Origin of the sequence: Amycolatopsis sp. NPDC004079 (assembly GCF_040610415.1) — a bacterium.
Classification (GTDB): Bacteria; Actinomycetota; Actinomycetes; order Mycobacteriales; family Pseudonocardiaceae; genus Amycolatopsis; species Amycolatopsis halotolerans.
This window is the reverse complement of record NZ_JBEXMH010000001.1, coordinates 57,672-113,427: the sequence shown is the minus strand read 5'-3', so window position 1 is coordinate 113,427 and position 55,756 is coordinate 57,672. Positions and strand designations below refer to the sequence as shown.

The 55,756-nt window shown below is 69.9% G+C and carries 51 protein-coding genes and 2 pseudogenes (1 of these 53 running past the window's edge); 20 read left to right on the top strand and 33 right to left on the bottom strand.

Annotated features, from left to right (window positions below; translation table 11 throughout):
* The 3 genes from ABZX37_RS00500 to ABZX37_RS00490 form a co-directional block, all read right to left on the bottom strand.
* Window positions 1–285: the 5' portion of a GAF and ANTAR domain-containing protein gene (locus tag ABZX37_RS00500; RefSeq protein WP_354734830.1), read on the bottom strand. It extends 537 nt beyond the left edge of the window; 285 of the gene's 822 nt are visible here — the first part of the coding sequence; its start codon is at window positions 283–285; its stop codon lies beyond the left edge, outside the window.
* 162 nt (window positions 286–447) lie between these two features.
* Window positions 448–624, bottom strand: a complete 177-nt coding sequence (locus tag ABZX37_RS00495; protein WP_354734829.1) for a CsbD family protein — start codon at window positions 622–624, stop codon at window positions 448–450.
* Between the two features lie 85 nt (window positions 625–709).
* Entirely contained in the window at window positions 710–1,216 is a 507-nt protein-coding gene (locus ABZX37_RS00490; protein ID WP_354734828.1) for a hypothetical protein, read from the bottom strand.
* Window positions 1,217–1,446: 230 nt separating this feature from the next.
* Here ABZX37_RS00490 and ABZX37_RS00485 point away from each other — a divergent pair, with 230 nt between their 5' ends.
* From ABZX37_RS00485 to ABZX37_RS00475, 3 genes are all read left to right on the top strand, one after another.
* Window positions 1,447–1,899 carry an ATP-binding protein gene (locus ABZX37_RS00485; RefSeq protein WP_354734827.1) on the top strand — a complete coding sequence of 151 codons (453 nt, stop codon included), beginning with the start codon at window positions 1,447–1,449 and terminating at the stop codon, window positions 1,897–1,899.
* A 279-nt stretch (window positions 1,900–2,178) separates the two neighbouring features.
* Window positions 2,179–3,489 (top strand): ammonium transporter, encoded by a 1,311-nt coding sequence (locus tag ABZX37_RS00480; protein ID WP_354734826.1) that lies wholly within the window; start codon window positions 2,179–2,181, stop codon window positions 3,487–3,489.
* Window positions 3,486–3,824 carry a P-II family nitrogen regulator gene (locus ABZX37_RS00475; protein ID WP_344275778.1) on the top strand — a complete coding sequence of 113 codons (339 nt, stop codon included), beginning with the start codon at window positions 3,486–3,488 and terminating at the stop codon, window positions 3,822–3,824. The genes ABZX37_RS00480 and ABZX37_RS00475 overlap by 4 nt, the downstream gene beginning before the upstream one ends.
* Before the next feature lie 14 nt (window positions 3,825–3,838).
* On the opposite strand, the gene ABZX37_RS00470 is transcribed toward ABZX37_RS00475, so the two are convergent.
* From ABZX37_RS00470 to ABZX37_RS00450, 5 genes are all read right to left on the bottom strand, one after another.
* Complete coding sequence (locus ABZX37_RS00470) at window positions 3,839–4,333, bottom strand: Gmad2 immunoglobulin-like domain-containing protein (RefSeq protein ID WP_354734825.1); 495 nt, start codon at window positions 4,331–4,333, stop codon at window positions 3,839–3,841.
* Between the two features lie 189 nt (window positions 4,334–4,522).
* Complete coding sequence (locus ABZX37_RS00465; protein WP_354734824.1) at window positions 4,523–6,001, bottom strand: glycoside hydrolase family 3 protein; 1,479 nt, start codon at window positions 5,999–6,001, stop codon at window positions 4,523–4,525.
* The gene (locus ABZX37_RS00460) at window positions 5,998–6,828 is read right to left on the bottom strand and encodes a carbohydrate ABC transporter permease (RefSeq protein WP_344275772.1); all 831 of its coding nucleotides are present in this window, start codon (window positions 6,826–6,828) and stop codon (window positions 5,998–6,000) included. The genes ABZX37_RS00465 and ABZX37_RS00460 overlap by 4 nt, the downstream gene beginning before the upstream one ends.
* Complete coding sequence (locus tag ABZX37_RS00455) at window positions 6,825–7,811, bottom strand: sugar ABC transporter permease (protein ID WP_354734823.1); 987 nt, start codon at window positions 7,809–7,811, stop codon at window positions 6,825–6,827. The genes ABZX37_RS00460 and ABZX37_RS00455 overlap by 4 nt, the downstream gene beginning before the upstream one ends.
* On the bottom strand, window positions 7,808–9,100 hold the full coding sequence (locus ABZX37_RS00450; protein ID WP_354734822.1) for a sugar ABC transporter substrate-binding protein: 1,293 nt from the start codon (window positions 9,098–9,100) through the stop codon (window positions 7,808–7,810). The genes ABZX37_RS00455 and ABZX37_RS00450 overlap by 4 nt, the downstream gene beginning before the upstream one ends.
* A 662-nt stretch (window positions 9,101–9,762) precedes the next feature.
* Between ABZX37_RS00450 and ABZX37_RS00445 the strand changes: the two genes are divergently transcribed.
* The 4 genes from ABZX37_RS00445 (at window position 9,763) to ABZX37_RS00430 (ending at window position 13,816) form a co-directional block, all read left to right on the top strand.
* Complete coding sequence (locus ABZX37_RS00445) at window positions 9,763–11,070, top strand: lysozyme (protein WP_354734821.1); 1,308 nt, start codon at window positions 9,763–9,765, stop codon at window positions 11,068–11,070.
* 59 nt (window positions 11,071–11,129) lie between these two features.
* Window positions 11,130–11,495 (top strand): YrdB family protein, encoded by a 366-nt coding sequence (locus ABZX37_RS00440; protein ID WP_354734820.1) that lies wholly within the window; start codon window positions 11,130–11,132, stop codon window positions 11,493–11,495.
* Window positions 11,496–11,659: 164 nt separating this feature from the next.
* Window positions 11,660–13,246 carry an acyl-CoA synthetase gene (locus tag ABZX37_RS00435; RefSeq protein WP_354734819.1) on the top strand — a complete coding sequence of 529 codons (1,587 nt, stop codon included), beginning with the start codon at window positions 11,660–11,662 and terminating at the stop codon, window positions 13,244–13,246.
* Window positions 13,247–13,300: 54 nt separating this feature from the next.
* Window positions 13,301–13,816 carry a GNAT family N-acetyltransferase gene (locus ABZX37_RS00430; protein WP_354734818.1) on the top strand — a complete coding sequence of 172 codons (516 nt, stop codon included), beginning with the start codon at window positions 13,301–13,303 and terminating at the stop codon, window positions 13,814–13,816.
* A 156-nt stretch (window positions 13,817–13,972) separates the two neighbouring features.
* Here the strand turns inward: ABZX37_RS00430 and ABZX37_RS00425 are convergent, their stop codons facing one another.
* Window positions 13,973–14,623, bottom strand: a complete 651-nt coding sequence (locus ABZX37_RS00425; RefSeq protein ID WP_354734817.1) for a S1 family peptidase — start codon at window positions 14,621–14,623, stop codon at window positions 13,973–13,975.
* A gap of 322 nt (window positions 14,624–14,945) precedes the next feature.
* Here ABZX37_RS00425 and ABZX37_RS00420 point away from each other — a divergent pair, with 322 nt between their 5' ends.
* From ABZX37_RS00420 to ABZX37_RS00400, 5 genes are read left to right on the top strand one after another with little or no spacing between them, the layout of a single operon-like run.
* Complete coding sequence (locus ABZX37_RS00420; RefSeq protein WP_354734816.1) at window positions 14,946–15,887, top strand: ABC transporter permease; 942 nt, start codon at window positions 14,946–14,948, stop codon at window positions 15,885–15,887.
* On the top strand, window positions 15,884–16,885 hold the full coding sequence (locus ABZX37_RS00415) for an ABC transporter permease (protein WP_354734815.1): 1,002 nt from the start codon (window positions 15,884–15,886) through the stop codon (window positions 16,883–16,885). Before ABZX37_RS00420 ends, ABZX37_RS00415 begins: the two co-directional genes overlap by 4 nt.
* 19 nt (window positions 16,886–16,904) lie before the next feature.
* A complete protein-coding gene (locus ABZX37_RS00410; RefSeq protein WP_354734814.1) occupies window positions 16,905–18,593 on the top strand; it encodes an ABC transporter substrate-binding protein in 1,689 nt (562 codons plus the stop codon).
* A gap of 4 nt (window positions 18,594–18,597) precedes the next feature.
* Window positions 18,598–20,214, top strand: coding sequence for an ABC transporter ATP-binding protein (locus tag ABZX37_RS00405; protein WP_354734813.1), 1,617 nt, complete (start codon window positions 18,598–18,600; stop codon window positions 20,212–20,214).
* 59 nt (window positions 20,215–20,273) lie between these two features.
* On the top strand, window positions 20,274–20,795 hold the full coding sequence (locus ABZX37_RS00400) for a dihydrofolate reductase family protein (protein ID WP_354734812.1): 522 nt from the start codon (window positions 20,274–20,276) through the stop codon (window positions 20,793–20,795).
* A 4-nt stretch (window positions 20,796–20,799) separates the two neighbouring features.
* On the opposite strand, the gene pip is transcribed toward ABZX37_RS00400, so the two are convergent.
* Window positions 20,800–21,744: a prolyl aminopeptidase gene (gene pip / locus ABZX37_RS00395; RefSeq protein ID WP_354734811.1), complete on the bottom strand. Its 945-nt coding sequence runs from the start codon at window positions 21,742–21,744 to the stop codon at window positions 20,800–20,802.
* 515 nt (window positions 21,745–22,259) lie between these two features.
* On the opposite strand from pip, the gene ABZX37_RS00390 reads away from it, so the two are divergent.
* Together ABZX37_RS00390 and ABZX37_RS00385 are read left to right on the top strand one after the other, a co-directional pair.
* A complete protein-coding gene (locus tag ABZX37_RS00390) occupies window positions 22,260–22,925 on the top strand; it encodes a hypothetical protein (RefSeq protein ID WP_354734810.1) in 666 nt (221 codons plus the stop codon).
* 58 nt (window positions 22,926–22,983) lie between these two features.
* The gene (locus ABZX37_RS00385) at window positions 22,984–23,838 is read left to right on the top strand and encodes an SAM-dependent methyltransferase (RefSeq protein WP_354734809.1); all 855 of its coding nucleotides are present in this window, start codon (window positions 22,984–22,986) and stop codon (window positions 23,836–23,838) included.
* On the opposite strand, the gene ABZX37_RS00380 is transcribed toward ABZX37_RS00385, so the two are convergent.
* The 6 genes from ABZX37_RS00380 to ABZX37_RS00355 all read right to left on the bottom strand — a co-directional run bounded on the left by ABZX37_RS00380 (window position 23,835) and on the right by ABZX37_RS00355 (window position 30,512).
* Window positions 23,835–25,316, bottom strand: a complete 1,482-nt coding sequence (locus ABZX37_RS00380) for an APC family permease (RefSeq protein WP_354734808.1) — start codon at window positions 25,314–25,316, stop codon at window positions 23,835–23,837. The two genes, ABZX37_RS00385 and ABZX37_RS00380, sit on opposite strands and share 4 nt — an antisense overlap.
* Window positions 25,317–25,352: 36 nt before the next feature.
* Window positions 25,353–26,696 (bottom strand): MFS transporter, encoded by a 1,344-nt coding sequence (locus tag ABZX37_RS00375; protein ID WP_354734807.1) that lies wholly within the window; start codon window positions 26,694–26,696, stop codon window positions 25,353–25,355.
* A 154-nt stretch (window positions 26,697–26,850) separates the two neighbouring features.
* Entirely contained in the window at window positions 26,851–28,257 is a 1,407-nt protein-coding gene (locus ABZX37_RS00370) for an aspartate ammonia-lyase (RefSeq protein WP_354734806.1), read from the bottom strand.
* A 16-nt stretch (window positions 28,258–28,273) separates the two neighbouring features.
* Window positions 28,274–29,416 carry a M20 family metallopeptidase gene (locus tag ABZX37_RS00365; protein WP_354734805.1) on the bottom strand — a complete coding sequence of 381 codons (1,143 nt, stop codon included), beginning with the start codon at window positions 29,414–29,416 and terminating at the stop codon, window positions 28,274–28,276.
* On the bottom strand, window positions 29,416–30,093 hold the full coding sequence (locus ABZX37_RS00360) for a DUF1028 domain-containing protein (RefSeq protein ID WP_354734804.1): 678 nt from the start codon (window positions 30,091–30,093) through the stop codon (window positions 29,416–29,418). The genes ABZX37_RS00365 and ABZX37_RS00360 overlap by 1 nt, the downstream gene beginning before the upstream one ends.
* The gene (locus tag ABZX37_RS00355) at window positions 30,090–30,512 is read right to left on the bottom strand and encodes a RidA family protein (protein WP_354734803.1); all 423 of its coding nucleotides are present in this window, start codon (window positions 30,510–30,512) and stop codon (window positions 30,090–30,092) included. The genes ABZX37_RS00360 and ABZX37_RS00355 overlap by 4 nt, the downstream gene beginning before the upstream one ends.
* Before the next feature lie 226 nt (window positions 30,513–30,738).
* Here ABZX37_RS00355 and ABZX37_RS00350 point away from each other — a divergent pair, with 226 nt between their 5' ends.
* The gene (locus ABZX37_RS00350; RefSeq protein WP_354734802.1) at window positions 30,739–32,019 is read left to right on the top strand and encodes an NAD(P)/FAD-dependent oxidoreductase; all 1,281 of its coding nucleotides are present in this window, start codon (window positions 30,739–30,741) and stop codon (window positions 32,017–32,019) included.
* Here the strand turns inward: ABZX37_RS00350 and ABZX37_RS00345 are convergent.
* From ABZX37_RS00345 to ABZX37_RS00335, 3 genes and pseudogenes are all read right to left on the bottom strand, one after another.
* Window positions 31,956–32,210 (bottom strand): hypothetical protein, encoded by a 255-nt coding sequence (locus ABZX37_RS00345; protein WP_354734801.1) that lies wholly within the window; start codon window positions 32,208–32,210, stop codon window positions 31,956–31,958. The two genes, ABZX37_RS00350 and ABZX37_RS00345, sit on opposite strands and share 64 nt — an antisense overlap.
* Before the next feature lie 112 nt (window positions 32,211–32,322).
* Window positions 32,323–32,604, bottom strand: a pseudogene (locus ABZX37_RS00340) (alpha/beta fold hydrolase); the annotation flags it as partial.
* Window positions 32,601–33,539, bottom strand: a complete 939-nt coding sequence (locus ABZX37_RS00335; protein WP_354734800.1) for a beta-ketoacyl-ACP synthase III — start codon at window positions 33,537–33,539, stop codon at window positions 32,601–32,603. The pseudogene ABZX37_RS00340 and the gene ABZX37_RS00335, both read right to left, overlap by 4 nt.
* A gap of 63 nt (window positions 33,540–33,602) precedes the next feature.
* On the opposite strand from ABZX37_RS00335, the gene ABZX37_RS00330 reads away from it, so the two are divergent.
* A complete protein-coding gene (locus ABZX37_RS00330; RefSeq protein WP_354734799.1) occupies window positions 33,603–34,271 on the top strand; it encodes a TetR/AcrR family transcriptional regulator in 669 nt (222 codons plus the stop codon).
* On the opposite strand, the gene ABZX37_RS00325 is transcribed toward ABZX37_RS00330, so the two are convergent.
* The gene (locus ABZX37_RS00325) at window positions 34,204–35,127 is read right to left on the bottom strand and encodes a LysR substrate-binding domain-containing protein (protein WP_354734798.1); all 924 of its coding nucleotides are present in this window, start codon (window positions 35,125–35,127) and stop codon (window positions 34,204–34,206) included. The two genes, ABZX37_RS00330 and ABZX37_RS00325, sit on opposite strands and share 68 nt — an antisense overlap.
* Before the next feature lie 14 nt (window positions 35,128–35,141).
* Window positions 35,142–37,052, bottom strand: a pseudogene (locus ABZX37_RS00320) (primary-amine oxidase); the annotation flags it as partial.
* 126 nt (window positions 37,053–37,178) lie between these two features.
* Here ABZX37_RS00320 and ABZX37_RS00315 point away from each other — a divergent pair.
* Window positions 37,179–37,784 (top strand): TetR family transcriptional regulator C-terminal domain-containing protein, encoded by a 606-nt coding sequence (locus tag ABZX37_RS00315; RefSeq protein WP_354734797.1) that lies wholly within the window; start codon window positions 37,179–37,181, stop codon window positions 37,782–37,784.
* On the opposite strand, the gene ABZX37_RS00310 is transcribed toward ABZX37_RS00315, so the two are convergent.
* Window positions 37,778–39,235, bottom strand: a complete 1,458-nt coding sequence (locus ABZX37_RS00310; RefSeq protein ID WP_354734796.1) for an aldehyde dehydrogenase — start codon at window positions 39,233–39,235, stop codon at window positions 37,778–37,780. The two genes, ABZX37_RS00315 and ABZX37_RS00310, sit on opposite strands and share 7 nt — an antisense overlap.
* Before the next feature lie 102 nt (window positions 39,236–39,337).
* Window positions 39,338–40,099, bottom strand: a complete 762-nt coding sequence (gene erm / locus ABZX37_RS00305) for a 23S ribosomal RNA methyltransferase Erm (protein ID WP_354734795.1) — start codon at window positions 40,097–40,099, stop codon at window positions 39,338–39,340.
* A 454-nt stretch (window positions 40,100–40,553) separates the two neighbouring features.
* On the opposite strand from erm, the gene ABZX37_RS00300 reads away from it, so the two are divergent.
* Complete coding sequence (locus tag ABZX37_RS00300; RefSeq protein ID WP_354734794.1) at window positions 40,554–41,453, top strand: PRC and DUF2382 domain-containing protein; 900 nt, start codon at window positions 40,554–40,556, stop codon at window positions 41,451–41,453.
* A gap of 68 nt (window positions 41,454–41,521) precedes the next feature.
* Here the strand turns inward: ABZX37_RS00300 and ABZX37_RS00295 are convergent, their stop codons facing one another.
* The 3 genes from ABZX37_RS00295 to ABZX37_RS00285 are packed head-to-tail and all read right to left on the bottom strand — an operon-like array spanning window position 41,522 to window position 44,899.
* Window positions 41,522–42,265: a succinate dehydrogenase/fumarate reductase iron-sulfur subunit gene (locus tag ABZX37_RS00295; RefSeq protein ID WP_344275688.1), complete on the bottom strand. Its 744-nt coding sequence runs from the start codon at window positions 42,263–42,265 to the stop codon at window positions 41,522–41,524.
* On the bottom strand, window positions 42,262–44,190 hold the full coding sequence (locus tag ABZX37_RS00290; RefSeq protein ID WP_354734793.1) for a fumarate reductase/succinate dehydrogenase flavoprotein subunit: 1,929 nt from the start codon (window positions 44,188–44,190) through the stop codon (window positions 42,262–42,264). Before ABZX37_RS00290 ends, ABZX37_RS00295 begins: the two co-directional genes overlap by 4 nt.
* 1 nt (window position 44,191) lies before the next feature.
* On the bottom strand, window positions 44,192–44,899 hold the full coding sequence (locus tag ABZX37_RS00285) for a succinate dehydrogenase cytochrome b subunit (protein ID WP_354734792.1): 708 nt from the start codon (window positions 44,897–44,899) through the stop codon (window positions 44,192–44,194).
* Between the two features lie 83 nt (window positions 44,900–44,982).
* On the opposite strand from ABZX37_RS00285, the gene ABZX37_RS00280 reads away from it, so the two are divergent.
* The gene (locus tag ABZX37_RS00280) at window positions 44,983–45,906 is read left to right on the top strand and encodes a LysR substrate-binding domain-containing protein (RefSeq protein ID WP_354734791.1); all 924 of its coding nucleotides are present in this window, start codon (window positions 44,983–44,985) and stop codon (window positions 45,904–45,906) included.
* Window positions 45,907–45,998: 92 nt separating this feature from the next.
* Here the strand turns inward: ABZX37_RS00280 and ABZX37_RS00275 are convergent, their stop codons facing one another.
* The 4 genes from ABZX37_RS00275 to ABZX37_RS00260 form a co-directional block, all read right to left on the bottom strand.
* Window positions 45,999–46,379 carry a PPOX class F420-dependent oxidoreductase gene (locus tag ABZX37_RS00275; RefSeq protein WP_354734790.1) on the bottom strand — a complete coding sequence of 127 codons (381 nt, stop codon included), beginning with the start codon at window positions 46,377–46,379 and terminating at the stop codon, window positions 45,999–46,001.
* A 12-nt stretch (window positions 46,380–46,391) separates the two neighbouring features.
* Window positions 46,392–46,994 (bottom strand): dihydrofolate reductase family protein, encoded by a 603-nt coding sequence (locus ABZX37_RS00270; protein ID WP_354734789.1) that lies wholly within the window; start codon window positions 46,992–46,994, stop codon window positions 46,392–46,394.
* A gap of 19 nt (window positions 46,995–47,013) precedes the next feature.
* The gene (locus ABZX37_RS00265; protein ID WP_354734788.1) at window positions 47,014–48,312 is read right to left on the bottom strand and encodes an FAD-binding oxidoreductase; all 1,299 of its coding nucleotides are present in this window, start codon (window positions 48,310–48,312) and stop codon (window positions 47,014–47,016) included.
* Window positions 48,313–48,872: 560 nt separating this feature from the next.
* Window positions 48,873–49,766 carry a helix-turn-helix transcriptional regulator gene (locus ABZX37_RS00260; RefSeq protein ID WP_354734787.1) on the bottom strand — a complete coding sequence of 298 codons (894 nt, stop codon included), beginning with the start codon at window positions 49,764–49,766 and terminating at the stop codon, window positions 48,873–48,875.
* A gap of 217 nt (window positions 49,767–49,983) precedes the next feature.
* Between ABZX37_RS00260 and ABZX37_RS00255 the strand changes: the two genes are divergently transcribed.
* Window positions 49,984–50,205 (top strand): hypothetical protein, encoded by a 222-nt coding sequence (locus ABZX37_RS00255; RefSeq protein WP_354734786.1) that lies wholly within the window; start codon window positions 49,984–49,986, stop codon window positions 50,203–50,205.
* 240 nt (window positions 50,206–50,445) lie between these two features.
* Here the strand turns inward: ABZX37_RS00255 and ABZX37_RS00250 are convergent, their stop codons facing one another.
* The 3 genes from ABZX37_RS00250 to ABZX37_RS00240 all read right to left on the bottom strand — a co-directional run bounded on the left by ABZX37_RS00250 (window position 50,446) and on the right by ABZX37_RS00240 (window position 55,689).
* Window positions 50,446–50,772 (bottom strand): hypothetical protein, encoded by a 327-nt coding sequence (locus tag ABZX37_RS00250; protein WP_354734785.1) that lies wholly within the window; start codon window positions 50,770–50,772, stop codon window positions 50,446–50,448.
* Window positions 50,773–50,936: 164 nt separating this feature from the next.
* A complete protein-coding gene (gene gdhA, locus ABZX37_RS00245) occupies window positions 50,937–52,280 on the bottom strand; it encodes an NADP-specific glutamate dehydrogenase (protein WP_354734784.1) in 1,344 nt (447 codons plus the stop codon).
* Between the two features lie 73 nt (window positions 52,281–52,353).
* Window positions 52,354–55,689: a molybdopterin-dependent oxidoreductase gene (locus tag ABZX37_RS00240; RefSeq protein WP_354734783.1), complete on the bottom strand. Its 3,336-nt coding sequence runs from the start codon at window positions 55,687–55,689 to the stop codon at window positions 52,354–52,356.
* Window positions 55,690–55,756: the final 67 nt, after the last annotated feature.

The following is a 55,756-nucleotide window of genomic DNA, read 5'->3' as shown; positions in this document are numbered from 1 at the left end:
GTCCGTGCAGACCGGGGTGTGGAACCCGCCGTCGGCCGAGCGCAGGGTGATGCTGGCCAGGTCGGCCTCCGGGACGATCCGCAGCGCGGCGGACACCACGCGCTCCATCGCTTCGTGCAGGGAGCCCGCGCCGAGCAGGTGCACCGCGAGCGCGCCGAACCGCTGCGCCAGCGGCCCTTCGGCGGCGACCCCGGACCGGGCCCAGCCCGCGACGGCCGGTTCCGCGCAGAACGCGATCCGGTCCGCCTCCCAGTCTTCGGCGTCCCTTATGCCGACGTCAGTCACTGCGGCCTCCTCTTTCCCTGCCCAGCAGCACCGTCGTACTTTACCGGCCCGCGGGAACGGACCGGCGGACCGACGACCAGTGCTTCCTCGCGGCGAGGCGGGGAGGCCGCGACAGAGCGGCGGCCGGAACCGAAGTCCCGGCCGCCGCTCGGTCCGCAGGCGTCAGTCTTTCACGCCCTTGACGGCGTCCTTGACTTTTTCTCCCGCCTGCTTGAGGGCGCCCTTGGCCTGTTCCGCTTTCCCCTCGGCCTGCCACTGCTCGTTCCCGGTGGCGTTGCCGAGTGCTTCCTTGGCCTTTCCCTTGATCTCCTCGGCCTTGTTTCCGGCGGTGTCGCTCATCTCGATTTCCTCTTTCTTTTCAAGGGTTCGGGAAAAAGCGTTCCCGGGGATGCGATAAACGGGGGGTACCCGCGTCGAGTGCCGGTCAAACCGGCTGTCCCGGCCGGTGCCCGGCCTTCGCCGCGGCGATGTACTGACTGGCCTGGGGGAGAAAGGACAGGACGACGCCGACCAGCGCGAAGACGGCGCTGACGGAGCCGACCACCGTGGCCTGGCCCGCCAGCAGGGAGACGACCTGGAGTGCGGTGAGCACCGTGAGCACGATCCTCGCCCAGTTGCGGCCCGCGCGGAGTTTGAACGCGAACAGCAAGTGCAGCAAGGCGAACGCGATCGCGAGCACCGCTCCGACGACGATGCCGATCGTCACCGCCTGGTCGATCTGGGCGTCGGTGAGGCGCGCCGCGTTCTGGCTGTTCGCTCTTCGCATCGCGTCCGCCAGCGCGTCTCGCGAGAAGAACAGGAACACGGCTCCGGCGACGCCGACGAGGGTCGCGGCCACATACGCCCAGAAGGCGCCGACGATCGCCGCCGGACGTGGCCGCGCTCCGGCCGGATCGGCGGAAGGGGGCGGATAAGCGAGGAGATCAGTCATGAGAAAAAAGGTGGCACAGCTCGCGGAATCTCGCACGGCATAGAACGGAAAAGTGGACCGGAAAACCTCGCTGAGGGTCCGTTGGATCTCATTTCCCGCAGTTCTGGTTTGGCGCCTCCGGCCGGTGGGTATTCGATATTCTCAGGCAAGGAGAACGGACGACGTGCATTCGAGCAGGGGGCTCGCCGGGGGAGCGACTGGGGTGGAGCGGGCCCAGGAGGAGGTCAAGCGTGAGTGTCGACGAGGCTCAGCACAGCCGGTTGCCCGCGGGAGCGGCGCCGCTGCGCTTGGCGTTGGACCAGGATTTCGCGATGCTGCGAAGGATCCGGGACCGGGCGGCGGCGTTCGTGCGGCGTCATCTCCCGCACGCCGGCGCGGACGCGGTGGCCGACGTGCGCCTGGTGCTCGACGAGATGGCCTGCAACGCGCTGCGGCACGCCCGCCCGCCGTGCGAGCTGACCCTGTCGTTGCGGGGAGACCGGATCCTGATCGAGGTTTCCGACTCTCTCACGGACATCGCCAGGTACCGGGAAGGCTACGAGGGCGGGGGACGCGGTTTGGCCTTGATCGACGCTATCGCCGACCGCTGGGGCCAGACGCCGCTGCCCCGGGGCAAGACCGTCTGGGCCGAGCTCGCTCTCTGCTCCGATTCCCGCCGGACGGAGTCGCCGGAGCCGCGGTGAAGCTCAGCGCGCGCCGGACGGGACGGCGGATTTCCAGCTCGGTCATGAGTTCCGCTTGCCCTGACTGTCCACTGTGGAGTCCTCGATTCGCCCGGACGCAGCCGAGCGGGGCGGAGCCCTCGGGCGGCGGACCTTGTCATCGGCCGTCGTCCGCCCGGTTCGGCCGGTTGGCCCGTTACGCCGGTTCAGGGGCGGGTAGCGGAAGCACGACGGAAACATTCCGGTAACACCGCGCGGTTAGCTTGATCGGCCGGACGAGACGACGAGGAGAGTCCGACCGTGGTCGATACCGGAAGCACGGCGTGGTTGCTGGTCAGTGCCGCACTGGTCATGCTGATGACACCGGGTCTCGCGCTGTTCTACGGCGGGATGGTGCGCGCGCGGAGCGTGCTGAACGTGATGGCGATGACGTTCGTCTGCCTCGCGACCGTCGGCCTGGTCTGGGTGGCTTACGGGTACTCGCTCGCGTTCGGCCCCGACTGGTTCGGCGGCCTGCTCGGCACCTTGGGGCTGGCCGGGCTGCACGGGCTGGCCGACCAGACGACCGGGCCCGCGGGAAACCAGGTGCCGTTGTTCGCGTTCGTCGCCTTCCAGATGATGTTCGCGGTCATCACGGTGGCGCTGCTGGCCGGCGCGATCGCCGAGCGCGCCCGGTTCTGGACCTGGACGGTGTTTTCCGTCGTGTGGGTCACCGTGGTGTACCTGCCGGTGGCGCACTGGGTCTTCGCGCCCGACGGGTGGATCGCCGCCAAACTGCACGTGCTGGACTTCGCGGGCGGCACCGTCGTCGAGGTGAACTCCGGGGCGGCCGCGCTGGCGCTCGCGATCGTGCTCGGCCGCAGGCACGGCTGGCCGAAGCAGGCCGTCCGGCCGCACAACCTGCCGTTCGTGATGTTCGGCGCCGGGCTGCTGTGGTTCGGCTGGTTCGGGTTCAACGCCGGTTCCGCGCTGGCCGCGAAGAACCTCGCGGCCACCTCGTTCCTGAACACCACTGTCGCGGGAGCGGCCGCGGTGCTGGGCTGGCTGGTCGTCGAGCAGTTCCGCGACGGGAAGCCGACCACGCTCGGCGCCGCGTCCGGCGCGGTGGCCGGGCTGGTGGGGATCACGCCCGGATGCGCTTACGTCGAACCGATCGGCGCGATCGCGATCGGCGTCGCGGCGGGCGTCGTGTGCTCGTTCGCGGTGGGCCTGAAGTACCGGTTCGGCTTCGACGACTCGCTCGACGTGGTCGCGGTGCACGGTCTCGGCGGGTTCGTGGGGACGCTGCTGATCGGCCTGTTCGCTACCGTGGGCGTGGCTCCCCAGGGCGCGAACGGCCTGTTCTACGGCGGCGGGTTCGACCAGCTGTGGCGCCAGGCGGTCGGAACGCTGGCGGTACTAGGGTATTCGCTGGCGATGACCTTCCTGATCGGCTGGGTCATGCACAAGTTCATGGGATTCCGGATCGACCGCGAAGCCGAGATCGACGGCGTCGACGAGGCCGAGCACGCCGAAGGCGCGTACGAGCTGGCAGTCCAGTCCGGACGCCGGGGGAGCGCGCCCGCCGGTGTGCTCGGATCGCACCGGCCAGCGCGCGAGGAGAACCGATGAAGCTGCTGACCGCCGTCGTCAAACCGTTCGTGCTGGACGACGTCCGGATCGCGCTGCAGGAACTCGGCGTCGCGGGGATGACCGTCAGCGAGGTCCGCGGGTACGGCAGGCAGAAGGGCCACACCGAGATCTACCGGGGCGCGGAGTACGCGGTCGACTTCATCACCAAGTACCGCCTGGAGATCCTCCTCGACGACGACCAGGTCGACGCCGCGCTGCGGACGGTGCAGGACACCGCGCACACCGGCAAGATCGGCGACGGCAAGATCTGGGTCACGCCGGTGGAGACCGTCGTCCGCGTCCGCACCGGAGAGCGCGGCCGCGACGCGCTGTAGCTCGCGCCGGACGGTCAGTCGCCTTGGGGCACGCGCACGACCTCGCCAGGGCGGATGAGGTTCGGATTGGTGATCGTGCCGGGGTTCGCCGCGACGAGCCGGTAGTAGAGGTTGCCGGAGCCGTAGTACTTCTTGGCGATGCTCCAGAGCGTTTCGCCTTGCGCCACGGTGTGTTCCAGGTAGTTGCGGTAGCCAGGAACGATTTTCGGGCCGAGGACGACGGGCGTGACGGCCTTGTCCAGCTCGGCGCCGTCCTTCGGGGAAACGTGGAAGACCTCGACGAAGAGTCGGTTGAGCTGGAAAGCCGCGCGGCTGACGTCGACGACGAGCTGGAACTGGTTGTGCCCGCCCGAACCGTCGCCGGCCAGGAAGCTGCCGGTCACCTCGTCGTGGCCTTCGTGGACGCGGTAGGCGAAACCGGCCTCGAACGCGCCGCCGGCCACGCCCGCCAGCTGAATGTTGTTGCCCACCAAGTCGTATATCGCCGGTTGCTCCAGATGGACGGTCACTGTCGGCCCTTTCGTCGTCGCGCGTCGGGGAAGTGCCGGACGAAGAGATTCCGACCTTCCTCCGGAGCGCGACGGCCGGGAAGAGGCCAAAGACCCCGCGTCGGGCCTGGCACCGCTCACGAGCTTTCCGGTCCGTGAGGGGAACCCTGAGGGAATCAGAGTCCCTCAGGGTTCCCCTCACGGACGGCGTCAGGAGCGTGCCAGGTACTCCGCCGCGGCGCGCAGGCTCACGTACGAGCCGCTGAAGGTGTCGATCCGCGGCCCGGCACCGGTTTCCGGCCCGGGAACCCCGGTTTCGACCCGGATGTAGTCCACAGTGGACAGACCAGCCAGGAACTCCCGCACCGCCGGATGCCGGTGCGCCTCCCGGGTCACCACCACGACGCTCTCGACCGACGAAGCCTCCGCCACGACCGTCGAGACGTCGTCCGGCGAAACCGACAGCGTCCGAGTGCCCGGAACCAGCTCCGCCAGGTGAGCCCCCAGCCCCCACGGCATCGGCCCGGCAGCGATACCCGGTTCGGTCTGCACATCCACCACGAGCGTGCGGCCCTTGAGCCGCGGCTTGCCGGTGACCCGCAAGGCGGCCCGCGCAGCGGACAGACCGAGCGAGTAGTCCACCGGCTGCACCGTAGCCGGAGCCGGGGCGGTGCCCAGCGAAGCCGTCCGGACAGCGGCGTCGGCCAACCGCTCCAGGGAAAGCCGCCCGCTGGCCACCGCGGCGACGATCGCCTCCGCGGTCCGGTCCAGCGTCTCGGCGTCGAACGGGGCCCCGCCGAGGCAAAGCGCGTCAGCGCCGCCCAGGAGAGCCCGGACCGAAGCCTCGCCGATCCCGTCGTGCCGCCCGTACGCCCCGGAGATGGCCCCCATCTCCAACGCGTCCGTGATGACCGTCCCGGTGAACCCCAGTTCGCCGCGCAGCACGTCGACGAGCGCGGTCCGGTTGAACGTCGCCGGCTCGTCGCCCCATTCCCGGACCACGAGGTGCCCGGACATGACCGTCCGGACGCCCGCCTCGATCGCCGCGGCGAACGGGACCAGTTCGACCTCCCGGAGCTCGGCCGCGGTCCGCGGCAGCACCGGCAGCGAGAGGTGCGAATCCTCGGTCGCCGCGCCGTGGCCGGGGAAGTGCTTGGCGCAAGCGGCGACGCCGTACTTCTGCATACCGGTCACGAACGCCGCGACGTGCGGCGAAGCCGCCGCCGGATCCGAGCCGAACGCCCGCACGCCGATGCCCGGGTCCTCCGCGGCGAGCGTGAGGTCCGCGCACGGCGCGAGGTTGACCGTCACGCCGCACGCCGCCAGCCGCTCGCCGAGAGCGGCCGCGACGGACGCGGTCAGCTCCGGATCCCCGGCCGCGCCCAGCGCGAGCGGGCCGGGCACGAACGAACCCTTGCCGACGTCGAGGCGGGTGACGTCGCCGCCTTCCTCGTCGATCCCGACGACCACGTCGTCCCGCTCCGACCGCAGCGCGGACGTGAGCGCGGCGACCTGCTCGTCGTCGACCACGTTGCGGCCGAACAGGATCACGCCGCCGAGGCCCTCGGCGAGCCGGCGGCGCACCCAGTCCGGCGCCGTGGTGCCGTCGAATCCGGGCAGCAGCACGGCTTCGGCGAGCCTGCGGGGGTCGGACACCCCGGACACCTCGGACAGGTCAGCCACCGTCATCCCTTCACCGCGCCGGCGGTCATGCCGGACACGAGTTTCCGTTGCACGATCAGGAAGAAGATCACCGCGGGGATCGCGTAGATCACCGACGCGGCCATAACCCCGCCCCAGTCGATCGAGAACGCCGTCTTGAACGACGACAGCCACACCGGCAGCGTCTGCTTCGACTGGTCCCGCATGAACACCAGGGCGAACAGGAATTCGTTCCACGCCGTGATGAAGCTGAACACCGACGTGGTCACGAGACCCGGCCCGAGCAGCGGCAGCGTGACCCGGCGGAACGCGCCGACCCGGCTGCAGCCGTCGATCATCGCGGCCTCTTCGAGGTCGTACGGGATGCCGTTGACGAACCCGTAGAGCATCCACACGGTGAACGGCAGCGACGTCGCGAAGTACACCAGCAGCAGCGACGGCAGCGTGTTCAGCAGCCCGATGTCGCGCATCAGCAGGTACATCGGGATGAACAGCGCCGAGAGCGGGGCCAGCTGCGCCACCAGGATCAGCAGCAGGAACCCCTTGCGGCCGCGGAAGCGGAAGCGCGCGAGCGGGATCGCCGCGAGCACGCCCACCACCAGCGCGGCCAGCACCGCGCCGAGCGTCACGATCAGGCTGTTGGTCAGGTACGTGACGAACCCGGGCTTGGTCAGCGCCGACGCGAAGTTCGACAGCGTCGCCGACGTCGGGATCAGGTCGTACTTCGGCGACAGCACGTCGCCCGGCGTCTTCAGCGACGTCGTGAACATCCAGTACGTCGGGAAGAGGAACAGCAGCGCCACGAGCACGCCGGCGATCGACACCAGCACCCGGGCGGGCAGGGACTTCCTCATGCGATCTCCCCGTCCTTCGTCCGGACCAGCAGCTGCACGTACCGGCCGGTGACCAGCAGGAGCAGCACCAGCATGATGGTGGCGATGGCCGCAGCGGAGCCGAAGTGGCTGCCCGCGATGCCCTTGAGGTACTGCATGATCGCCAGCGTCGTGCTCGCGCCGTCCGGGCCGCCCTGGCGGATGGCCCACACCTGGGCGAACATGTTGAAGTCCCACAGCATCGACAGGAACGTCACCATCGTCAGGATCGGCCGGATCGCGGGCCAGCTGACCGCGCGGAAGGTCTGCCACGGCCCGGCGCCGTCGATGCCCGCCGCCTCGTACTGCTCGCGCGGCACGCCGATGAGGCCCGCGTAGAGCGTGAACGCGACGAACGGCACGGCCTGCCACAGCACCAGCAGCCCGATCACCACGAGCGTGCTCGTGCCGGTGGAGAACCACGAGTAGCCGATGAACGAGTGGAAGCCCAGCCGGTCCAGCGTCTTGTTGAGGATGCCGTACTGCTGGTCGAAGATCCACTGGAACACCGTGGTGGTGGCGATGACCGGCACCGCCCACGCGAGCACCAGCGAGACCTGCACGAAGATCCGCAGCACCGGGTTGAGGTGGCGCATCAGCACCGCGATCAGCAGTGCCACGAGCAGGGTTCCGGCGACGAGCGCGCCGGTGAAGAGGACCGTGCGGAGCGCGACTGCCCAGAACTCGGGGTCGGACAGCACGTCGGTGTAGTTCTTGAAGCCGATCCACACCATCTTGCCGGTCACCAGCTCGCGCAGGTCGAGCTGGCGCAGGCTGATGCCGAGCATCTGGACGGTGGGCCAGCCGAGCAGCACCAGCACGGCGGCGAGCGCGGGAAGGATCAGCAGGTACGGCATGAGCCGCTCGCTGAACCAGCCGTTGCCCCGCCGTCGTGCTGCCCCGACGTGCGCCGATGCCGGCGGGGTGGCCCCCGCCGGCATCGGCTTGTCCTTCGTCGCGGTCATCCGCCGATGATCTTGTCGAGGGCAGTGTTCGCGTCAGCCGCGGCCTGGTCGAGGGTCTTCTTCCCGGTCAGGTAAGCGGTCAGCATGTCCTTCAGCGGGTTCTGGCCGGATTCGACCTCGCCCCACTTGGGGCTGGCCGGCATCGCGTGGCCAGTCTTCGAGGCCTTCGCCATCACCGAGCCCAGCGGGTCCTTGTCGAGCGCGCTGAGGTCGGTGGAGGTGCCCGGCACGTAGCCGCCCGCGGCCAGCTGCGTCATGTACTTGGTGCTGGTCAGCAGCTTCAGGTAGTCCTTCGCGAGGTCCTGGTGCTTGCTGTTCAGCGGAACGACCAGGTTCGAGCCGCCGAGGAACACCGGCGCGCCCTGGCCCGCGGTCTTCGACGGGATCGGGAACGCACCGGTCTTGGCGGTGATGCCCGGGTCCGTCTTGGCCGCGGTGGCGACCTCGTTCGGGGTGCCGATGAACATGGCGACCTTGCCCGCGGCGTAGATGCCGGCCTGCTGCGGGGTTGCCTCGTCGTTGTCCTTCGGCGCGGTGGTGCCCGAGCTGTCCACGAGCTTCTTGTAGAACTCGAGGCCCGCCTTGGCTTCCGGGGTGTTGAGCGAGGACTTGAAGGACTTGCCCTCGCCCTTGGCGATGTCGCCGCCGTTGTCCCAGATGAACGACGACAGCGCGTACCAGTTCTGGCCCGGCATGTAGAGCGGCTGGAACTGCGGGTCGCTGCCGAACTTGGTCTTCAGCTTCGCGATGTCGGCGAGCCATTCGTCGTTCGACGCGGGCGGCTGGGTGATGCCGGCCTGCTCGAACATGTCCTTGCGGTACATCACGACGCGGTTCGCGGCGTAGAACGGCACGCCGACGGTTTTGCCGTCGTACTGGCCGGATGCCTTGAGCCCGGCGAGCCACTGCCCGCCGTTGAGGTTGTTGACGTCGCCGGAGAGGTCGGCCAGCACGCCCTGCGCGGCGAACGCGGGGGTCTGGGTGTTGCCGACCTCGATGACGTCCGGCGGCGTGTCGCTCGCCAGCGCGGTGGTCAGCTTCTGCTGGATGCCGTTCCACTGCTGGATCTGGTAGTCGACCTTGACGCCGGGGTGGGCGGCCTCGAATTCCTTGTTCAGGGCGGCGGTCAGGCTGTCCGGCGCGGAGCCGGTCATCAGCCAGACCGTCAGCTTGCCGTCCTGCGCGCCCCCAGCGCTCGAGGCGTTCTCACTCCCGCCGGAGCCGGCACACCCGGCCGTGGCGAGCGTGATGGCGGCGGCTCCCGCCGCCAGCTTGAGCCAGCGCTTCACGTGTCTCGTCCTTTCGGTGCCCGGTCGTCGGCGACCGGGGCTGAATGACAAATGGTGTAGACCAATGTCCTGCAGGGTGGTCCGGACCACAGCCGGTGTCAAGCCGGTTGCCAAGATGTTGCGAAGACGTCTGCCTGGTTGACGCTGTGTGGCCGGGCGATTACCGGCGTCCGGGCGGAAAGTGCTGGTAGCGGCCGGTTTCCGCAGTGCGGGCAAGGGTTTCCGGCGCGGGGGAGTTGTTCGTGAACGGCTCGCCGGGCCGGGCGTGTCGCACGGCCCGGGCGAGTCCCCGGCGGCGCCGGACGACCGACCTTCGGCCCTTGCGCGATGACAAAACCGCGCGCACGCGCTGTCCGCCGTTCGGCTCCCCGGCGTTGCTCCGTTCCGGCCGCGGCCCCGTGATTACCCAGTGCGACGAGTGCGGGGCTCGCTGCCGACAGTGACCCGGGGTGGGTGAGTTTCGTCCCGCCCCGCAGCGTCCGTACCCCCGGTGACCTCGGAAAACCTCGTGTGTACCACGCGTCACATCACTCCCAGTGGTTTACAGCCGTCCCGCGTGTCACACACACTGGGGCTCGCCCAGGTGATCCGGTTCCGCTCTTGGGGAAGAGACGCGGACGGCCGGAGCGCTCCCAGGGCAGGAAAAGAAGAGGGAGTAGAGGATGACGGGCTCCGGGCGGATAGCGGCTCGGGCGGGTGCGATCGTCGCGGCGGCAGCGGTAGCTGCGGTCGGAGCGTTGGGGCTGCTGCACGCGCCCCAGGCGGCGGCAGCGTCTGCCGAGGTGCCGGGCATGGACGTGTCCGGGCACCAGGGCAATGTGGACTGGAAGGGCGCCTGGAACGCGGGCGCGCGCTTCGCCTACGTCAAGGCGACCGAAGGCACCGGGTACCTGAACCCGTACTTCGCGCAGCAGTACAACGGTTCTTACAACGTCGGGATGATCCGCGGCGCGTACCACTTCGCGCGTCCGGACGTGTCCGACGGCGCGACGCAGGCCGACTACTTCGTCGCGCACGGCGGCGGCTGGTCCGCGGACGGCCGCACCATGCCGCCGATGCTGGACATCGAATACAACCCCTACGGCTCGACCTGCTTCGGGCTGTCGCAGTCGGCGATGGTGTCGTGGGTGCGGTCGTTCTCCGAGCGGCTGCACGCGAAAACGTCGCGCTGGCCGATGCTCTACACCACGACCGACTGGTGGAAGACCTGCACCGGCAACTCGAACGCGTTCGGCGACACGCATCCGCTGTTCATCGCCCGGTACGCGCAAAGCGCGGGCCCGCTGCCCTCGGGCTGGCGGTACTACACGGTGTGGCAGTACTCGGACTCCGGCACCAAGCCCGGCGACCAGGACTCGTTCAACGGTTCGATGGAGCAGTTGATCAAGTTCGCCGGCGGCGAGGCTCCGAAGAGCGAGGCCCCGGCCCCGCCGAAGCCGACGACGTCGACGAAGCCGCCGGCTTCGACCACGCCGACCACGAGCGCGCCGCCGAACTCCTCGGCGACCAAGACTCCGACCAAGACGCCGACGAGTTCGGCCACCACGTCGCCGTCGACGACCACGAAGACGAGCCCGACGACGTCCAGCAGCCCGGCGTCCTCGAGCTCCTCGGCGAGCAAGCCGCCGACGTCGACTTCTTCGGCCACGCCGAAGAAGGACATCAGCGGTCTCGTCTGGGCAGGCGGCAAGCAGGCGAACCCGCCGGGGTCGCTGTCGGACGCCAAACACGCCGACTCGCTCACCGCCCGCGTCCACGAAGTCGCGAAGGTGACGCCGAAGGCCTCGGCTCCGGAGAAGGTCACGACCAGCCAGCCGACGCAGACCTCCGCGCCGGAAGCTTCGCAGCCGAAGCAGCAGGCGTTGGCGAAGACGGGCGTGAGCACCCCGCGGCTCGCTGTGTTCGGTGCGGCGCTGCTGGTGTTCGGAGCGATCCTGATGACGCTGTCCCGAATGGTGGCTCGACGCTGATTACGGCCGGGTCCGCGACTCCGCGCACGGAGCGCGGGCCCGGCCGTTAGGCTCCCAGCGTGACCACCACTCGACCCGAATTGCGCGGTTTCCCCGGCGCGGTGCTCGTCATCCGCTTCCTGACCGAACTGGCGCTGCTCGCCGGTCTCGCGGTCGCCGGTGCGCGGCTCGGCGGGAATGTGTTCCTCGACATCCTGGCGGCGGTGCTGTGGCCGGCGCTGGCGGCGGTCATCTGGGGGCTCGTGATCGCGCCCCGGGCGAAGCGGCGCAGTCCGGAGCCGACGCGGTTTTTCCTGGAGTTCGGGCTGTTCGCGGTGGCCGCGCTCGGGCTGATCGCGTCCGGGTTGCTGGTCGCGGGGATCGTGCTCGGCGTCGTCGGGATCGCGGTCGCGGTGGCCGTGCGGGTGTGGGCGAAGGACGGCTGAGCGGATTTCCGGCGGGGATCGCTTGTCCGGGCAGTGCCGCGATGCGCGGCTGACCGGTCGTCTGTCCACTTGAGATAGCGCAAGCCGCAGGCCCGCAGCGCGCCGAAGTCTCGCCGCTGCCGGTCCTGCTTGCGCACGCCGCGCCCGTGGATGAGACTCCCGCTATGCCGAGCCCGTTCAGCGCCGAAACGGCGGAAGCGATCCAGCACGCCCGCCAGCATTCCGTCGGGGATCTCCTGCGGCGCACCGCGTTGCGCCACCCGGACAAGCTTGCGATCGTCTCCGGCGAACGACGCGCGACCTACCGCGAGTTCGACGCGGCGGTCAACCGCTGCGCGCACCGGCTCGCCGAACGCGGCCTCGCGAAGGGCGACCGGCTCGCGCTGCTCAGCCGGAACTGCTGGGAGTACGCGGTGCTCGTGTTCGCCACGGCCAAGCTCGGCGTGGTGCTGGTGCCGGTGAACTTCATGCTCGGCGCGGAGGAAGTCGCGTTCATCCTCGGCCACGCTGGGGTGTCCGGGCTGATCGCCGAGGACGCGCTGCTCGAGACCGCTTCGGAGGCGTTGCAGCGCTCCGGCCGCACCGACGTCGTCCGCGGACGGATCGGCGGCGAGGGCGACTGGGAGAGCGTCGCTGACTGGATCGACCGGCCCGGCGACGAAACCGCCCCAGCGGTGCTGGTCGCCGACGACGATCCGCTGCGGCTGATGTACACCTCCGGCACCGAATCGCGGCCGAAGGGCGTGCTGCTGTCGAGCCGGTCGCTTATCGCGCAGTACGTCTCGTGTGCGCTTGACGGCAGCATGACCGGCGACGACATCGAGGTGCATTCCCTGCCGCTCTACCACTGCGCGCAACCGGACTGTTTCCTGTCGGTCGACGTCTACCTCGGCGCGACGAGCGTGATCCTGCCCGGCCCGGACCCGGCGGCGCTGCTGGCCGCGGTGGAACGCGAACGCGCGACGAAGCTGTTCGCGCCGCCGACGGTGTGGATCTCCCTGCTGCGGCACCCGGCGTTCGACACGACGGACCTGTCCAGCCTGCGGAAGGGCTACTACGGCGCGTCGCCGATGCCCGCCGAGGTGCTGCGGGAACTCTCGCGGCGGCTGCCGGACGTGCAGCTGTGGAACTTCTACGGCCAGACCGAAATGGCCCCGCTGGCCACGATCCTGCGCCCGCACGAACAGCTCGCGAAGGCGGGTTCGGCGGGCCGGGCGTCGATCAATGTCGAGACCCGGATCGTCGACGAGGACGGCCGCGAGCTGCCACCCGGCGAGGTCGGCGAGATCGTGCACCGCAGTCCGCACGCGACGCTCGGCTACTACGAGGACGAGGAGAAAACTGCCGCGGCCTTCGAGGGCGGCTGGTTCCACTCGGGCGACCTCGGCGTGCTCGACAACGAGGGCTATCTGTCGGTCGTGGACCGGAAGAAGGACATGATCAAGACCGGCGGCGAGAACGTCGCGAGCCGTGAGGTCGAGGAAGCGCTGTACCTGCTCGACGGGATCGCCGAGGTCGCCGTGTTCGGGGTCTCGCACCCGCACTGGATCGAGGCGGTCACGGCGGCGATCGTGCCGCGCGAGGGCGTCACGCTCACCGAAGCCGAGGTCCTCGCGCACGCCCGCGAACACCTGGCAGGCTACAAGTGCCCGAAGTACGTGGTGTTCGTGGACGCGCTGCCGAAGAACCCGAGCGGGAAGATCGTCAAGCGCGCGCTGCGGGAAGAGCACGCGGCACTGGCGCAGGGATGATTCCCGCGACGAAAATGAGCTGTGCGCCTGACGATCGGCAGCGAGACTGGGCCGATGATCCGTCTCACTGAGCCGCCCCGTCTTGTCCTGCCCACGGTTGAGGTGCGGACGTCGTACCTCGTCGGCGAGCAGGTGGACTGCCTGCTCGAAGGCCGCCCGACGGAGTGGCTGGACGCGGCGAGCGCCGACTTCGCCGAGTTCGTCGCCGCGCGGCGCGGGGTGCTGCCGCGATGGGGAGTGCCTTCCACGATCTTCTGGTATGTCTCCGGCGAGTACTACCTGGGCACTTTGGTCGTCCGGCACGAACTCACCGCCGACCTCGCCGAGGCGGGCGGCCACATCGGGTACCACGTGGTGCCGCCGTGGCGCGGGCAAGGCCACGCCACGCGAATGCTGACGGCCGGGCTAGCGGAGTGCCGCCGCCTCGGGCTCCACCGCGTGCTGCTGACCTGCGAGACGGACAACGAGCGTTCCCGCCGGGCGATCCTCTCGAACGGCGGCGTGGCGGACGGCCGGAGGCGCGGCGAGGACCGGTTCTGGATCGAGCTCGGCTCGGACGCCGCCGCGTAGCCGATCAGCGGATGTCTCCAGCTCAGGCGCGCGCTGCAGGAGGGGCGCGCCGGACTGGCGCAGGCGTGACGGTCCGGGTCGGTGCGCGGTTGTCGGCCGTGAGGGGAACCCTGCGGGACTCTGATTCCGTCAGGGTTCCCCTCACGGACCCGAAGATCAGGCGAGCGTTGCCCCGTAAGCGGCGAGCACCGGCGGCAACGGCTGGAAGAAGCTGACCTGGTTGTTCCCGCCGGACAGCACCCCGTACCCGACCCCGGCGTAGAACAACGGGCCGCCGCTGTCGCCCGCCCCGACCGGGATGTCGGTGGCGATCGTGCCGACGACCTGCTTGCCGTCGCCGAAGTTCACGGTCTGGTTGAGGCCCAAGACCTTTCCGCAGGTCTTCTTCGTGGTCATGCCGCTCCGGCACACCAGCTGTCCCACCGCCGGGGTGCCCGCGCGCAGGATCCGCTGGGTGCCGCCGTCGTAGAGGTCGACCTGGCTGTGCCCGGAACCGGACGGGTTCTCGACGCGGCCGTAATCGGTCACCGGGAAGTGGCTGTCCACGTTGCGGCCGATGTCTTTCCAGTCGAGCCCGTGCTCGGTGCAGTGCCCGGCGGTGAGGATGTACCGGACCTCCTTGACGAGGATCGCGAACCCGGCGGAGCAGTAGTACGGCTCGCGGCCGGGGCCCGGCGAGACGGTGTACATCGCGTCGCCGCCGTTCACCGCCGCGGTGACCGCCGAGGCGGGAGGGCTGACCAGCAAGGCGGCCGCGGCCGCGGCGATCAGCACTCCGGTCAGCTTGCGGCGCGAGCAGCGAGACATCGGCAGGTCCTTCCGTCCACATGAGACTGGCTACGTCCGGCCAGTCCAGCGCCGAGCTGGCGGACGCACAAACGGAGTCAGCCGACGGTCCCGGGAGTGCCTCCGAACGGGTGACAACAACACTGGCCGGACGTCTGTCCGCACGGCACACTGACCCGGGCCGCGCGACCGCCGGTGACCTGCGCGAACAGCGCGAACTCCAGGGGGAGGTGCGAAGTCGGCGATGTCTCACGATCCGGGACGGGCACCGCCGTCGTGGTGAATTTCCTTCAGGTTCTTTACTGTCACGTCGTCAAGTAACGCTGATCTGCATAGGGAACCGTTGTCCGACATCCTGTCCCCGGGCGGCGCCGGGGTCCCGGCGGCCGCACCGGCCTCCCGGAATCTGTGGCGCGCGCTGCGGCACGACCGCTGGGCGCAAGCCAGCGCGGTCGTCATCGTGCTGGTGATCGTCACCGCTCTAGCGGCTCCTCTGCTCGCCCTGATCGAGGGCCAGGATCCGTACACGTACCACACTGAACTGCTCAATCCGGCCGACGGCACCGGCGCGGGATTCCTCGGCGGGATCAGCGGAAGCCACTGGTTCGGCGTCGAACCGCTGACCGGACGGGACCTCTTCGCGGTCGTCGCGTACGGCGCGCGGACGTCGTTCCTGATCGGGCTCGCCGCGACCGCGGTGTCGATGCTGCTGGGCGTGCTGCTCGGGGCGAGCGCCGGGTACGTCGGCGGCTGGTGGGACACCGTGGTGAGCCGGGTGACCGACGTGCTCCTCGGGTTCCCGCAGCTGATCTTCATGATCGCGCTCGGCGCGGTCGCCCCGCAGTCGATCCCGCGGCCGCTGCTGCTGATCGCGGTGATCGGCCTGTTCGGCTGGCCGCGCGTGGCCCGGGTGGTCCGCGCGCAGACGCTGAGCCTGCGCAACCGCGAGTTCGTCAAGGCGGCCCGTGCGCTCGGCGCGGGCGGCGCGCACGTGTTCCGCCGCGAACTGCTGCCGAACCTGTGGGCGCCGATCATCGTGCTGGCGACGGTGAGCATCCCGGCCAACATCGGGCTGGAAGCGGCGCTGTCGTTCCTCGGCGTCGGCATCCCGCCGCCGACACCGAGCTGGGGCCGGTCCATCAGCGACGCGATCAACTGGGTGCAGACAGATCCGATGTTCCTCATTTTCCCCGGCGCCGCGCTCTTCATCGCGACGCTGGCGTTCAACATGCTCGGCGACGGGCTGCGCGACGCGCTCGACCCGAAGACGGCGGTGCGCCGGTGAACCGCACTCTGCGTTTCGTGGGCGTCCGCCTGCTGGGCATGCTCGGCGTGCTGCTCGTGGTCAGCTTCGGCACCTTCGCGGTGTTCTACCTGCTGCCCACCGACCCGGCGTTCATGTCCTGCGGCAAGCCGTGCACGCCGGAGAACCTGGCGCTGGCGCGGGAGTTCATGGGCTTCGACAAGCCGTGGATCCAGCAGTACTTCGACTTCCTCGGCGGCATCTTCACCGGCCGCACGTTCGGCACCGGCGTGACCGCGATCGTCTGCTCCGCGCCCTGCTTCGGGTATTCGTTCCAGCAGAGCGAACCCGTGCTGGCGCTGATCGGGGACCGGCTGCCGATCACGGTTTCGCTGGCCATCGGCGCGTCGGTGATCTGGCTGATCGCCGGCGTCGCGACCGGCGTGTTCTCCGCGCTGCGCCGCGGCAAGTTCGCCGACCGGGCCGCGATGACAGTGACGCTCGCCGGGGTGTCCGCGCCCGCGTACCTGGTGGGGCTGCTGGGAATTCTGCTGTTCGGCTTCACGCTCGACGTGGTGCCGGTGAGCGGTTACGTGACCTTCGCGCAGAGCCCGGTCGACTGGGCGTGGCACCTCGTGCTGCCGTGGCTGGTGCTGGCGTTCATCAACGCCGCGGTGTACGCCCGGCTCTCGCGCGGCCAGATGCTCGAAATCATGGGCGAGGACTTCATCCGCACCGCGCGGGCGGTCGGCCTGCCGGAACGGACCGTCGTCGGGAAATACGCGCTGCGCAACGTGTTGCTGCCGGTGGTGACGGTGTTCGCGGTCGACCTCGGCGCGCTGCTCGGCGGCGCGGTGATCACCGAGCGGGTGTTCGCGCTGCCCGGGCTCGGCGGGCTGCTCGTCGACGCCGTGCACCAGGTGGACCTGCCGGTGCTGATGGGCGTCAGCCTGTTCGCCGCCTTCTTCGTCGTCCTCGCGAACTTCGCGGTGGACGTGCTCTACGGGGTCCTCGACCCCCGTGCTCGGCTCGGTTCTTGAGAAAGGGAACGGAAAAACCATGGATCGCAGGGACTTCCTGAAGGCGCTGGGCATCACCGCCACGGTCACCGGGGCAGGGGCGTTCCTCGCCGCGTGCAACGCGAACGAGCAGTCCGCCGGCGGGGGCGCGGTCGAGGCGGCGTCCGGCGGGACGCTGTACATCCTCAGCGACACCACGTCGCAGCACCTCGACCCGGCGAAGAGCCAGAACCTGGCGATCACCACGATCAGCCTGATCCACCGGCGGCTCACCGCGTGGAAGACCGCCGACGACGGCCCGGCCACCGTGGTCCCGGACCTCGCCACCGACACCGGCCGGGCGAGCGCGGACGGCAAGACCTGGACGTACACGCTCAAGGACGGCCTGAAGATGGCCGACGGCACGCCGATCACCAGCGCCGAGATCAAGTACGGCATCGAGCGGTCGTTCGACTCCGCGTTCTCCGGCGGCCTGAGCTACCACAAGAACCTGCTCGCCGGCGGACCGGACTACAAGGGCCCGTTCAAGGGCGGCGAACTGGCGTCGATCGAGACGCCGGACCCGAAGACGATCGTGTTCCGCCTGGCCCGCCCGTACGGCGACTGGCCGTGGATCGCGAGCATGCCCGCGTTCGCCCCGGTGCCGAAGGGCAAGGGCACCGACGCGACCTACGACACGAAGCCGGTCGCGTCCGGTCCGTACCAGGTCGAGTCGTACCAGAAGGGCGTGCAGGTCAAGTTCGTCCGGAACCCGAACTGGGACGGCAAGACCGACCTGGCGCGCACCGGCCTGCCGGACGCGGTCGTGATCCAGATGGGCCAGGACACCGGCGTCGTCGCGAAGCGGCTGCTGGCCAGCCAGGGCAACGACGCGTTCGCGTTCGGCTCGTCGTTCGTGAACCCGGCGCAGCTGGCGCAGATCCGCACGAACCCGGCGGCGAAGAACCAGCTCGTCACGTCGAAGTCCGGCGCGCTGGCCTACCTCGCGCTGAACACCAAGCGCGGCCCGCTGGCGAATCCCAAGGTGCGCCAGGCGTTCCAGTACGCAGTGGACAAGACCGCCTACCAGGTCGCCGCCGCGGGCAGCGCGGATCTGGCCGGTCCGATCGCCACGACGCTGATCACCGAGGGCATCGCCGGGCGCGAGGCGTACGACCTCTACCCGGCCCCGCCGAACGGCGACGTCGCGAAGGCGAAGCAGCTGCTCGCCGAGGCGGGCTTCCCGAACGGCATCGACAACCTGGACTTCCCGGTGTCGACGGCGAACAACGAGGCGGACAAGGCGCAGGCGATCCAGGCCGCGCTGCAGCGGGCCGGGATCCGCACGAAACTGCGCCCGCTCGACGACGAGGCGTGGACGACGCTGGTCACCGGCAACGACGGCAACTACGACCTGACCCTCGGTTCGTGGCAGCCGGACTTCCCGAGCGCCAACGCCAACATCGAGCCGCTGTTCGGCACCTCGGAGATCGGCAACGGCGGCTACAACGAGGCGCGCTACTCGGTGCCCGAGGTGGACGCGCTGATCGCGCAGGCGCAGGGCACGGTCGACCCGGCCGCGGCCGGGAAGCTGTGGGCGAAGGCCGACAAGCGGATCATGCAGGACTCGCCGGTGATCCCGCTGATCTACACGCGCAACTCGTTCCTGCACGGCGCGAAGGTCGGCAATTTCGCGATCGGCGCGTTCCCGGCGTACCCGAACTACCTCCAGATGGGCCTGGCGAAGTAATCCCGTGTCCGAGCAGCTGCTGTCCCTGCGCGACGTCTCGATCCGGTTCGGCGACACCGCCGCGGTGCGCGAGGTGGGCTTCGAGGTGAACCCCGGCGAGGTCGTCGCCCTCGTCGGGGAATCCGGTTCCGGCAAGTCGGTCACCGCGCTGTCGCTGCTCGGCCTGCTGCCGGACACCGCGACGGTGACCGGCTCCGCGGTGCTCGACGGCCGCGATCTGTACACAGTGGACGGTCCGGCGCTGCGCGCGGTGCGCGGCGGCGAGATCGGCATGGTGTTCCAGGAGCCGATGAGCGCGCTGAACCCGGTGTTCCGGATCGGCACGCAGCTCGTGGACGCGGTCCGGGCGCATCGCAAGGTGTCCCGGGCGATGGCGCGCGAACGGGCCCGGGAGCTGCTGGAGCTCGTGGAGCTGGACGCGCGGCGCGTGCTGCGCGCCTACCCGCACGAGCTGTCCGGCGGGCAGCTGCAGCGGGTCGTCATCGCGATCGCGCTGATCCACGACCCGAAGCTGCTGATCGCGGACGAGCCGACCACCGCGCTGGACGTCACCGTGCAAGCCGGGATCCTGCAGCTGCTGCGGTCGCTGCGGGACCGGCTCGGCACGGCGATCCTGCTGGTTACGCACGACATGGGCGTCGTCGCGGACGTCGCGGACCGGGTCGTGGTGCTGCGGGAGGGCCAGGTCGTCGAGCAGAACACCGCGGCCGGGCTGTTCGCCTCGCCGCAAGCCGACTACACCCGGGAACTGCTGGATTCGGTGCTGTCACTGGGTTCCGCTCCCGCGGGAGCGGTGCGGCCGACGTCGGCTCCGCTGGTTTCGGTGACGGATCTGGCGGTGACCTACCGGGTCGGCGGCGGCGCTCCGCCAGTGCGTGCGGTCGACGGCGTGTCCCTGACCATCGGGACGGACGAGGTGCTCGGCCTCGTCGGCGAATCCGGTTCGGGGAAGAGCACGATCTCGTCCGTGCTCACCGGCTTGGTCTCGCCGTCGGCGGGCACCGTGCAGGTCGCCGGCGTGGATATCGCGCGGGCGTCGGCCCGGCAGCGGCGGGAGATCCGGCGGCAGATCGGGATCGTGTTCCAGAACCCGGCCTCCGCGCTCAACCCGCGCGCGACGATCGGCGCGAGCATCGCCGAGCCGTTGGTGGTGCACGGCGAACGCGGCGAGCACCGGGAGCGGGTCGCGGAACTTCTCTCCGCCGTGCGCCTGGATCCGAGCTGGAGCGGCCGGTACCCGCATGAGCTGTCCGGCGGGCAACGGCAGCGGGTCGGGATCGCGCGGGCGTTGGCGCTGCGGCCGCGGCTCCTGATCGCGGACGAGCCGACGAGCGCGTTGGACGTCTCGGTGCAGGCCTCGGTGCTCGACCTGCTGGCGGACCTGCAACGGGAGCTGGCCTTCGCGTGCCTGTTCATCAGCCACGACCTGGCGGTGGTGGAGCGGGTCGCGGACCGCGTCGTCGTGCTGCACCACGGCAAGGTGGTCGAGGAGGGTCCGGTGGCGTCGGTGCTGGGCTCGCCGCGGGAGGACTACACGCGGCGGCTGGTCGCGGCGGCGCCGGTCGCGGACCCGGAACGGCAGCGGGAACGCCGGGAGGCTTGGCGCGCGCTGTCCGGCTGACCGATGAGTTTTCGGGTCGTCCGGAGTCGGTACCGGGAAACCGACACGGAAGGCACGACATGGGAAAGCTGCTGTACTCCGCCGCGATGTCGCTGGACGGGTTCATCGCCGGGCCGGGCGGGGACATGGGGTGGCTCGCGCCCTACACCGGGGACGCCTCGGCGGACGAACTGGCCGCCGAGGTCGGCGCGCTGCTGGTCGGCCGCCGGACCTTCTCCGGCGACGACCCTTATCGCGGCACCGAGGCCGAGGGCAAGGCCTTCGGCGGCTTGTGGGACGGGCCGCAGGTGGTGCTGACGCGGGGTGTCGCGCCAGCGGTGCCCGGGGTGACGTTCTGCTCGTCGTTGGCTGAAGGCGTCGCGGCAGCTCAGGCGGCGGCGGGGGAGAAGACGGTGAACGTGCTGGGCGCTTCGGTCGGGCGGGCTTGCGTGGAGGCCGGTCTGCTGGACGAGGTCGCGGTGATGGTGATGCCGGTACTGCTCGGCGATGGGGTGCGGTTGTTCGAGCGGGCGGGTTCGCCGGTGCGGTTGGAGTTGCTCGCGCAGGAAGGGACGAGCCTCCGGTACCGCGTGCTGCGGTGAACCGTCAGCGTTCCCCGAACCGGGCGATCGCTTCCAGAACCGCCGTTCCCATCGACGGGCTGCCGGTATGTCCCGCGTCTTCGATCACGACCAGTTCGGCGTCCGGCCAAGCCTGCGCCAGCTGCCACGCCTTCCGCAGCGGGGCGCTGAGATCGGCCCGTCCGTGGATCAGCACCGCCGGAATGCCATGCAGCAGGTGGATGTCGCGCAGCAACTGGTCGTCCTCGAGCCAGCCGTGGTGGCCGTAATAGTGCGCGCAGAGACGGGCGAGCGTGATCAGCTCGTCGTCGGTGCCCTCGCTGAACTGGCCGGTGCGGCCGCCGACCCACTCGTGCGAGATCACCGCGTCTTCCCAAGCGCACCAATCCCGCGCGGCGCGCAGCTGCACGGCGCGGTCCGGGCTGGCCAGGAGCCGCGAATACCCGGCGAGGAGGTCGCCGTCCGGGTCGGGCGCGCCCGCGCGGAACGCTTCCCACTGCGCGGGCAGCAGCCGCCGGATGCCACGGTAGAGCCAGTCGACCTCGTCCGGCGAGGAGGTGAACGCGGCGACCAGCAGGATGCCGCTGACGCGTTCCGGATGCCGCTGCGCGTAGGCCAGCGCGAGGGTCGCGCCCCAGGAACCGCCGTAGAGCAGCCATTTTTCGACACCTAGGTGGACGCGCAGTTTCTCCATGTCGGCGATCAGGCTGTCGGTGGTCTGGTGCTCCAGGCTCACCGCCGGGTCCGCGACGTTCGGGGTGCTCCGTCCGCAGCCGCGCTGGTCGAACACGATGACGCGGAACTGCGCCGGGTCGAAGCCGGTCCGGCCGAAGTTGCCGCCGCCTCCGCCGGGGCCGCCGTGCACGGACAGGACCGGTTTGCCCGCGCCGCTGGCGTCCCAGTAGATCTGCTGGCCGTCGCCGACGTCGAGCATGCCGCTGGCGTCGGTTTCGACCGAAAACGGCCGCATCGCGGGCCTCCTCCCCGTGGCGGAAACCCGTCGAGCGTACTGGATCACGCTCGAGGCGGGTCTCCAGCGCCAATGCCGGGGACTCAAGCCGCGCGACCTCGGCCTGCTGACCATCCACAAAGGACGACAACGGCACCGGAATGCCCGATGTGGGACCATCTGACCGTTTGCTGAAGTCCGTGAGGGGAACCCTGACGGAATCAGAGTCCCTCAGGGTTCCCCTCACGGACGCCTGGGCCCGCCCAGATCCTTCGACCTGGGCAAACCGCATCGGCAGCGCCGCCTTGAGGCCCTGGCATGGGACCACTGCCCGGCGTCCGTTCCCGGGTCCGCGGCCCACCGCGACCCGCCCTCACCCGGACCGAACCAGCCGTGCTGGGGAGGCACGGCAGCAGCGCGTCCACATCACAACCTTGAGTTCCCGGCATCGGGTTTACAGCGCGGACCGGGGGTCCCTAGGATCTGCGGCGCCGGAAGTGCCGCGGACGCGCGGCCCCGGCGGGGTGGAGGTCTGGATGGGGAACCCGGAGTCCGGCAGCGACCTCGAGTCGGTCGCGAATCTCGTGCGGCTGTCCGAGACGGCGCCGATGCCCCGGATCGACGGCAGCGAACCCCCGCCGCTGGTGCGCCGCCGGGCCGAGAGCGCCGCGGAAACGACCTCGGCGTTCGGCGGGGTCCTCGACGTTTCGACCGGTTCGCCGACCGAACAGCTCGCCAAACGCGGCCCGCTGCCCGTGGCGGATCCGCCCGCGCAGACCGCGCCGCCGGCCGAGCGGCGGCCCGTGCGCTACGGCGTCTTCGCCGGAGCGGCAGTAGTGCTGTGCGCGGGGCTGGGCTCGTGGGCGTTGTGGCCGTCGGCGTCCGGCGGGACCGGCCCGCAGCCGGTGCAGCCGCCGCCCGCTCCGGTCCACACCTCGTCGTCGGCGCCGCCCGCGGTGAGCACGCTGAGCGCGTCCCCGGCCCCCGCCAGCGGCCAGGTGCGCGACACGATCGTCCGGGCCAGCAGCCGTCCCGCGACGACCGCGCCGCCGCCGCGCGTTCAGCCGACGCAGAACCCGCAGCAGGACGGCGGGGACCAGCCGCGCGACCCGATGGGAGACGCGTTCCGCTCGGCGGTCAGCTCGTACATGGAGCACTGGGGCGACGACAACGGCGACCAGCCGCGTCGCTGGCACGGCTGAGCGGCGGCAGTACTACTCTGAGTAGGTCACTGCCGACCGACTGCTCCGTGAGGTGTCCATGACCGGCCCGTCGTCCCCGTTGTCGCCCAGCCAGGTGCCGGTGGGGGTGGACCCGAACCGCCCGAGCATCGCGCGGATCTACGACGGGTTCCTCGGCGGGAGCCACCACTACGAGGTGGACCGCGCGGTGATGGAGAAAATCAGCACGGCGGTCCCCGAGGCGGTGCACATCGCGCGCGGCAACCGCGGCTTCCACAACCGCGTGCTGCGGATGCTGGCGAGCCAGACCGACATCCGCCAGTTCCTCGACTGCGGTTCCGGCCTGCCGACGGCCGAGAACACCCACCAGATCGTGCAGCGCTACCACCGCGACGCGCACGTGGTCTACGTCGACAACGACCCGGTAGTGCTCGCGCACGGCCGCGCGCTGCTGGAGGACAACGACTTCACGCACATGGTCGAGGCCGACATCTTCGAGCCGCAGGCGGTGCTGCAGCACGAAACGGTGCGCGAGTACCTCGACTTCTCGGAGCCGATCGCGCTGCTGCACATCGGCACGATGCACCACTACGAGGGCGACGGCGCGGTCGACGTGATGCGCGAGTACATCGACGCCCTCGCGCCCGGTTCGTACGTCGCGATGGCGCATTTCTACGACCCCGAGGTGCCGGAGCTGACCGCCGTGGCGAAGCGGATCGAGGAGATCCTCGTGTCCGGCCCGCTGGGCGCGGGCCGGTTCCGGACGCGGGCGGAGATCGAGGCGATGCTGCCCGGTCTGGAGCTTCTCCCGCCGAGCCGGACGGACGGGCCTGGTCTGTCGGTCGCGGACGAGTGGTGGCAGGACGGGCCCCGGCTGAAGCCGCTGAGCGACGCGGCCCGATGTGTCGCGGGCGTGGTGGGCCGGAAGGTCTAAGCCGTGGTCGGCTGGGGGATTTCCGCGGCCGGTGCGGGTTGCCGACGGGCGATGAGATACCCGACGAACCCGAACCCGATCAGCACCGCCAAGGTCCCGGCCGTGAACAGCTCGAAGGTCAGCCGCGACACGCCCCAGGTCGCCTCGAAGTCGTAAGGCACCCCGAGCGCCCGGTCGAGCACCCCGGGCACCACCGTCTGCCAAGCGCCGAGCAGGATCCACGCGTAGATCAGCACCGAACTCGCCCACAGCCCGACCCGTCCGCCCGGCACCCGGAACGGGCGTTCGACCGACGGGTATTTCCGCCGCAGCACCAGGATTGTCGGGAAGATCAGCAGGTACGACAAGAGCAACGTGCTCACCGCGATGTTGAGCACCACCGCGAACACCGCCGAGGCCGAACTGCTCTGCACGATCGTCGCCACCACAGTGAACACAGTCGCGACCACGCCGGAGAGCAGGTTGACCCGCAACGGCGTGTTCAGCTTCGGATGGAACGCACCGAACCACCGAGGGAAGGCGCCGTCGACGGCGGCCATCGCCTGAATGCGGTCCGAAGCGATCATCCACGAGCAGCCCTGGTTCAGCAGGACGAAGACGAACACGACAGCGGCGAGTGTCAGCATCGCGCCTGAAGCGCCGCCGTACACAGAGAAGACCTGGCGCACCGCGTCGAGGAAACCGCCGAGCCCGTTGATCTTGTCCGCGGGCATCACCAGCACGATGCCGAACACCGGCACCAGGTAACACAAGGCCGACACCAAGCCCGAAACGCCGACGGTGACCGGGACATCGCGCCGTGGATTGTGCATTTCCTCGGCGGCACCATTGGGCGCCTCAAAACCCACTAGGGCGAACATCAAAACCGGGACTACGGCGAGGAATCCGCCGATGGTCGGCGAGAAGGCCAGCGAGCCGTGGACGCCATGGCGGGCCGCATAGATCGCCGCGGTGACCGCGAAGAGCACCACGAGTCCGATCTTCAGCAGCGCCCCGGCGGCGATGAACCACTTCCCGTACCGCAGGCTCACCACCGCGCCGAGGATCGCCAGCCAGATGAAAACCAGCTTGAACGCGTAGTCCGCGAACCCGCCCGGCGAAGCGGGAACGAGATACTGCTGCCAGGTCGCGGCGGCGAGGAAGGTGATCGATCCGCCCAGCCACACCGGGTTGGTGATCCAGTACAGCAGCGTGCCGAGCGCGGCGGGCAGCTTCCCGAAGGCGAGCCGCAGCCAGACGAACGGCCCGCCTTCGGCCGGGAACGCGCTCCCCAGTTCGGCCATGACCAGCCCGTACGGGAACAGGAACAGCACCAGGAGCACGGCGGTCCAGGTGACCGCCTCCGCCCCCGAGGTCGCGATCTGGCCGATGGTGTCCACCGAGATGATGGCCGCGATCGCGAGGAAGATCGAGTCGATCCGGCGCAGATTCCGCCGCAGGTTTCCGGATTCGCTGTTGACGAAGGTGGGTTCGGACACGCTTCACCGCCTTTGGTGAATCGGGAGGGGGAGGAGTCAGGCTTCGGTGTTCTCCAGGTCTTCCTTGTGCAGCAACGGAGTTCCGACGGTCTCGCGCATCGAAAACGCGGCGATGAGACCGACCGCCGCCGCGACCATCAGGTACGGCCCGGGCACGAGAGTGCTGCCGGTAGCGGAAATCAGGACCGTCATCAGGTACGGCACGGTGCCGGCGAACAGCGCAGCGGTGATGTTGTACGCGATCGAGAGTCCGCTTTGCCGGGTGCGCGTCGGGAAGATCTCCGCGGACCACACCGCGTAGGTGCCGAGGATCGCCGCCAGGATGGCGCCGAGCGCGAGCCCGCCGATCCAGGTGCCGACGAGCCCGGTGCGCATCAGCAGGTACGCGGGAGTGGCGAGGACGAACAGCGCGATGCCCGCGCCGATCAGGATGGGCCGTCGGCCGACACGGTCGGAAAGGCGGCCGAAGAACGGCACGAGGAACAGCCCCACGAGCGAGATCACCGTGGACAGCGCCGCCGCGCTTCCGGACGAGTGGCCGAGGTAGTCGGTTTCGTAGGTGACCAGATAGGTGAGCACGGCGTAGAACGGCACGTGCATCATGGTCATCAAGCCGGCGGCCTGGAGCAGCTGCTTCTTGTTGTGGCGGAACAGTTCCCGGACCGGGCTGCGGGGCACGTTGTCGGTCGCTTCGAGCGCGCGGTACTCGGGGGTGTCCTCGATCTTGCTGCGGATGACGAACCCGATGATGCCGAGCGGCGCGGCGATCAGGAACGGGACGCGCCAGCCCCACGACGCCAGCTGCGCGTCCGTCAGGCCGACCGACAGCAGCAGGAACACGAACGAACCGGCGAGGAATCCCAGCAGCGAACCGACTTCCAGCCAGCTGACGCCGAATCCGCGACGCCGGCGCGGCGCGTACTCGGCCAGGAAGCTCGCCGCGCTGCCGAACTCGCCGCCCGCCGCGAGGCCCTGCAGCAGGCGCAGCAGCACCAGCAGGATCGGGGCCGCGATGCCGATCGTCGAGTAGCCCGGCAGCAGGCCGATCACCAGGGTCGCGCCGGACATCACGAAGATGACCACCGACAGCGTGCGCTTGCGGCCGATCTTGTCGCCCAGCGGCCCGAAGATCAGCGCGCCGACCGGCCGGATCCCGAACGACACCGCGAAGACGCCGAACACCGCGAGCAGCCCGGCGGTCGAGTTCCCCGCCGGGAAGAACACCGACGCGATGGTGCCGGCGAGGTAGGCGTAGGCGGCCCAGTCGAACCAGTGCACGAAGACGCCGACGGCACCGGCCGCGACGCTGCGGCGCAGCGTCGCGGGATCGGCGCTCTGTTCGGCGAGGTCTGGCGCCGGAGAGGCGTCGGGTGCGGTCATGAGTGGCCTCCTTGGACCGGTTCTCCGGGAGGACGCTAAGAGCGGCCCACGGCATCTAACAAGAAGTAATAAGCAAAGCAATGCATCTGTTCGAGTTATGCAGAAGCGCTGAGCTGCGCTGACACAACGGTCTGACGGCGGCGAAACACAGCGTTCACGTGCGGGACGGCCCGCCGGTGAGGGCTTGCGGGGTGGTCAGCGCGACGACCTGGGCGTCGGTGAGCAGCTGCCGTTCCCGCACCAGTTCCAGCGCTGGACGGCCGGTTTGGTGCGCTTCGAGCGCGAGCGTGCACGCGGTTTCGTAGCCGAGTGCGGGGCTCAACGCGGTGACCAGCCCAGTCGAGGTAGCGACGAGGTCGGCCAGGTGTTCTCTGCGCGCGGTGATGCCGCGTACGCACTGTTCGGCGAGCACTCGGGCGCCGGCCGTGAGGTGGTCGAGCCCGGCGGTCAACGCTCGCGCGATGATCGGTTCGAAGGCGTTGAGCTGCAGCTGCCCGCCTTCGGCGGCGAGCGTGATCGTGACGTCGTTGCCGATGACCTCGAAGGCGATCTGGTTGACCGCCTCCGGGATCACGGGGTTGACCTTGCCCGGCATGATCGACGACCCGGCTTGCCGTGCGGGAAGCGTGAGCTCGCCGAACCCGGCTTGCGGTCCGGACGAGAGCAACCGGAGATCGTTGCAGATCTTGGACAATTTGACCGCCACGCGTTTCAGCACGCCGGACAGCTGCACGAACACGCCGACGTCCTGCGTCGCCTCGATCAGGTCGGGTGCGGAGACGAGTGTCGTGATCCCGGTCAGCTCGCGCAGGTGCGCAACAGCCCGCTCTCGGTACCCAGGACGCGCGTTGAGGCCGGTGCCGATCGCGGTGCCGCCGAGGTTCAGTTCGTGCAGCAGCAGCCGGGCTTCGGCGAGCCGTTGTTCGTCCTCGCCTAGCGTCGCGGCGAACGCGCCGAACTCCTGGCCGAGTGTCATCGGGACGGCGTCCTGCAGCTGAGTGCGGCCCATCTTGAGGACGTCGGCGAACTCGATCGCCTTGTCCGCGAACGCTTCCCGCAGTCCGGAGAGCGCGGAGAGCAGCTCGGCGAGATGCCGGTCGAGCGCGAGTTTGACCGCGGTGGGGTAGACGTCGTTGGTGCTCTGGCCGAGGTTGACGTGGTCGAGCGGGTGCAGGCGGGCGTAGTCGCCGCGGGCGTGCCCGAGCAGTTCGAGGGCGCGGTTGGCGACGACCTCGTTGGCGTTCATGTTCGTCGAAGTCCCGGCCCCGCCCTGGATGAGGTCGACGACGAACTGGTCGTGCAGGCGGCCGTCCCGGATCTCCGCGCACGCCTGAACGATCGCCGCGGCCCGTTCCGGCGAGAGCGCGCCGACCTCTGCGTTGGCGCGCGCGGCGGCTTCCTTGACGGTGGCCAGCGCGGTGACGAGATGCGGCCGGTCGGCGAGGGTTTCGCGCGTGATGGGGAAGTTGACCAGCGCGCGGGCGGTGTGCGCGCCGTAGTAGACGTCGTCGGGCACGCTGATCTCGCCGAGCATGTCGTGCTCGGAACGGGTGCTGGACATCGGTGTCCTTCCCGGTTCAGGGGGTTCGAAACGTACGGGCGGTGTAGTCCATGCCGGTCCACGCCAGTGCGATCGCCCCGTCGAGCAGGGCCCGTTCCGCCGTGCCGCCGACGCAGTGCGCGGCGAACTCGCGCTGGTGGTTGATCGCGGGCAGCGACCCGATGCCGATGTAGGGATGAATGGCGGGCACGACCTGCGAGACGTTGCCCATGTCGGTCGACGCGCGGTTCATCCGCGAGGCCGTGCCGTCCGGAGCGAACTCGCGGCCGAGTTCGAGGGCGTTGGCGCGATAGGCGGCCAAAGCGGTTTCGTCGGCGCGGAATTCGGCGTACGGCTTGCTTTCCGGCTCCACGCTCAGCTCGCAGCCGGTGGCCAGCGCCCCGGCCTCGAAAGCCCGCATCACGCGTGGCTCCAATTCGGACAGTTCCGCCAGCGTTTCGGCCCGCACATACCACCGGCCGGACGCGTGCTCGGGGATCGCGTTGGGCGCGTCCCCGGCGTGCGTGACGATGCCGTGTACCCGCGCCGAGGCCGGAAGTTGCTGCCGCAGAAGGCCGATCGCGACCTGGGCGACGGTGAACGCGTCGGCCGCGTTGATCCCGGCCTCGGGGTAAGCGGCGGCGTGCGCGGACTTCCCGGTGTAGGAGATCTTCGAGTGGCTGACGGCGAACGGCCGCGCTTCGGCGACGTCCACCGGTGCCGGATGCACCATCATCGCCAGGTCTACGCCAGCGAAAGCGCCGCGTTCCAGCAGCTCGATCTTCCCGCCGCCGCCCTCTTCGGCCGGGGTCCCGTAGACCTCGACGGTGATCCCGAGGTCGTCGGCGACCGTCGCGAGTCCCAGTGCGGCACCGACGGAGCTGGCCGCGATGAGATTGTGCCCGCAGGCGTGGCCGAGGCCGGGCAGCGCGTCGTACTCGGCACACAGCGCGATCCGCTGGGGCCCGGAGCCGAAGCTGGCGTGGAATGCGGTGTCCAAGCCGAGGTACTTCGACGTGACGGCGAATCCGTTCCGGTCGAGCAGCTCCGGTACCGCGGCCGCCGCGCGATGCTCTTCCCACGCGGTCTCCGGATCGGCGTGCAGCCGCTCGGACAGCTGGATTAGCTCGTCGGCATGCCGTTCGACCGCGGCGCGGGCCGCCGCTTTGGGTGCGGCCATCACTCGTCACCCGGCACGCCGTACGACGGCGCGGCGGCGGGGTTCAGGCCGCGGGTGACGTAGTCGTCGCGCTGGGGGAGCCAGACGTCGACGAGTTCGGCGAGCTGCTCGATCGGCTCGTCCGCCCAGTCCACGCGCAGATCCGTGACCGGCCACTCCGCGGCGGACACCACGACGAGCCCGGCGGACCGCACCGGACCCTCCTCGCCGCCCGCAGCGAGCCCGGCCCGCATCGCCGCGACGAGGCGCTGTTCCAGCTCGCCGGTCGCGTCAGCGAAAGCGTCCGCCATGGACTGGGGGATGTGCTCGCCAGCCAGCATGTTGCCCGCCACGACCACGCCGTCCGCCGTCGCCGACGAGTGCGTGCCCAGAGTTTTCGAGCCGCTGTAAGCAAAACCGGGCCCGGTCTGGCCGAGCACGGTCAGCTGCCGGTACTCGATGTGGTCCGCCGCCGACGTGACCTCGGTCAGTGCCTTCTCCGGATCCCCGTGTTCGGCGAGCCGGTCCAGCAGCCGCCCGCCGAGCCGCGGGTCGGTGATGTTCTGCGAAGCCGCCGCGCCGAGACCCGGACGCAGGTGCGCGACACGGGCGACGACTGCGGGGCTGGACGAACTGGCCGCGATGCCGAACCGGACGGTGCCGCCGGACGTGTCGCGGGCGACGATCGAAAAGGTCACTTCTCCTCCTCCGGGATCACCGCGATGGCGTCGATCTCGCACAGCCATTCCGGCCGGGCGAGCGCGGACACGACCACGCCGGTCGAGATCGGGTGCACGCCCTTGGTCCAGCGCCCGACGGTGCGGTAAACGGCCTCGCGGTAGCGCGGGTCGACCAGGTAGATCGTGAGCTTGACCAGGTGTTCCATCCGGCTGCCCGCTTCTTCGAGCAGCATCCCGATGTTCGCCATCGCCTGCTCGGCCTGCGCGGCGACGTCGCCGATGCCGACCGATTCGCTCGTGTCGAGGTCCTGCCCGATCTGGCCGCGGACGTAGACCGTGCCGTTGGCGACGACGGCCTGGCAGAGGTCGTTGTCGAGGTTCTGCTCCGGGTAGGTGTCCCGCGTGTTGAACGGGCGGATGCGACGGTGGACAGTCACTGCGTGGCCTTCCCTGCGGCGGTCGTCGGACGCCTCAGCCTGACCGCGCGGCCGAGGTTCTGTCCAGTAGATCTTTCCGGACCAATGCATCGGTTTTGCTGATGCACTCTGCATCGGGAAAACAGATCTTGAGTGCCGGAAACATCTGTTGGACACGAGCAGTGCGGGCCGTGAGGATCCGGGGAGACGGCGCTGAATCGCGCTGAAGCCGGAGCGGAGGTCTGGGATGTCGAGCGAACAGGTGGAGGCCCTCGTCGTGGGCGGGGGACAGGCCGGCCTGGCGATGAGCGAGCACCTGAGCGAGTGCGGGGTGCCGCACGTGGTCCTCGAACGGAACCGGATCGCCGAACGCTGGCGCTCGCAGCGGTGGGACTCGCTCGTCGCGAACGGCCCCGCGTGGCACGACCGGTTCCCCGGCCTGGAATTCCCGGACGTGGCCCCGGGCGAGTTCGCGTCGAAGGACCAGGTCGCGGACTATTTCGCGGCGTACGCGGACAAGATCGCCGCGCCGATCCGCACCGGAGTCGAGGTGACGTCCGTGCGGCGGCACGAGGGCAGGCCCGGATTCCGCGTCGAAACCTCGGACGGAACCGTCGACGCCCGGTTCGTCATCGCCGCGACCGGCCCGTTCCAGCGCCCGGTGATCCCGCCGATCGTGCCCGCCGACGCCGGTCCCGCGCAGCTGCACTCCAGCGGCTACCGCAATCCCGGGCAGCTTCCCGAAGGCGCGGTCCTGGTGGTTGGCGCGGGCTCGTCGGGCGTGCAGATCGCCGAGGAACTCCGCCGCGCCGGACGCGAGGTGTACCTGTCCGTCGGCCCGCACGACCGCCCGCCGCGCAGCTACCGCGACCGCGATTTCTGCTGGTGGCTGGGCGTACTGGGCAAGTGGGACGCCGAAACGCCGCCCGCCGGGGCGGAACACGTGACCATCGCGGTCAGCGGCGCGCGCGGCGGGCACACCGTGGACTTCCGCGCGCTGGCCGGGCTCGGCATCACGCTGGTCGGCATGACCGGCGCGTATGCCGACGGCAAGCTCAGCTTCGCGACGGACCTGGCGAAGAACATCGCGGCGGGCGACGAGAATTACCTTGCCCTGCTTGACGAAGCGGACGCTTATGCGACGCGCAACGGACTCGACCTGCCGGAGGAACCGTCGGCCCGTGAGCTGGGCCCGGACCCGGCGTGCGTCACCGATCCGGTGCTGGAACTGGATCTGGCGGCGGCTGGAGTGACGTCGATCGTGTGGGCGACCGGCTTCGCGGTCGACTACAGCTGGCTGCGGGTCGACGCCTTCGACGAGAACGGACGGCCGAAGCATCGCCGCGGGGTGTCGGTGGAGCCTGGGGTGTACTTCATCGGCCTGCCGTGGCTGGCGCGGCGGGGGTCGAGTTTCATCTGGGGGGTGTGGCACGACGCGAAGTTCGTGGCCGACCACGTGGCGATTCAGCGCGGGTACCAGAGCCACTCCGCGACCGCGGACAGCCAGCGATCCGGTGCCCTGGAATGAATCCGGTGCCCGACGCCGACCGTCACCGTTTTCGCCTCCGGTAGTGCCTGTTCGAGCAACGCGTACCGGGATTGGTCGAGGTGACTCCGCGGCCCGCCCGCCAGGATCAGCGTCGGGGCGCTGATCGACGCGAGGCTGGTCCACCACTCGGGCTGAGGAGCGCGAAGGCCGGCGAGCACGTCCCTCGTCATTCGCCGGGTCGAACTGCTTGCGGCGGAGGAAGGCGAGCGCGCGCAGGGCGGTCCGGCGTCGCGACGGCGGCAGGTCGCCGGCGTCGCGCGGGGGCACCGGCATCTCTTCGAGCACCAGCCGCTCGATCCGGTCCGGTTGTTCCGCGGCCACCATGGACGCGACGAACGCGCCGAGCGAATGCCCGGCGAGCGTGAACCGCGCGAGCCCGTCGAGCGAGCGCAGGACCTCGTCCCGGAACGACGTCAGGGGATAGGACGGGAGCCGTTCGCCGCCGCGATGGCCAGGCAATGCCGGGGTGTGCGGGCGGAACCCGAGTTCGGCCAGCCCGGGCCGCAACGGATCCCACGTTGCCGGGCCGCTCGCGGCGGCGTGCAGGCAGACCAGGTCTTTCACGGACAGGCCACGACCTGGCCCGCCCACGAGAGACCGCCGCCGAAGGCGAAGAGCAGCACCGGCCCGCCCGGCGGCAGCTCGCCGCGCGAGACCATTGTGGACAGTGCGAGCGGGACGGACGCCGCCGACGTGTTCCCCGAGTCGACCACGTCCCGGCCGATCACCACGTCCTCGCGCAGGTCGAGCCGGCCGGTCAGCGCCTCGACGATGCGCAGGTTGGCCTGGTGGGTGACGACTCCGGCCAGGTCGGTGGTGGCGATGCCCGCGCGGCGGCAGGCTTCCGCCGCGACGGCGGGTAGTTCCTGCGTGGCCCAGCGGAACACCGCCTGGCCGTCCTGGGCGAACGCGGGCTGCCATTCGTCCACGAGCCGGACCAGGTTCCTGCGCGCCGGGTCGGAGCCCCAGACGACCGGCCCGACCGCCGGGACGTCGGCCGCGCTGAGCACGGCCGCGCCCGCGCCGTCGCCGAGCAGGACGCAGGTGCCGCGGTCGGTCCAGTCGGTGACGTCGGACATTTTCTCCGCGCCGACGACCAGCGCGTGCCGGGCGGCTCCGGCCTGGACGGCGTGGTCGGCGGTGGCCAGCGCGGTGCAGAAGCCGGCGCAGCCGTTGTTGAGGTCGAAACAGACCGGGGCCGGGATGCCCAAGCGGCCCGCGACCTGAGCGGCGATCGACGGGCAGCGGTCGATCGCGCTGCAGGTGGCGACGGTGACCAGGCCGATGTCGCCCGGTTCGAGACCGGCCGCGGCGAGTGCCTTCGCCGCGGCCTCGGTGGCCAGATCGGCGACCGAGCCGTCCGCGATGTGCCGGGTGGCGATGCCGGTGCGGCGGCGGATCCACTCGTCGGTCGTGTCGACCATGCCTTCCAGGTCGGTGTTGGTCAGAACGCGGGCGGGCCGGTGGTGGCCGAGCGCGGTGACGCGGGAGCCGGGCATCTGTCCCTCCTCAAGGTCTGATCGCACTATGGCGACCGATCGTTCGTAATCTATAGTGTTCGCATGAGTCCCCGGAAGTCCGTGGCCGAGTCGCGCTCGACCCGGCAGCGCATCCTCGACCTCGGCCTGGCGACCGCCTCCGCGGAGGGCTTGGAGGGACTGACCATCGGGCGGCTCGCCGCCGAGCTGGGGATGAGCAAGGCAGGCGTGATCGGGCATTTCGGCACCAAGGAGAGCCTGCAGCTCGCGGTCGTCGAGGCCGCGGCGGAGCTGTTCGTCCGCGAGGTGCCCGAACACGCCCGCGGGGTGCCGCGCGGCCTGCCGTACCTCCGTGCGGCCTGCGAGGCATGGATTTCCTTCCTGGAACGCGAACTGCTGCCTGGCGGCTGCTTCTTCACCGCGGCGGCGGCCGAGTTCGACGGCCGGGACGGACCGGTGCGCGACGCCGTCGTCAGGATGAGCGCGTTCTGGCAGCGGGAGCTGCGCGTCAACATCTGGCGTGCGGTGAGCCTGGACGAACTGCCCGCGGACACGGACATCGACCAGCTGCTCTACGAGATCGTCGCGATCATGTTGGCGCTCAACCATTTCCTGCAGCTGCACGGCGACCGCCAGGCCCCGGCCCGCGCGCGCCGTGCGCTGGAACGGCTGTTGTGCCGCCGGGTCAGCGAGTTCCCGGGGCGGAGTACAGCACGCGGCACAACTCCCGGAACTCCTGCGCCCGCCGAGTGAGCCGCACCCCGCGCATGGCGGCCAGGACGATCTCCAACGACGGAACCTCATCCGTCAGCGCAAGCGGCACGACACTCGCCCCCGCATAAGTCGTGTCAGCAGGCGGACGCTGGTTGAGCAACGCGAACCCGTGCCCGGAAGCCACCAGCGCCCGCACAGTCTCGTAACCACTGGTCCGATGCCGAACCTGCGGCGCCACCCCTGCGTCGCTGAGGATCGACTGCAGATACTCCCTGCTGTGCGGCAGGTCGAGCAGCACCATCGGCTCCTCGGCCAGCTCCCGCAGCGACACCTTGCGGCTCTTCCGCCGAGCGAGCCGGTGGTCCTCGGAAACGAGCGCGTACGGCGCGGCAGTGCCGACCACCTCGCGGTCGACGTCGTCGTCGAGGTCGTACCCGTACAGCATCGCCAGCTCGGTCTCACCCGCCCGCAAGGCACTCTTGAGCGCCTTGTGCTCGCCCTCGCGCAGCGACACGTGGACGCGCGGATGCCGGGCCTCGAACTCGGCCAGCAGGCTCGGCAGGCGGAACGGCGCGAGCGTGGTGAAGCAGCCGACGGTCAGCGTGCCGACCAGATCGGTGCCGGATTGCCGCGCGGTCTCGACCAGCTCCGCGCCGTGTGCCAGGAAATCCAGTACGCGCTTGTAGAACTCCTCGCCGGCGGTGGTCAGGCTGAGCCCGCGGGCGTGGTGGCGCAGCAGGAACTGCACGCCCATTTCCTTCTCCAGCTGCGCGATCGCCGTCGAAACAGCCGACTGCGACACCATCAGCTCCTTCGACGCGGCGGTCATGCTCAAGTGCCGCGCCGCCGCCTCGAAGTAGCGCAGCTGCACGAGGGTGAAGGATGGCTCGCTCATGCCGACATCCTGCCTCAGTGACAGCAATCCGGATGCCGCGGTTTCGGCGCGGGCGTGTCCAGCGCCGGGTTGGCGTCGAAGAATCCGCTCGGCTTCAGGGTGAATCCGGTGTGGTCGACGGGCATGATCGGCCAGTCCTCGGTGCGCGGGTAATGCGTGAGGCCGAAGGTGTGCCAGACGACGAGGTCGGTGCCGTCGAGGTCGCGGTCTGCCTGGACCCAGGTGTCGATGCCGGTCTTGCCGTCGTTCTGGTTGACGTACTCGCCCGCAGGGAAACGCTCATCCTCGGCGTACGCGGTGACCCACAGGTGCTTGCGGGTGAAGGCGGCGCGGCGGGCGATCGATGACGCGTCGTCGGCGAGCAGCGGCGGCAGGCCCTCCGGATGGAGCGTGTAGCCGACGGGTTTGCCCAGCGCGTTGTGCGACTCCGGGTTGCTGATCCGCCAGGTGCGGCCGAGGTTGCCGTCGGCGAGCCGGGCGGCGTCGGACTCCTTGGCCAGCCTGGTGATCTTGCGGGTGAAGGCGTTGCCGTACGGGTTGCCCGGGCCGATCGGGACGCGCTGCGCGTCGATCTCGTCGACGGCGTTGGCGAGGCCGTCGACCATCATGTCCAGCCGTGCGGAGAACAGGTGCTGGTGGAACGGCGCGCCGATGCCCGGGGCGATTTCGGCGGCCCACGGATACTCTTGGTCCTCGGCCAGGAAGGCCGACGTGAAGACGATGCCGGTGGCTTTGCACTCGAGTTCGATGGTGCCGTCGAGGTAGAGGTACCAGTAGAAGCCGTAGTCGTAGTTGCCGACCGTGACGAAGAACGAGATGACCAGCCGCCGCTGCCGACGGGTCGAGACACTCCCGTTGTAGTGGTCAGTGTGCTTCCACAGCACGCCAGCGTCTTCCTCGTGCATGCAGATCGCGTTCGTGACGGTGTGCGGCTGGCCGTCGTCGTCGTGCAGGACCGCGTCGAAGTAGCGGATCTCGCCGAGGCAATCACAGCCCAGGGTGAGCGAGTTGGCTTCCTTGCCCAGCGAATACTCGCCCGCGTCGAAGTAGTTCTGCCAGAACCGGACCGGGCTCGGATCGCCGTAAGGAACGACCATCTCGGCCACCGAAGCGCGATAGACCACCGGACGCAGCCGGTCGCCGTCCTGGAAGCCGATTTGGTGCAGGGTAAGGCCTTCGACCGCGTTGAAGCCGATCCGGAACTGCCACTTCTCCCACGTGACGACATCGCCGTCCACGGTGAAGCTCGGGCCCTCGGGCTGGGTGATCACGATGGGTTTCTGGGTGTCTCGCGTCGGGCCGTCGAGGTGGTAGTCGTAGGCGGTGCGCGGGATTTCGGCCGGACCGTCGTCGATGAGGTCGTGCACGCGGCCGGCGATCAGGTCTACGTAGGCGACGACACCGTCGATCGGGTGCGCCCAGAGGTTGTCGTCCTTGTTCAGCTGCAGGAACGCCAGGCAGCGCACGAGCCGGAGCCCGGTTTCGCCGGGGATGTCGAAGCACCCGGCGCTCAGCGCGGAGATCCGGACCGAACGCGGTTCGTCGATGCCGCGGCGGCGCATGGCCGCATTCCACGCCTCGTCCTCCCAGAGGATCTTCTCGACCAGGTCGAACTCCTCGTGCAGGATCGGCGGCTGCCCCTCGGCCACGACGTCCACCGCCCGGTCGGCCACGATCTCGCCGCTGGTCAGCGACACGACCACCTCGCGCACGGCACCGGTCTGCCGGTCCAGCAGCAGCGAGCGGACGCGCCGGTCCACCGGGTCGCCCGGTTGCCAGGCGAGCACCGCCGCTTTCGCCGGTTCGAGCAGCGAGACGAGCGCGAACCGGGTGCTCCCGGTCGCGATCCCGGCGCCGACCAGCAGCGCGCGGTTGCGGGCGACCTCGTCTTCGGTCAGGCGCGAGAGGGGGTGGGCCATGCGCGTCTCCTCATTCTTTGCGGTCTATCGCAAAGAATGCGTCCTGTCGGTCTGCCTGGCAAGGCCCTTACGGGGTGGGTTCCCCGGAACCGGTGCTGGGTTTTTCGATGCACGTCATCAATAATCCTGGACGTGGCACGACCCAAGGACCAGGAGCGGCGGCGCGACGAGCTGGTGGCGGCGGCCGGGCGCGCGATCCGGACCCGCGGGCTGGCCGGCCTCCGCGTGCGCGACGTCGCCGAGGAGGCCGGGCTGTCGGCGGGCTCGGTCAGCTACTACTACCCGGACCTCGACGACCTGCTGTTCGAGCTGCACCGCGACGCGGTCGACCGGTTCTACTGGGCGCGAGCGCGCGCGGCGGAGGCGGAGGACGACCCGGCCCGGCGGCTCGTGCGGCTGGTCGACGCGGGGCTCCCGGCCGGGGAGGGGGATCCGCTGAGCCGGGTGCTGTACGAAATGCACGTCCACGCGGCGCGCAATCCGGCGCACGCGGTGCTGATGACGGCGCTCTGGGACCGCGAGGTGTCGCTGTACTCGGCGGCACTGGCGCACGGGCGGGACACGGGCGCGTTTCAGTTGCGGTCGCCAGCGGCGGACATCGCGGCGAACGCGGTGGCACTGGAGGACGCGTACGGTCTGCACCTCGCCGGGCACAACACCAGCTTGTCCGCGGCCAGGGTGCGGGCGCTGGTGCTGGGATATCTGGCCGCGGAAACCGGGCGGGACCTCGGTCAGTAGGCCGTCCAGACCGTCTTGAGGCCGGTGTACTTGTCGAACGAGTGCAGGGAGAGGTCGCGGCCGAAGCCGGACTGCTTGAAGCCGCCGAACGGGGTCGCGGTGCTGAGCGCGTCCACGGTGTTCACTGAGACGGTCCCGGCGTGGATTCCGTCGGAGACGCGGTGCGCGCGGGCGAGGTCGCGAGTCCAGACTGACGCGGCGAGGCCGTACGGGGTGTCGTTCGCCAGCCAGATCGCGTCCGCTTCGGACTCGAAGGGCTGCGTTGTGAGCACCGGTCCGAACAGCTCCTCGGTGACGAGCGAGTCGTCGGCGGCCAGGTCGGTGACGATGGTCGGGTCCAGGAACGCACCCCGGCGGGTGCCGCCCGTGACAACGGTTCCGCTGCTGGCTTCGACGGCGGCCAGCACTCGGACGGCCGCGGCCTCGTCGATCATCGGACCCAGCTTCGTGGCCGGGTCCAGCGGATCCCCGGGCACCCACGCGGCGGCCTTTTCGCGCAGCCGGGCGAGGAATTCGTCGGCGACCGGCGCTTGGACGAGCAGCCGGGTGGTGGCCGAGCAGACCTGGCCGGAGTTCGCGCAGAAACCGAAGGCGACCAGGTCCGCCGCGGCGTCGAGGTCCGCGTCGGCGAACACGACGACCGGGCTCTTGCCGCCGCATTCGAGCCAGACCTGCTTGAGATTCGACTCCCCGGCGTAGCGCAGGAACAGCCCGCCCACCGGCGTCGATCCGGTGAAGGCGAGCACGTCGACATCGGGATGCCGCCCGAGCGCCTGGCCCGCGGTCTCGCCGAAGCCCGGCACGACGTTGAGCACCCCGTCCGGAATTCCCGCCTCCACAGCCAATTCCGCCAACCGCAGCGCGGACAGCGGGGATTGCTCGGCGGGCTTGAGGACCACGCTGTTGCCCGCGGCCAGCGCCGGGGCGAGCTTCCACCCGGCGATGTCGAGCGGGAAATTCCACGGCACGACCGCGCCCACCACCCCGAGCGGCACCCGCCGGATCGCGGCGAAATTGCCCGAAGGGGTGGGCGCGACCTCGTCGTAGCGCTTGTCGAGAGCTTCGGCGTACCAGGCGAAACACTCGGCGGTCGCGGGGACGTCCTGGCCGAACGTGTCGGAGATCGGACGGCCTGTGTCGAGGGTGTCGCAGAGCGCCAGTTCCGGTCCGTGCGCACCGATGAGGTCGGCCAGTTTCAGCAGGCGCTTCTTGCGTTCGGTCGCGGCGAGCCGGGACCAGCGGCCGTCCTCGAACGCCCGGCGCGCGGCCGTGACCGCGGCGTCGATCTCGTCTCGGCCGCCTTCGGCCACGTGCGCGACTGGGTGCCCGGTGGCCGGGTTGACGTCGGCGAAAGTCTTGCCGGACTGGGCATTGAGCCAATCACCGTCCACAAAGGCCGCCGTACGGGGCTGCAGCTGCGCGGCCTCGCGCACCCAGTCGCCGTGGTTCATGCTCGGAACCGCCTCTCGTCGCTTCCGTTCACTATCGTCAGCCGCAGTGGTCCGCGAAAGCAGAGCTTTTCGCTGCGCTGCATCTGGCGGATCGATGCAGGGTCACTGCGCCAGGTGCCACAGGGAGGCCCACTGTTCGGCGGTCAGATCGCGGGGGAGTGCTTGCGGCGACAGCCTTTGCCGGGCAAGCCAAGTCCGTGCCGCGCGGACGCTGAGGCGGCCGGTACGAGGCAGGATCCCGCCCAGTCCGCGGCCGCGTCCGGTGAAGACTTCGCGGACGAACTCCTGGTAATCCGCCTGCTCGGCGACCAGCGGGCGCGGACGGCGGGTGATCACGAGGATTCCGCCGTCCACGGCTGGGCGCGGCCGGAACGCGTGCGCCGGGACCCGCGCGGGCACGGCGAACTCGAACCACGGCCACCAGGCGGCGGTCATCTGGGACGCGCCGCCGATTCCGGCGCGGCGGCGGGCGACTTCCCATTGCACCAGCAGCACCGCGAGTTCCCAGTGCCGCTGCCGGAACAGCCGGCGAAGGGTCGCGGTGGTCAGGTGGAAGGGAAGATTGCCGACGACGGTGTGCGGGACCTCGGGCAGCCGGTGCCGGAGCAGGTCGCCGTGGACGACCTCGACGTTCTCCCCGGTCCGCAGCGCCAGGCGGCGGGCGCGGCGGGGATCGAGTTCGACCGCGGTCAGCGGGCGGCCGGTGCGGCTGAGCGGGACGGTCAATGCGCCGTCGCCCGCGGCGAGTTCCACGAGGGGACCGTTCGTGCGGGCGGCGGCGGTGCAGACGGCGGCGATGACGGCGGGGTCGGCCAGGAAGTTCTGGCCGAGCTCGTGCCGTCCGCCGAAGGGCTGGGCAGACATGGGGTGCGGACTCCGCGCATGAGGAAGCGACCCGGGAGCCAGGAAAGGCGGCCCGGACGGACAACGGGGAGAGCGCGACGGAGCGGTGTGCTTCCGGCGCTCAGGCGTTGCGCAGGCGTGTCAATGCGTACGCGGCGAAAGTGGCACCCATGGGCGGGAGCCTAGCCGACTGGCGCGCCCGGACGCATCCGGTTTTTCCGGCAGCACTCCGGAGGCACTCCAAAAAATACGCCGCGGCCTTTCCTGATCCGGCGGCCGGGAAATTCTTCTCCCATTCCGCCGGACCGGGTCCAGAACGGTCCTCTTGCGACGGAAGTACCCGGTGAATCGGGGCCGCAAACTGACACGAAACGGGGTCGCTCGGCTGAGGGGTACGACGCTTGCGCGGCTCTGTGACCAGCCGGAGAGTGGGGACCCGAGAACAAAATCCGATTCGGGGAAATGGAGTGGATCCATGGTACGCGCAATGCAGCCGCAAGATCTCGTCGACAGCACCGTGATGGACAATTCGGGCAGCAAAATTGGCAAGGTCGGCACGGTGTATCTCGCCGACGACACGCGGCGGCCGGAGTGGGTGACGGTGAAAACCGGGCTGTTCGGCCAGAAGGAGAGCTTCGTGCCGCTGTCGGGTGCGGGCATGGAGAACGACGGCTTGCACGTGCAGGTGGCGAAGGACCAGGTGTCCGACGCGCCGCGCATCGACGCCGAAGGCCACCTGTCCGAAAAGGAAAGCGTCGAGCTGTACAAGTACTACGGCTTGCCGGCTCCGCGGGCCGGGAACGGCGAAAACGTGAGCGGCGGCCGGGACACCGGGCGCGACATGGCGGCGGGCGGCATGGCTGGCGGTATGGCCGCTGGCGGTGCGGCGGGCGGTGCCGCGGGCCGAGGGCGCGACGCGGCGGCAGGCGGTGCCGCAGGCAAGGAACACGCGACCGGCCACGACACCGCCGCGGCCAAGGGCGGACGCCACGAGACGACCGACCCCGGCGACGTGGTGCGCTCGGAGGAGCGGTTGAGGGTCGGCACCGAGGAGGTCGAAACCGGCCACGTCCGGCTGCGCAAATACGTGGTGACCGAAGAAGAGCAGGTGACGGTGCCGGTCACGCACGAGGAAGTGCGCGTCGAGCGGGAGCCGATCACCGACGCCAAGGCCGCGGGCAAGACCGAAATCGGCGAGGCGGAGCAGGACGTCGTCCTGCACGCCGAGAAGCCCGTGGTGCAGAAGGAAACCGTCCCGGTGGAGCGGGTGCGCCTCGGCACCGAGCAGGTGACTGAGGAACAGACCGTGCAGGGGAAGGTCCGCAAGGAGCGGATCGACATCGACGACGACAGCGGGCGCGGCAAGAAGTCCTGACCCGAGGTCCGTGAAGGGAACCCCGAGGGAATCAGAGTCCCTCAGGGTTCCCCTCACGGACTTCTCGGCTACCGCCGCGAGCGGCTGGCTTTCATGAACTCGCGGTTGAGGTTCGCGATGCTCGTCAGCGGAATCCCCTTGGGACACGAGGCGACGCATTCGCCGGTGTTCGTGCAGCCGCCGAAGTCCGCCGCGTCCATGGTTTCCACCATGTCCAGCACCCGCTGGGCGCGTTCCGGCTGGCCCTGCGGCAGGGAGTTCAGGTGCGCCACCTTCGCCGAGGTGAACAGCATCGCCGACCCGTTCGGGCAGGCCGCCACGCACGCGCCGCAGCCGATGCAGGTCGCGTTGTCGAAGGCGAGGTCCGCGTCCGGCTTGGGCACCGGCGTCGCGTGCGCTTCGGGCGCGCTGCCGGTCGGGGCGGTGACGTAGCCGCCCGCCTCGATGATCCGGTCGAACGCCGAGCGGTCCACCACCAGGTCCTTGATCACCGGGAAACCCTTGGCGCGCCACGGTTCCACGTCCAGCACGTCGCCGTCGCGGAAGGACCGCAGGTGCAGCTGGCAGGTCGTGGTGCGTTCGGGGCCGTGCGCCCGGCCGTTGATCACCACGCCGCACGAGCCGCAGATGCCCTCGCGGCAGTCGTGGTCGAAGGCGATCGGCTGGGCGCCGTCCTCGATGAGGTGCTGGTTGAGGACGTCGAGCAGCTCCAGGAAGGACATGTCCGGGCTTGCGTCGTCGACCGGGTATTCGACCAGCCTGCCGTCGTCGTCCGGGCCGGACTGGCGCCAGACCCGCAGGGTGAGTTTCACGTGTAGCTCCGCTGGGTGGGGTGGACGTGCTCGAAGTTCAGGATTTCCTGGTGCAGCACCGGCTTCTCGCCGTACTCCCAGGCCGAGACGTACGAGAACCGCTCGTCGTCGCGCTGGGCCTCGCCGTCTTCGGTCTGGTGTTCCTCGCGGAAATGCCCGCCGCACGACTCCTCGCGCACCAGGGCGTCGAGCAGCAGCAGTTCGGCGAGCTCGAGGAAGTCCGCGACGCGACCGGCCTTCTCCAGTTCCTGGTTCAGCTCCGCCCCGGTGCCGGGGACGCGGACGTCGCGCCAGAATTCCGCCCGCAATTCCGGAATCCGGTCGAGTGCTTTTTGCAGGCCCTCGGCGGAGCGGGACATCCCGCAGTGGTCCCACATGAGGTGGCCCAGCTCGCGGTGGAACGAGTCCACGCTGCGGGTGCCGCGCACCGACAGCAGCCGTTCGAGCCGGTCGCGGACGGCGGTTTCCGCTTGCGCGACATCCGGATCCGCCGGGTCGAGCGCGGGGAAGCTGCCGCGGGCGATGTAGTCGTTGAGGGTGGCCGGGAGCACGAAATAGCCGTCGGCGAGGCCCTGCATCAGCGCGGACGCGCCGAGCCGGTTCGCGCCGTGGTCGGAGAAGTTCGCCTCGCCGGTCACGAACAGGCCGGGCACGGTGCTCTGCAGGTCGTAGTCGACCCACAGACCGCCCATCGTGTAGTGGATCGCCGGGTAGATCCGCATCGGGACCTGGTACGGGTTCTCCGCGGTGATCCGCTCGTACATGTCGAAAAGGTTGCCGTACTTGGCTTCCACCGCCGGACGGCCCATCCGCTCGATCGCGTCCGCGAAGTCGAGGTACACGCCGAGCCCGCCGGGGCCGACGCCGAACCCGGCGTCGCAGACGTTCTTCGCCGCCCGCGAAGCGATGTCGCGCGGCACCAGGTTGCCGAAGCTCGGGTACATCCGCTCGAGGTAGTAATCGCGCTCGTCCTCCGGGATGTCCTGGGGCGGACGGGGGTCGCGCGGCTGCTTCGGGACCCAGATCCGGCCGTCGTTGCGCAGCGATTCGCTCATCAGTGTCAGCTTCGACTGGTGCTCGCCGGACCGGGGGATGCAGGTCGGGTGGATCTGCGTGAAGCACGGGTTCGCGAAGTACGCGCCGCGCTTGTGCGCCCGCCAGATCGCGGTGGTGTTGGAGCCCTTCGCGTTGGTGGACAGGTAAAAGACGTTGCCGTAGCCGCCGGTCGCGAGCACGACGGCGTCCGCGAGATGCGTGGTCACCTCGCCGGTCACCAGGTCCCGCGCGACGATCCCGCGCGCCTTGCCGTCGGCCACGATCAGGTCCAGCATCTCCGTCCGCGGGTGCATTTCCACGCCGCCTGCGTCGATCTGCCGCGCCAGCGCCTGGTAGGCGCCGAGCAGCAGTTGCTGTCCGGTCTGGCCGCGCGCGTAGAACGTGCGCTGCACCTGGACGCCGCCGAACGAGCGGGTGTCGAGCAGCCCGCCGTACTCCCGGGCGAACGGCACGCCTTGGGCCACCGCCTGGTCGATGATCTGCGTGGACACCTGCGCCAGCCGGTACACATTGGACTCCCGGGACCGGAAGTCGCCGCCCTTCACTGTGTCGTAGATGAGCCGGTAGACCGAATCGCCGTCGTTGCGGTAGTTCTTCGCGGCGTTGATGCCGCCCTGCGCGGCGACCGAGTGCGCGCGCCGCGGCGAGTCCTGGAAGCAGAACTGGACCACGTGGTAGCCCTGTTCGGCGAGCGTCGCCCCGGCGGACGCGCCCGCGAGACCGGTGCCGACCACGATGATCCGGTGCCGCCTCCGGTTGGCCGGGTTGACCAGCTTCGCGCCGAAGCGGCGGCTGTCCCAGCGGGCCTCGATCGGGCCGTCCGGCGCCCGGGTGTCGGCGATCGGCTCGCCGAGCGTGTAGTCGCTCATGTCAGGCCACCCATCCCGCCATCACGGCGATCGGCACGATCAGGAAGCCGCCGGTGATCACGACGGCGAGCACGGAGCCCACGGTTTTCAGCGCCCGGTCGCGGGTTGTGCTGGTGATGCCGAGGGTCTGCGCCGCGCTCCAGAAGCCGTGGTTGATGTGCAGGCCGAGCATCAGCAGCGCGACGATGTAGATCAGGTTGACCCACCAGACCTGGAAGTCCGCGACGATGTTGTGGTACGGCTGGCCGTCGCGGAAGTCCTGGTTGGCCACGCCGACGGTGAGGTCCAGGATGTGCCACACGATGTAGAGCGCGAGCGTCGCGCCGCCCCAGCGCATGGTGTGCGTCGCGAAACTGGCCTTGCGCCGCTGGCCGTGCACGTACTTCACCGGGCGCGCCTGACGGTCCCGTTTGGACAGTTGCACCGCAGCGACCACGTGCAGCACCAGCGCGATCAGGAGCACGGTCCGCTGGATCGAGAGGTACCAGGCGTTCTGCAGCACCGGTTCGCCGATGGTGCGCAGCCAGGCCGCGTAGTCGTCGAAATGCCGCGGTCCCAGGAAAACCTTCAGGTTCCCGGCCATGTGCACGAACAGGAACGCGACGAACATCAGCCCGGTGACGGCCATGACGGCCTTCTTGCCGATGGTCGAACGCCAGAACGTCACGAGCGCCGGGCGACGGCGGGGCGGAGCGGGTGCGAGTGCCACGGAACCGACGGTAAGTCGGCGCTGACGAGAGGGCAAACACATGATTTCTCTCAACACGAGAGGCAACGCCTATGCTGGCTTGCATGCAGTTCCAGCAGCTGGCGTATTTCCTGGCAGTGGCCGAGACGCGGCATTTCACCCGCGCCGCCGAACGCATGCGTGTGGCGCAGCCCTCACTGTCGCAGCAGATTCGCGCGCTGGAACGGGATGTCGGCGCGGGGCTGTTCCACCGGATCCGCGGGAACGTCACGCTCACCGAGGCGGGGGAGACGCTGCTGCCGATCGCGCGCCGGATCCTCGCCGAAACGGAGACCGCGTACCGGGCGATCCGCGAACTGGACGAACTGGGCCGCGGCCGGGTGCGGCTCGGCGCGACCCCGAGCCTGTGCACCGGCCTGCTGCCGGCGATGCTCGCCGCGTTCCGCCGGGACTACCCGGGCATCGAACTGGTGCTGCACGAAAGCGGGTCGCGCGACCTGCAGACCGCACTGTCGGAAGGCGGCCTGGACCTGGCGATGATCGTGGACAGCCGCGTCCACGACGATTCCCGGCTGGAGAGCCGCGCGCTGTTCGTCGAAGACCTCGTGGTGATCTCGCCGAAGGAGGCGCCCGCCCCGGTGCGCGGCCGGATGCCGATCGCCGCGCTGCGGGACCGGCCGCTGGTGATGTTCCGGCAGGGCTACGACCTGCGCGAGGCGACCGTGGCCGCGTGTCGCGCCGAGGGGTTCGACCCGCTCTTCGCGATCGAAGGCGGCGAGATGGACGCGGTGCTGGAGCTGGTCCAGGCCGGGCTCGGCTTGGCGGTGGTGCCGAGCACCGTGGTCGGGGAGCGGTTCCGCCGCACGCGGTTCACCGAACCCGGGCTGAGCCGCGTGGTGCGGCTGGCGTACCGACGGGACGTCGAGCAGCCGCGTGCCGTGCGGGCGCTGCAGGAGGCGGTGGTGCGGTACCTGGGCGGCGGCGTCGCGCAATTGCCGCCCGGCACGCGTCCCCTCGTCGGCGGGTGATCAGCCCAGCACCAGGTCGATCAACTGTTGCGCCTGCGGTGCGCTCACCGAACGGCTGAACCGCCTTGAGCCGCGGGACCTGGCCTTTCTGCCTACATCCCGACCGACTGCCGCTCGGGCTCGATCAGGCCGACCACACGTACCTGCTCCCGCGTGTACGGCTGCCCGATGTACTTCTTGGCCACCGCGTCGACGATCTCCCACGCCGGGTCGCCCTCGATCCATTCGGTCACCCGGCCGCGGATGGTGACCGGCTCGAACGGGTTGTCCGGCGGCGTAAGGGAAATCGCCACGCGGGGGTCGCGGCGGAGGTTGCGGGCCTTGCGGCTGTCCGGGCCGGTGAGGAAGACGATCCGGTCGCCGTGCGTGCCGATCCACACCGGGACGACGTGCGGCGATCCGTCCGGGAGGACTGTGGCGAGGTGGGCGATCGGGGTGCCGTCGAGGATGCGGCGGACGTCGGGGTTGAGCATGGGGGTTTCCTTTCAGCGGAGGATTTCGTAGTGAAGATGGGTGACGCCGGGCGCCGGGACGGCCTCGACCAGCCTGAGCTGGACGTGCTCCGGGAGCTCCCCGAAGAAGCTCCGCCCGCCGCCGAGCAGGATCGGCACCTGGTGGAGGACGACTTCGTCGACCAGCCCGGCCTTGATCGCCTCGGTGACCAGAACCCCGCCCATGAGCGCGACGTCCTTGTCACCCGCCGCCGCCCGCGCCCCGGCGACGGCCTCTTCGACGCTGGTCGCCTGAGTCTGCGCCGCGCTCAGCTCGGGCACCGGCTGGCGGCTGACCACGAACAACGGAGCCGTCGGATGCGGACCACTACCGCCGAAGTGGCTTGAATGGTCGTAAGTCGTGTGCCCGACCACCGACGCCCCGACCCTCGCGGCGAGTTTGTCGAAAACCCGCGCGCTGGGCTCAGACAGGGTAAATCCGTCGAGGACTTTGCTGGGCGTGTCGCCGGTGAAGTACCAGTCGAACAGCGCTCCCGCGTCGCCGAGCCCGCTCCCGACCTCGTCGGCCCCCTCTGGGAGGCGGCCGCTGATGTAGCCGTCGACCGAGACGGAGAGGGCGCTGAACACTGTGGTCATGACGATCCTTAATAGTCGCTTACAGGGCTTGGGGAAAGTCGAAAACCCGATGCGGGTCGTAGCTTTTCTTGAGCGCCGCGAGCCTGGGGAAGTTGCCCGCGTGATACGCCTGGGCTGGATCCCCCAGCGCGAGATCGGGAAAATTCGGATACACCCGGCCGGACCCCTCCGCGTGCGCCTTGTGCCACGCCTCGTCCACCCACGGATCGCCCGGGTCGCCGACCTGCTCCAGCAAAAACCGCTCACCCCGATGAGCAAACGCGGTCGCCGCCTCCGCGACCCGGTTGTACGCCCCGCCCATCGCCGTGAACGCCAGCCGCCGATTGCCGGTCAGCCCCTTCAGCAACTCGCCCGCAGTGCACTCCGACATCGCTCTAGCGAAGAACTCCGACCGACCCCGGCTCGTCGCGGCCGGGTCGATCGCGCTGAATGTCGGCTTCACCATGCTGTAAGGAACATCCAGTCGGATGTCTATTGCATACAGAACACCGGCCCGCGCGGTGAACTCCCTGAGCAACTCCCGGGTCACCGCTGGCGGCAGGGTGGAGACGCCGAAAAGCCTGGCGTGTCCGGCTTGGACATCGAGATTCACCGTCATCCCGTCAGGCGCGTCGGGCGCCCAGTCCTGCCACGCCTCTATCAGCTTGCCCGGGTCCGTCCAGCGCCCCTCGAACAGCTCGCCCGGCTCCGTCCAGCGCCCCTCGATCAACTTGCCCGGCTCGCTCCAGCGCCCGTCGATCCGGCAGACCGACGGCTCCGGCACAGTCGCGAACCGCAACTCCGTGACGATGCCGAACTGCCCGCCGCCCGCACCTCGCAACGCCCAGAACAGGCCGGAGTCCCGGTGCTCGTCGCACTCCACGACGCTCCGGTCCGCGAGCACTACCTGCGCGCCGACGAGCCGATCGCAAGTCAGCCCGTACTGGCGGCCGAGGAGCCCGATCCCGCCGCCGAGCGTCAGCCCCGCGATGCCGACGGTGTCGCCGCACCCAGCCGGAATCGTCCGGCCGCACCCATGCAACGCCGCGTACACCGCCCCCAGCCGGGCACCAGCGCCGATCGTCGCTACGCCACTCTCGTCGACCGCGATCCGGTCCATCCCGGACAGATCCACCACGATCCCGTCGGCTGGGCACCGGTCCACGAAACAATGCCCGCCACCACGCGGCACGATGCGCTGGCCGGTCTCGGCCGCGTAGGCCATGACCTGAACGACGTCCGAGACCGAATGACAACGAACGACCAGCCGAGATTTCGGGCTGGCCTCGTAACCCGGCGAACCGGGGGAGAGGATGTCAAGCGCGGTCAGGTCGATCACGGAGCCGACGCTACGGAGCTCGGGGCCGCCGTTCTTGAACAAAACGCGCACGGGAGGCGCTCAGGGCCGGACGGCTCCGAGCGGCGGTCGTGCCAGCCAAGCGCGCCGGGGTGGGCCCGAGCGAGGAGGCCCTGAAACTGCCTCGTCCGTCGGAGTGTCCTCGGGACTCGTTCCCGCCGGGCGGAGACACCGCGTCGCGCGCGTGGGGGATGGCGGGTTGATCGTGCCCGCGGACTGCGGGGTGAGCCAGCGCGTGAACCCTCGGGAATCGCTTCGTCCGCCGGAGTCCCCTCGGGACTCATTCCGCCCGCGCCGGAGAGCACATCGGGGTGGCGGGTTGATGGCACCTCCGCTCCCCGGGCGGGCCAGTGTGTGAACCTTCGGGAGTCGCATCGTCTGCCGGGGTCCCTTCGGGATTCATTCTCGCGTGGAGACACCGCCGACTCCGGAGAACGCAGCTGGACGGAGCGGAATGGCGGGTTGATCGTGCCTACGCGGTCCCGGATGGGCCAGGGTGCGAAACCTGGGAACCGTATCGTCCGCCGGAGTCCCCTCGGCACTCATCCCCACCTCGCGGAAACCCCGCCATGCACCGGAGAACGCCTCCGGGTAGCCAAAAACGGCGCGTACGAAGCGGAATGATCATGCCCGCAAGCACACCGGTCAAGATCGCCCCCGAGCAGCTGCCTCGGCGTCACCCCGGTCAGCCGAAGACATTCGCGGCTGAGATGAGCCTGGTCGGCATAACCGGCGTCGACCGCGAGGCTCGCCATCCCGTCCGCGCCCCGCCGCCCGGACGCGGTCGCACCGGCCTGGGCCAGCGCGAGAAATCCTTGGAACCGCAACGTCCGCTGGAGCACCTTCGGACTCATCCCGACCGCCTGCAGGCACCGCCGGCGCAGCTGGCTCGCCGAGAGCGCGAGATGCGCGGCGACCGCGTCGACCCCCACCGGATCCCATGGCATCAGCACCTGCACCGCTTCCCCGACCAGCGGGTCCAGCTCGCCGGTCCGGTGGAACTCCCGCACGAGGTGCGCCTGCAGCGCGGCCAGCCCGAGCTCCGGCGTCGCGGCGGCGGCCACCGCCTCCACGAGCCGGTCCGCGGTCCGGCCCCACAGGTCGGCCAGTCCGAGGTGCTGGTCGGCCAGTTCGTCGAGCCCGGCAGGCAGGGGAGGCGCGGCCCCGGGCCGGAACCGCACCCCGACGACGGTCGTGTGCGCCGGGATGACCTCGATCCGCGGCCCGGTCAACGGCCCGAGCAACTGCGGACGCCCACCGACCGGGAAGTGGATCTCGACACCGCCGGTCGGCAGATGCCGCTGCACATACGGCGCGTCCCCGGTGCGCTGGATCCACACCGTGCGCACGACTCCCGCCAGCCCTGGCACCGGCGGACGCTCCACATACGCGTTCATCCCCGTACCGAAGCGTCCCGCCGGACGCACGTCAAGCACCGGCGGGGATTGTCGGCCCCTTCTCTCGCCCCGGAAATGCTTTTCCCCGCGAGAACGCAGTTCGGGAATGTGTAGCCGCGGTGGCCGTTCGCCCGCGGGCGCCGGGTCACAAGTCCCTGGACCGGAAGACCTTCTCCCGTAGTCGTCAGACGTCCGGCCCGGGATTCTCGCTGTCTAAAGCTGGGAAACAGCGTGCTACCGAAGGAGGCGCCCGGTCATGCCGACGTTGCTTATCATTCTGCTTGTCCTGGGCGCGGGTCTTTTCGTGGGAGGGCTGCTGGACAGAGCCAGCCAGACCCACGCGCGCTTCAGCAGCTACCGGCAGCGCACCGCCACCGGCCTGGTCACCTGGGTGCGCAGCGCGGTCGCGGCTGTCTTCGGCGTTGCCGGGTTGCTGCTTTTCCTTTATGTGGTGGTGACTTTCTCCTCCGCACGGTAACCAACGGCCCGGCGCTCTCGCCCTGACGCTCGAGGGCGCGGGCCCGGGTTTTCCCTGCCGACCGGCGAATCCGGCACCGGGCCGCGACGGCCTCAGCAGCGGGGCAGCCGCAGTCCCGCTGCTGCGCCGGGAAAGTCCGCGCCCGGGACGCAACTGCCCGGGCATCGTCACGGCCCCGCGACCGTCCCGGCATCGGCACCAGGCCCTGCATCGACACCGGACCGGTGCCGGGCACCTGCATCAGCACCGGGGCCCTGCATCGGCATCGGTGCCAGGCACCCGCACCGGTATCGGCACCGGCATCGACACTTGCTGCGGCACGACACCGATACCGGTCGCGACACTGTCACCGGTCGCGGCACTGTCACCGGCACCGGCACCGGCACCTGCTCCGGCTTCGGCTTCGGCGCGGGCATCGGTGCCGGGCACCTGCATCGACACCGGCCCCATCGCTGGTATCGGCCCGAGCACCGGCATGGGCCCCGTCGCTGGCATCTGCTCCAGCATCTGCCCTGACACCGACCCCGGCACGGGCGTCGACACCAACCCTGTCACGGGCGTCGACATCCGTTCCGGAATAGACCCCGCCACGCGACCGCCCGGGAACCCGGACCGCAGAGAATCCTGTCCACTGTGAACCACAGGCACCATTCAGCCGACCGGCACACCAGCGACTAAATACTGCATACAAAGTTCTGCCGAACGAAGACGGTAGACCCGCCAGACCCGCCTCAGATGTACCCGCAGGCATCCATCGCCGCGACCACCTTCCGGAACCCCGCGATATTCGCCCCGCTCACGTAGTCCCCGGCGACCCCGTGCTCGTCGGCGGTTTCGACGCAGGTCCGGTGGATGTCGGTCATGATCTCGCGCAGCGTCCGGTCGGTGCGCTCGAACGTCCACCGCTCGCGCGCCGCGTTCTGCTGCATCTCCAGCGCCGACACCGCGACCCCGCCCGCGTTCGCGGCCTTGCCGGGTCCGACCGCGACCCCGGCCTCGCGGAACACCTGCAGCGAACCAGGCGTGCACGGCATGTTCGCGCCCTCGGCGACCGCGCGGACGTTGTTCTTCACCAGCCGCAACGCCGACTGCTCGTCCAGCTCGTTCTGCGTCGCGCACGGAAGCGCGAGGTCGCACGGCACATCCCACGGCGTGCCGTCTGTGACGTACTTCGCCGACGGCACGTGATCCACGTACTCCGAAAGCCGTCCGCGCCGCGCGACCTTCAGGTCGTGCAGCACTTCCAGGTCGATCCCGCGAGGATCGTGGATGTAGCCGCCGGAATCCGAGCACGCGATCGGCCGCGCGCCGAGTTCCTGGAGTTTCGCGATCGCGTGGTAGGCGACGTTGCCCGAACCGGACACCACCGCGGTGCGGCCGGAGAACGAGTCGTCCCGCGCGCCGAGCATCGCTTCGAGGAAGTACACCGTCCCGTAGCCGGTGGCCTCCGGACGCGCCGGGATGCCGCCCAGCAAGGGGTTCTTGCCGGTGATCGTGCCCGCGTCGTAGCGGTTGGTGAGCCGCTTGTACTGGCCGAACAGGTAGCCGATCTCGCGCCCGCCGACGCCGATGTCGCCCGCCGGGACGTCGGTGTCCGGGCCGATGTGCCGGACCAGTTCGGTCATGAACGCCTGGCAGAACCGCATGATCTCGCCGTCGCTGCGGCCGGCCGGGTCGAAGTCGGACCCGCCCTTGCCCGCGCCGATGCCGAGGCCGGTGAGCGCGTTCTTGAAGATCTGCTCGAAGGCGAGGAACTTGACCGTCCCGAGCGTGACGTCGCCGCGGAAGCGCAGCCCGCCCTTGTACGGCCCGAGCGCCGAGCTGAACCCGACCCGGAAGCCGCGGTTGACGTGCACCGCGCCCGCGTCGTCGGTCCAGACCACCCGGAACATCACCTGCCGCTCCGGCTCGCACAGGCGCTCCAGCATCGCCGCGTCGCGCAGGTCCGGGTCCCGCTGCAGAGCGGGCCGGATCGCTTCGAGCACTTCGAACACGGCCTGGTGGAACTCCGGCTCGGCCGGGTTCTTCCGGACGATGTCCTCGTACACTTCGCGCGATGTCCTCTCGAGTGCCATCTGCCGATGATGCCGTCCGAGTGCCGGATTTCGCACCCCCGACGGGGTTTGCGAAGTTAGGGGGTGACCAGGCTCACGCGTCGAGCACTACGTCGGTAGTGGGTACCGCCTGGCAGGCAAGGCACTGGTCAGCGGGCAGATCGTCGGCGATGGCGACCAGGTGCGCGACCGTTCCGTCGAGCACCGGCACCGCGCAGCTTTCGCACTGTCCGAGCCGGCATCCGCTGGGCAGCGCGACCCCGGAAGCCTCGGCGAACCGCAGCAGGTCCCCGTCGCCCGCCCGCCAGGTGACCTCGCGGCCGGACCGCGCGAACCGCACGGTGGCCGTGGCACCGTCCGGGATCTGGACCGGTGCGGCCGCGGCGTGGAACTTCTCGGTGAAGATGTCGAAGCGCGGCACGCCCCGCCCCACCAGGTCCGCGGTGAGCTCGTCCAGCATGCTTTCGGGACCGCACAAGTAGAACCGGGCGCGCCGCCGGATCAGGCCGGCGTCGATCCGGTCAGCGGTGACCCGGCCGGTGAAATCGTAGTGCTCCTCCGGACCAGGACGACTGTAGTGGTCCACGATCTGGACGGTGGGCAAGCGGCCCGCCAGCCCGGCGATGCGCTCGCGGAACGCGTGCCGAGACCGGTCGCGGCTCCCGTGGTGCAGCACGATCTCCGGCGCCGACGCCGGGTCGAGAGTCTCCAGATAGCTCAGGAACGGCGTGATCCCGATCCCGGCGGCCAGCAGCACGATCGGTCGCGAATGGACAGTCGGCAGCGCGAACCCGCCGGACGGAGCCGTGACCAGCAAGCGAGTCCCCGGCTGAACCCGGTCGTGCACCGCGGGCGAGAACTGCCCGCCCGACACCCGCCGCACCGCGATCGCGTACCCGTCGTCCGGCACTTGAGCGGACCCGGTAAGCGAATAGCTGCGGGTCAGCCCAGGTGCGTCCGGCCAGGCGACCGTGATGTGCTGCCCGGCACGGAACTCCGGCACCGCACGGCCGTCGACCGGCTTGAGGTGCACCGACCGGATGTCCTCGGTCTCGAACTCCGCGCGCTCGACCACGAACTCCCGCTGGCCGGTCCACGACTCCGCCTCGTCGGGCTGGATGTCGCAGAACGTCGAGCGCAGCGGGACCGATCCGCTCACCGGGTCATGGGCGTCGTCGCCGACCAGCAGGTTGTAGTTGGTCCCGCCGTCCTCGAGCGGATCCGAACCGGGAAGCGCGAGGTCGGGCGCCGGCTGCCACCAGCCGTACTCCGCCACGACCACGTCGCGATGCAGCGCGGGGTCGATCCGCGCCCGCATCCGGACGTCCGCGGCGGCGGTCGTGATCCGGACCCATTGCCCGTCCTCGATTCCGCGCTCGGCGGCGAGTTCCGCGCTCAGGTCGACGGCCGGTTCCGGAGAACGCTTGCGCAGCGACGAGATCCCGCGATGCTGGCTGTGGCAGAAGTACCCGTTCTTCGCGCACGTCAGCACCAGCGGGCGCCGGGGATCCGGCGCGGGCGGATCCGCATTCGGGACGGCGGGCTGGCCGTGCTCGGCGAGTTGCTCGGAATACAGCTCGACTCTCCGAGTCGGCGTCGAAAACCCTGTCACCGCGCCATTTTCCGCGCACTGGGCGTATTTGCGGTACTCAGTCCGCAACGGCAGATCGACGCCGCCGGGCCGCTCGCGCAACTCCGCAGCGGTGAGGCCGAGCGGTGCCAGCTGATGGTCCCAGCCGTCCTCGATGCGGCCGTCGAAAAACTCCGCGCCCAGCCCGAGCCGCTCGGCCAGCTCGAACACGACCTCAGTGTCCGAACGCGACTCGCCGATCGGATCCGTCATCCGCGGCCGCAGCTGCACGTGTTCCTGCGCCGCTCGTGTGATTTCGAAACCCGCCTTGACCGCCTCGTGCTCCCACGGCGTCTGGACCGGCAGCAGAAGGTCGGCGAACCGCGCGGTCGGGTTCTCGAACAAGTCGAGATGAACCGCGAACTCCAAGCGCCGCAACGCTTCCGCAGTCCGCCGGGGGTCCGGTTGCGAAAGCAGAAGATTCCCGCCGAACGACACCAACGCGCGGACCGGATAGGGCTCCTCATCGAGCACCGCCCGGCAAAAGTCGCGCGCAGTCACCCAGCCCTGTGCCGGCGGTCCGAGCGGAAACTCCTGAATGCCAAGGGCTTTCGCGCGCTGCTCAGGCGCGAGCTGATCCGGCGACGTGACGGGCGCTACCGGCAGTTTCGGCAGAACGACGTTGCCGCCAGCGGAGTCGTAACTGCCGGTGAGCGCGTAGAGGGTGGCGATCGCGCGCTCGGTCTGCGTCGCGTTCGCGTGCTGGCCGACGCCCGACCAAGCCGCGTACGTCACGGACTTCGCCTCGGCAAGATCAGCCGCGAACGCTTCGATCGCGGCGCCCTCGACGGTCGTCACTGCCTCTGTCCGGTCGAGCGGCCACGCGGCACAGGCCTGCGCGTAATGCTCGAACGCGGGAACACAGTCGACCGAACCGGCTACCGTGCGCACGCGGCGCTTTCCGTACAGCGCAAACCTTTCCGGCCCGCTTGCTGGATAATCCGGGTCGTACGGCTCAGCTTGACCAGCCGCTTCGTCCCATACCGCAAAACCGGCCGCCGCGGGATCAATCTCCGCCGCCCGCAAGAACCGGCCAGTGTCGACGCGGACCAGCAATGGAGCGTTCGTCCACGACCGCACGAACGCTTCGTCATGCCCGCGACGCTCGAGCAACGTCCGCGCGACCCCGAGTGCGAGCGCACCGTCGGTACCTGGCCGGACCCGGAGCCAATGCTCGGCCTGCACCGCGCTGGCAGTCCGCCGTGGATCGACAACCGCCAGCTTCGGCGTCCGCGCTCCCGCCAGCGCGGCAGATTGCGCGAGCCAAGCCTTAGCCGGATTGTGCCCCCACAGCACCGCGAACTCCGTACCCGCGTAATCCGGGGCGGGCAATCCCGAACCGAAGGTGAACGCGTGCGCGAAATCCTTGTGCCAGTTGCAAATCTCGGTCGAGTACAGCGTGTTGGGGCTGCCGAAGAGCCGGATGAACCGCTCGACCCAGTCGATCGAGTCGGTCATCGGCGTGCCGCTGGGGGAGGTGACCGAAAACGCGACCGCCTCCGCCCCGCTGGCCGCGCGGATGTCGCCGAGCCGCCCGGCGATCTCGGAAAGCGCCTCGTCCCAACTGATCTCGCGCCACTTCGGATCCGGATCGGACTTCGGCGTCGTGCGGCGCAACGGCCGACGCAGCCGTTCGGGGGAGTGCACCAGTTCAGGCGCGGCCCGGCCCTTCGGACACAGCGCGGCCCCGGTCGGATGCGCGGAATCCGGCCGGACGCCGCGCAGCGAACCGTTCTCGATCGTGTAGATCGCGCCGCAACGCGACCGGCACAACGTGCAGTAACCTCGGACCTCAGGCATGAGTTACTCCTTAGTAACCGGCTACCGGTTACTCCTGTACGATGCGGGACAGGAGCGGGTGAAGTCA

What these genes read in the sequence shown, in the direction of transcription:
- pip (WP_354734811.1), bottom strand. Translation starts at nt 21,744, where the DNA reads ATGCGGCCGTTTTCGGTCGAAACCGACGCCAGCGGCATGCTCGACGTC.
- ABZX37_RS00490 (WP_354734828.1), bottom strand. Translation starts at nt 1,216, where the DNA reads ATGACTGATCTCCTCGCTTATCCGCCCCCTTCCGCCGATCCGGCCGGA.
- gdhA (WP_354734784.1), bottom strand. Translation starts at nt 52,280, where the DNA reads ATGGCACTCGAGAGGACATCGCGCGAAGTGTACGAGGACATCGTCCGG.
- erm (WP_354734795.1), bottom strand. Translation starts at nt 40,099, where the DNA reads ATGTCTGCCCAGCCCTTCGGCGGACGGCACGAGCTCGGCCAGAACTTC.
- ABZX37_RS00455 (WP_354734823.1), bottom strand. Translation starts at nt 7,811, where the DNA reads ATGACCGCGACGAAGGACAAGCCGATGCCGGCGGGGGCCACCCCGCCG.
- ABZX37_RS00370 (WP_354734806.1), bottom strand. Translation starts at nt 28,257, where the DNA reads ATGTCCAGCACCCGTTCCGAGCACGACATGCTCGGCGAGATCAGCGTG.
- ABZX37_RS00240 (WP_354734783.1), bottom strand. Translation starts at nt 55,689, where the DNA reads ATGCCTGAGGTCCGAGGTTACTGCACGTTGTGCCGGTCGCGTTGCGGC.
- ABZX37_RS00330 (WP_354734799.1), top strand. Translation starts at nt 33,603, where the DNA reads ATGAGTCCCCGGAAGTCCGTGGCCGAGTCGCGCTCGACCCGGCAGCGC.
- ABZX37_RS00445 (WP_354734821.1), top strand. Translation starts at nt 9,763, where the DNA reads ATGACGGGCTCCGGGCGGATAGCGGCTCGGGCGGGTGCGATCGTCGCG.
- ABZX37_RS00310 (WP_354734796.1), bottom strand. Translation starts at nt 39,235, where the DNA reads ATGAACCACGGCGACTGGGTGCGCGAGGCCGCGCAGCTGCAGCCCCGT.
- ABZX37_RS00345 (WP_354734801.1), bottom strand. Translation starts at nt 32,210, where the DNA reads ATGACGAGGGACGTGCTCGCCGGCCTTCGCGCTCCTCAGCCCGAGTGG.
- ABZX37_RS00325 (WP_354734798.1), bottom strand. Translation starts at nt 35,127, where the DNA reads ATGAGCGAGCCATCCTTCACCCTCGTGCAGCTGCGCTACTTCGAGGCG.
- ABZX37_RS00335 (WP_354734800.1), bottom strand. Translation starts at nt 33,539, where the DNA reads ATGCCCGGCTCCCGCGTCACCGCGCTCGGCCACCACCGGCCCGCCCGC.
- ABZX37_RS00300 (WP_354734794.1), top strand. Translation starts at nt 40,554, where the DNA reads ATGGTACGCGCAATGCAGCCGCAAGATCTCGTCGACAGCACCGTGATG.
- ABZX37_RS00255 (WP_354734786.1), top strand. Translation starts at nt 49,984, where the DNA reads ATGCCGACGTTGCTTATCATTCTGCTTGTCCTGGGCGCGGGTCTTTTC.
- ABZX37_RS00290 (WP_354734793.1), bottom strand. Translation starts at nt 44,190, where the DNA reads ATGAGCGACTACACGCTCGGCGAGCCGATCGCCGACACCCGGGCGCCG.
- ABZX37_RS00390 (WP_354734810.1), top strand. Translation starts at nt 22,260, where the DNA reads ATGGGGAACCCGGAGTCCGGCAGCGACCTCGAGTCGGTCGCGAATCTC.
- ABZX37_RS00275 (WP_354734790.1), bottom strand. Translation starts at nt 46,379, where the DNA reads ATGCTCAACCCCGACGTCCGCCGCATCCTCGACGGCACCCCGATCGCC.
- ABZX37_RS00385 (WP_354734809.1), top strand. Translation starts at nt 22,984, where the DNA reads ATGACCGGCCCGTCGTCCCCGTTGTCGCCCAGCCAGGTGCCGGTGGGG.
- ABZX37_RS00475 (WP_344275778.1), top strand. Translation starts at nt 3,486, where the DNA reads ATGAAGCTGCTGACCGCCGTCGTCAAACCGTTCGTGCTGGACGACGTC.
- ABZX37_RS00425 (WP_354734817.1), bottom strand. Translation starts at nt 14,623, where the DNA reads ATGTCTCGCTGCTCGCGCCGCAAGCTGACCGGAGTGCTGATCGCCGCG.
- ABZX37_RS00430 (WP_354734818.1), top strand. Translation starts at nt 13,301, where the DNA reads ATGATCCGTCTCACTGAGCCGCCCCGTCTTGTCCTGCCCACGGTTGAG.
- ABZX37_RS00460 (WP_344275772.1), bottom strand. Translation starts at nt 6,828, where the DNA reads ATGAGGAAGTCCCTGCCCGCCCGGGTGCTGGTGTCGATCGCCGGCGTG.
- ABZX37_RS00280 (WP_354734791.1), top strand. Translation starts at nt 44,983, where the DNA reads ATGCAGTTCCAGCAGCTGGCGTATTTCCTGGCAGTGGCCGAGACGCGG.
- ABZX37_RS00375 (WP_354734807.1), bottom strand. Translation starts at nt 26,696, where the DNA reads ATGACCGCACCCGACGCCTCTCCGGCGCCAGACCTCGCCGAACAGAGC.
- ABZX37_RS00410 (WP_354734814.1), top strand. Translation starts at nt 16,905, where the DNA reads ATGGATCGCAGGGACTTCCTGAAGGCGCTGGGCATCACCGCCACGGTC.
- ABZX37_RS00350 (WP_354734802.1), top strand. Translation starts at nt 30,739, where the DNA reads ATGTCGAGCGAACAGGTGGAGGCCCTCGTCGTGGGCGGGGGACAGGCC.
- ABZX37_RS00400 (WP_354734812.1), top strand. Translation starts at nt 20,274, where the DNA reads ATGGGAAAGCTGCTGTACTCCGCCGCGATGTCGCTGGACGGGTTCATC.
- ABZX37_RS00435 (WP_354734819.1), top strand. Translation starts at nt 11,660, where the DNA reads ATGCCGAGCCCGTTCAGCGCCGAAACGGCGGAAGCGATCCAGCACGCC.
- ABZX37_RS00465 (WP_354734824.1), bottom strand. Translation starts at nt 6,001, where the DNA reads ATGACGGTGGCTGACCTGTCCGAGGTGTCCGGGGTGTCCGACCCCCGC.
- ABZX37_RS00250 (WP_354734785.1), bottom strand. Translation starts at nt 50,772, where the DNA reads ATGTCGACGCCCGTGACAGGGTTGGTGTCGACGCCCGTGCCGGGGTCG.
- ABZX37_RS00270 (WP_354734789.1), bottom strand. Translation starts at nt 46,994, where the DNA reads ATGACCACAGTGTTCAGCGCCCTCTCCGTCTCGGTCGACGGCTACATC.
- ABZX37_RS00365 (WP_354734805.1), bottom strand. Translation starts at nt 29,416, where the DNA reads ATGGCCGCACCCAAAGCGGCGGCCCGCGCCGCGGTCGAACGGCATGCC.
- ABZX37_RS00495 (WP_354734829.1), bottom strand. Translation starts at nt 624, where the DNA reads ATGAGCGACACCGCCGGAAACAAGGCCGAGGAGATCAAGGGAAAGGCC.